Annotated in this window: 56 protein-coding genes (2 of these 56 only partly in view); 18 read left to right on the top strand and 38 right to left on the bottom strand. The window is 46.4% G+C overall.

Translation table 11 applies throughout. The annotated features are described in order from the left end of the window. Positions 1-2,406 carry the 5' portion of a DNA gyrase subunit A gene (gyrA, locus tag FHW36_RS10025; RefSeq protein ID WP_145666468.1) on the bottom strand. 192 nt of this gene lie to the left of the window's left edge, so only the first 2,406 of its 2,598 coding nucleotides appear in the window; its start codon is at positions 2,404-2,406; its stop codon lies off the left edge, out of view. 423 nt (positions 2,407-2,829) lie between these two features. Between gyrA and FHW36_RS10030 the strand changes: the two genes are divergently transcribed. After that, positions 2,830-4,152 (top strand): saccharopine dehydrogenase C-terminal domain-containing protein, encoded by a 1,323-nt coding sequence (locus FHW36_RS10030; RefSeq protein WP_145666471.1) that lies wholly within the window; start codon positions 2,830-2,832, stop codon positions 4,150-4,152. Between the two features lie 85 nt (positions 4,153-4,237). Here FHW36_RS10030 and FHW36_RS10035 read toward each other — a convergent pair whose 3' ends face one another. The 6 genes from FHW36_RS10035 to pdhA all read right to left on the bottom strand — a co-directional run bounded on the left by FHW36_RS10035 (position 4,238) and on the right by pdhA (position 8,645). Beyond that, on the bottom strand, positions 4,238-4,915 hold the full coding sequence (locus FHW36_RS10035) for an SIR2 family NAD-dependent protein deacylase (protein WP_145666474.1): 678 nt from the start codon (positions 4,913-4,915) through the stop codon (positions 4,238-4,240). Positions 4,916-5,065: 150 nt separating this feature from the next. Further along, positions 5,066-5,479, bottom strand: a complete 414-nt coding sequence (locus FHW36_RS10040; protein ID WP_145666476.1) for an EVE domain-containing protein — start codon at positions 5,477-5,479, stop codon at positions 5,066-5,068. A gap of 36 nt (positions 5,480-5,515) precedes the next feature. Further along, positions 5,516-6,235, bottom strand: coding sequence for a (Fe-S)-binding protein (locus FHW36_RS10045; RefSeq protein WP_145666479.1), 720 nt, complete (start codon positions 6,233-6,235; stop codon positions 5,516-5,518). A gap of 10 nt (positions 6,236-6,245) precedes the next feature. Beyond that, positions 6,246-6,746, bottom strand: a complete 501-nt coding sequence (gene ribH / locus FHW36_RS10050) for a 6,7-dimethyl-8-ribityllumazine synthase (protein ID WP_145666482.1) — start codon at positions 6,744-6,746, stop codon at positions 6,246-6,248. Between the two features lie 60 nt (positions 6,747-6,806). Next, positions 6,807-7,505 carry a tetratricopeptide repeat protein gene (locus FHW36_RS10055; RefSeq protein ID WP_145666485.1) on the bottom strand — a complete coding sequence of 233 codons (699 nt, stop codon included), beginning with the start codon at positions 7,503-7,505 and terminating at the stop codon, positions 6,807-6,809. Positions 7,506-7,652: 147 nt separating this feature from the next. Continuing rightward, positions 7,653-8,645 carry a pyruvate dehydrogenase (acetyl-transferring) E1 component subunit alpha gene (pdhA, locus tag FHW36_RS10060; protein WP_145666487.1) on the bottom strand — a complete coding sequence of 331 codons (993 nt, stop codon included), beginning with the start codon at positions 8,643-8,645 and terminating at the stop codon, positions 7,653-7,655. A gap of 228 nt (positions 8,646-8,873) precedes the next feature. Between pdhA and recF the strand changes: the two genes are divergently transcribed. Continuing rightward, positions 8,874-9,953: a DNA replication/repair protein RecF gene (gene recF, locus FHW36_RS10065; protein ID WP_145666490.1), complete on the top strand. Its 1,080-nt coding sequence runs from the start codon at positions 8,874-8,876 to the stop codon at positions 9,951-9,953. Positions 9,954-10,001: 48 nt separating this feature from the next. Continuing rightward, positions 10,002-10,289 (top strand): DUF721 domain-containing protein, encoded by a 288-nt coding sequence (locus FHW36_RS10070; protein ID WP_145666492.1) that lies wholly within the window; start codon positions 10,002-10,004, stop codon positions 10,287-10,289. Between the two features lie 6 nt (positions 10,290-10,295). On the opposite strand, the gene FHW36_RS10075 is transcribed toward FHW36_RS10070, so the two are convergent. The 6 genes from FHW36_RS10075 to FHW36_RS10100 all read right to left on the bottom strand — a co-directional run bounded on the left by FHW36_RS10075 (position 10,296) and on the right by FHW36_RS10100 (position 14,647). Then, on the bottom strand, positions 10,296-10,793 hold the full coding sequence (locus FHW36_RS10075; RefSeq protein ID WP_145666495.1) for a DUF4252 domain-containing protein: 498 nt from the start codon (positions 10,791-10,793) through the stop codon (positions 10,296-10,298). 15 nt (positions 10,794-10,808) lie between these two features. After that, positions 10,809-11,330 (bottom strand): DUF4252 domain-containing protein, encoded by a 522-nt coding sequence (locus FHW36_RS10080; RefSeq protein WP_145666498.1) that lies wholly within the window; start codon positions 11,328-11,330, stop codon positions 10,809-10,811. Between the two features lie 34 nt (positions 11,331-11,364). Next, the gene (locus FHW36_RS10085) at positions 11,365-11,856 is read right to left on the bottom strand and encodes a hypothetical protein (RefSeq protein ID WP_145666501.1); all 492 of its coding nucleotides are present in this window, start codon (positions 11,854-11,856) and stop codon (positions 11,365-11,367) included. Further along, complete coding sequence (locus FHW36_RS10090; RefSeq protein WP_145666504.1) at positions 11,846-12,361, bottom strand: RNA polymerase sigma factor; 516 nt, start codon at positions 12,359-12,361, stop codon at positions 11,846-11,848. Before FHW36_RS10090 ends, FHW36_RS10085 begins: the two co-directional genes overlap by 11 nt. Before the next feature lie 132 nt (positions 12,362-12,493). Then, complete coding sequence (locus FHW36_RS10095) at positions 12,494-13,549, bottom strand: ABC transporter permease (protein WP_145666507.1); 1,056 nt, start codon at positions 13,547-13,549, stop codon at positions 12,494-12,496. A gap of 18 nt (positions 13,550-13,567) precedes the next feature. Further along, entirely contained in the window at positions 13,568-14,647 is a 1,080-nt protein-coding gene (locus FHW36_RS10100; RefSeq protein ID WP_145666510.1) for a BT_3928 family protein, read from the bottom strand. 243 nt (positions 14,648-14,890) lie between these two features. Here FHW36_RS10100 and folP point away from each other — a divergent pair, with 243 nt between their 5' ends. Both folP and FHW36_RS10110 read left to right on the top strand, forming a co-directional pair. Beyond that, a complete protein-coding gene (folP, locus tag FHW36_RS10105; protein WP_246121124.1) occupies positions 14,891-15,754 on the top strand; it encodes a dihydropteroate synthase in 864 nt (287 codons plus the stop codon). A 25-nt stretch (positions 15,755-15,779) separates the two neighbouring features. Next, positions 15,780-16,592 (top strand): diadenylate cyclase, encoded by an 813-nt coding sequence (locus FHW36_RS10110; protein ID WP_145666513.1) that lies wholly within the window; start codon positions 15,780-15,782, stop codon positions 16,590-16,592. 78 nt (positions 16,593-16,670) lie between these two features. Here the strand turns inward: FHW36_RS10110 and FHW36_RS10115 are convergent, their stop codons facing one another. Together FHW36_RS10115 and FHW36_RS10120 are read right to left on the bottom strand one after the other, a co-directional pair. Further along, positions 16,671-17,564, bottom strand: a complete 894-nt coding sequence (locus FHW36_RS10115) for an FKBP-type peptidyl-prolyl cis-trans isomerase (protein WP_145666516.1) — start codon at positions 17,562-17,564, stop codon at positions 16,671-16,673. A 36-nt stretch (positions 17,565-17,600) separates the two neighbouring features. Beyond that, positions 17,601-18,605: a DHH family phosphoesterase gene (locus tag FHW36_RS10120; RefSeq protein WP_145666519.1), complete on the bottom strand. Its 1,005-nt coding sequence runs from the start codon at positions 18,603-18,605 to the stop codon at positions 17,601-17,603. Between the two features lie 165 nt (positions 18,606-18,770). Here FHW36_RS10120 and FHW36_RS10125 point away from each other — a divergent pair, with 165 nt between their 5' ends. Beyond that, the gene (locus tag FHW36_RS10125; protein WP_145666522.1) at positions 18,771-19,187 is read left to right on the top strand and encodes a nucleoside-diphosphate kinase; all 417 of its coding nucleotides are present in this window, start codon (positions 18,771-18,773) and stop codon (positions 19,185-19,187) included. Positions 19,188-19,595: 408 nt separating this feature from the next. Continuing rightward, positions 19,596-20,495 carry a site-specific tyrosine recombinase XerD gene (xerD, locus tag FHW36_RS10130; protein WP_145666524.1) on the top strand — a complete coding sequence of 300 codons (900 nt, stop codon included), beginning with the start codon at positions 19,596-19,598 and terminating at the stop codon, positions 20,493-20,495. Positions 20,496-20,603: 108 nt separating this feature from the next. Here the strand turns inward: xerD and FHW36_RS10135 are convergent, their stop codons facing one another. Further along, positions 20,604-21,500, bottom strand: coding sequence for a hypothetical protein (locus tag FHW36_RS10135; protein ID WP_145666527.1), 897 nt, complete (start codon positions 21,498-21,500; stop codon positions 20,604-20,606). A 552-nt stretch (positions 21,501-22,052) separates the two neighbouring features. Between FHW36_RS10135 and FHW36_RS10140 the strand changes: the two genes are divergently transcribed. From FHW36_RS10140 to FHW36_RS10160, 5 genes are all read left to right on the top strand, one after another. After that, complete coding sequence (locus FHW36_RS10140) at positions 22,053-22,463, top strand: hypothetical protein (RefSeq protein ID WP_145666530.1); 411 nt, start codon at positions 22,053-22,055, stop codon at positions 22,461-22,463. 15 nt (positions 22,464-22,478) lie between these two features. Beyond that, on the top strand, positions 22,479-23,165 hold the full coding sequence (locus tag FHW36_RS10145; RefSeq protein ID WP_145666533.1) for a hypothetical protein: 687 nt from the start codon (positions 22,479-22,481) through the stop codon (positions 23,163-23,165). Continuing rightward, positions 23,152-23,961, top strand: a complete 810-nt coding sequence (locus tag FHW36_RS10150; RefSeq protein ID WP_145666536.1) for a sensor histidine kinase — start codon at positions 23,152-23,154, stop codon at positions 23,959-23,961. Before FHW36_RS10145 ends, FHW36_RS10150 begins: the two co-directional genes overlap by 14 nt. Positions 23,962-24,077: 116 nt before the next feature. After that, positions 24,078-24,734: a response regulator transcription factor gene (locus FHW36_RS10155; protein ID WP_145666540.1), complete on the top strand. Its 657-nt coding sequence runs from the start codon at positions 24,078-24,080 to the stop codon at positions 24,732-24,734. Between the two features lie 21 nt (positions 24,735-24,755). Next, entirely contained in the window at positions 24,756-25,604 is an 849-nt protein-coding gene (locus FHW36_RS10160; RefSeq protein WP_145666543.1) for a DUF2911 domain-containing protein, read from the top strand. A 71-nt stretch (positions 25,605-25,675) separates the two neighbouring features. Here the strand turns inward: FHW36_RS10160 and FHW36_RS10165 are convergent, their stop codons facing one another. From FHW36_RS10165 to FHW36_RS10200, 10 genes are all read right to left on the bottom strand, one after another. After that, positions 25,676-27,379 (bottom strand): sodium:solute symporter, encoded by a 1,704-nt coding sequence (locus FHW36_RS10165; RefSeq protein ID WP_145666546.1) that lies wholly within the window; start codon positions 27,377-27,379, stop codon positions 25,676-25,678. Further along, positions 27,376-27,507: a hypothetical protein gene (locus FHW36_RS30940; RefSeq protein WP_262713383.1), complete on the bottom strand. Its 132-nt coding sequence runs from the start codon at positions 27,505-27,507 to the stop codon at positions 27,376-27,378. The genes FHW36_RS10165 and FHW36_RS30940 overlap by 4 nt, the downstream gene beginning before the upstream one ends. Position 27,508: 1 nt before the next feature. Then, a complete protein-coding gene (locus FHW36_RS30480; RefSeq protein ID WP_186452375.1) occupies positions 27,509-27,685 on the bottom strand; it encodes a hypothetical protein in 177 nt (58 codons plus the stop codon). A gap of 13 nt (positions 27,686-27,698) precedes the next feature. Further along, positions 27,699-30,179 (bottom strand): PIG-L family deacetylase, encoded by a 2,481-nt coding sequence (locus FHW36_RS10170; protein WP_145666551.1) that lies wholly within the window; start codon positions 30,177-30,179, stop codon positions 27,699-27,701. A gap of 197 nt (positions 30,180-30,376) precedes the next feature. After that, on the bottom strand, positions 30,377-31,822 hold the full coding sequence (locus FHW36_RS10175; RefSeq protein ID WP_145666553.1) for a RagB/SusD family nutrient uptake outer membrane protein: 1,446 nt from the start codon (positions 31,820-31,822) through the stop codon (positions 30,377-30,379). Between the two features lie 7 nt (positions 31,823-31,829). Beyond that, positions 31,830-35,072 carry a SusC/RagA family TonB-linked outer membrane protein gene (locus tag FHW36_RS10180; protein ID WP_186452376.1) on the bottom strand — a complete coding sequence of 1,081 codons (3,243 nt, stop codon included), beginning with the start codon at positions 35,070-35,072 and terminating at the stop codon, positions 31,830-31,832. Positions 35,073-35,287: 215 nt separating this feature from the next. Further along, complete coding sequence (locus tag FHW36_RS10185) at positions 35,288-36,322, bottom strand: FecR family protein (RefSeq protein WP_186452377.1); 1,035 nt, start codon at positions 36,320-36,322, stop codon at positions 35,288-35,290. A gap of 109 nt (positions 36,323-36,431) precedes the next feature. Then, a complete protein-coding gene (locus tag FHW36_RS10190; RefSeq protein WP_246121125.1) occupies positions 36,432-36,998 on the bottom strand; it encodes an RNA polymerase sigma-70 factor in 567 nt (188 codons plus the stop codon). Positions 36,999-37,124: 126 nt separating this feature from the next. Beyond that, positions 37,125-37,454 carry a DMT family protein gene (locus FHW36_RS10195; RefSeq protein WP_145666563.1) on the bottom strand — a complete coding sequence of 110 codons (330 nt, stop codon included), beginning with the start codon at positions 37,452-37,454 and terminating at the stop codon, positions 37,125-37,127. 240 nt (positions 37,455-37,694) lie between these two features. After that, positions 37,695-38,312, bottom strand: a complete 618-nt coding sequence (locus FHW36_RS10200) for a peptidase associated/transthyretin-like domain-containing protein (protein ID WP_145666566.1) — start codon at positions 38,310-38,312, stop codon at positions 37,695-37,697. Positions 38,313-38,566: 254 nt separating this feature from the next. Here FHW36_RS10200 and FHW36_RS10205 point away from each other — a divergent pair, with 254 nt between their 5' ends. The 3 genes from FHW36_RS10205 to FHW36_RS10215 all read left to right on the top strand — a co-directional run bounded on the left by FHW36_RS10205 (position 38,567) and on the right by FHW36_RS10215 (position 43,557). Continuing rightward, the gene (locus FHW36_RS10205) at positions 38,567-39,109 is read left to right on the top strand and encodes an RNA polymerase sigma-70 factor (RefSeq protein WP_145666569.1); all 543 of its coding nucleotides are present in this window, start codon (positions 38,567-38,569) and stop codon (positions 39,107-39,109) included. A 70-nt stretch (positions 39,110-39,179) separates the two neighbouring features. Further along, positions 39,180-40,157, top strand: coding sequence for a FecR family protein (locus FHW36_RS10210; protein ID WP_145666574.1), 978 nt, complete (start codon positions 39,180-39,182; stop codon positions 40,155-40,157). Between the two features lie 22 nt (positions 40,158-40,179). Continuing rightward, positions 40,180-43,557: a TonB-dependent receptor gene (locus FHW36_RS10215; RefSeq protein WP_145666577.1), complete on the top strand. Its 3,378-nt coding sequence runs from the start codon at positions 40,180-40,182 to the stop codon at positions 43,555-43,557. Positions 43,558-43,637: 80 nt separating this feature from the next. Here the strand turns inward: FHW36_RS10215 and FHW36_RS10220 are convergent, their stop codons facing one another. Further along, positions 43,638-44,570 (bottom strand): aspartate carbamoyltransferase catalytic subunit, encoded by a 933-nt coding sequence (locus FHW36_RS10220; RefSeq protein ID WP_145666579.1) that lies wholly within the window; start codon positions 44,568-44,570, stop codon positions 43,638-43,640. A 51-nt stretch (positions 44,571-44,621) separates the two neighbouring features. Next, entirely contained in the window at positions 44,622-45,152 is a 531-nt protein-coding gene (gene pyrR, locus FHW36_RS10225; RefSeq protein WP_145666582.1) for a bifunctional pyr operon transcriptional regulator/uracil phosphoribosyltransferase PyrR, read from the bottom strand. A gap of 84 nt (positions 45,153-45,236) precedes the next feature. Here pyrR and FHW36_RS10230 point away from each other — a divergent pair, with 84 nt between their 5' ends. Continuing rightward, the gene (locus tag FHW36_RS10230; protein ID WP_145666585.1) at positions 45,237-45,758 is read left to right on the top strand and encodes a peroxiredoxin; all 522 of its coding nucleotides are present in this window, start codon (positions 45,237-45,239) and stop codon (positions 45,756-45,758) included. Here FHW36_RS10230 and FHW36_RS10235 read toward each other — a convergent pair whose 3' ends face one another. The 5 genes from FHW36_RS10235 to prfB form a co-directional block, all read right to left on the bottom strand. Continuing rightward, positions 45,759-46,322, bottom strand: a complete 564-nt coding sequence (locus FHW36_RS10235; RefSeq protein ID WP_145666588.1) for a hypothetical protein — start codon at positions 46,320-46,322, stop codon at positions 45,759-45,761. Positions 46,323-46,331: 9 nt separating this feature from the next. Beyond that, a complete protein-coding gene (locus tag FHW36_RS10240) occupies positions 46,332-47,099 on the bottom strand; it encodes a hypothetical protein (protein ID WP_145666591.1) in 768 nt (255 codons plus the stop codon). Between the two features lie 114 nt (positions 47,100-47,213). After that, complete coding sequence (locus FHW36_RS10245) at positions 47,214-47,672, bottom strand: hypothetical protein (RefSeq protein WP_145666594.1); 459 nt, start codon at positions 47,670-47,672, stop codon at positions 47,214-47,216. A gap of 3 nt (positions 47,673-47,675) precedes the next feature. Next, positions 47,676-49,307, bottom strand: coding sequence for an L-glutamate gamma-semialdehyde dehydrogenase (gene pruA / locus FHW36_RS10250; RefSeq protein ID WP_145666597.1), 1,632 nt, complete (start codon positions 49,305-49,307; stop codon positions 47,676-47,678). A 162-nt stretch (positions 49,308-49,469) separates the two neighbouring features. Further along, a protein-coding gene (gene prfB, locus FHW36_RS10255; protein ID WP_145667849.1) for a peptide chain release factor 2 occupies positions 49,470-50,565 on the bottom strand; the annotation gives its coding sequence in 2 pieces (ribosomal slippage) (positions 49,470-50,504 and positions 50,506-50,565; 1,095 coding nt in all). 135 nt (positions 50,566-50,700) lie between these two features. On the opposite strand from prfB, the gene FHW36_RS10260 reads away from it, so the two are divergent. Further along, positions 50,701-51,504: a hypothetical protein gene (locus FHW36_RS10260; RefSeq protein ID WP_145666600.1), complete on the top strand. Its 804-nt coding sequence runs from the start codon at positions 50,701-50,703 to the stop codon at positions 51,502-51,504. Between the two features lie 42 nt (positions 51,505-51,546). Continuing rightward, complete coding sequence (gene pgi / locus FHW36_RS10265) at positions 51,547-53,199, top strand: glucose-6-phosphate isomerase (protein WP_145666603.1); 1,653 nt, start codon at positions 51,547-51,549, stop codon at positions 53,197-53,199. Positions 53,200-53,320: 121 nt separating this feature from the next. On the opposite strand, the gene FHW36_RS10270 is transcribed toward pgi, so the two are convergent. The 5 genes from FHW36_RS10270 to FHW36_RS10290 form a co-directional block, all read right to left on the bottom strand. Beyond that, a complete protein-coding gene (locus tag FHW36_RS10270) occupies positions 53,321-53,755 on the bottom strand; it encodes a DUF3276 family protein (RefSeq protein WP_145666606.1) in 435 nt (144 codons plus the stop codon). Between the two features lie 157 nt (positions 53,756-53,912). Continuing rightward, positions 53,913-55,709, bottom strand: coding sequence for an ABC transporter ATP-binding protein (locus FHW36_RS10275; protein WP_145666609.1), 1,797 nt, complete (start codon positions 55,707-55,709; stop codon positions 53,913-53,915). Positions 55,710-55,819: 110 nt separating this feature from the next. Then, entirely contained in the window at positions 55,820-56,395 is a 576-nt protein-coding gene (locus FHW36_RS10280) for a DcrB-related protein (protein ID WP_145666611.1), read from the bottom strand. Between the two features lie 51 nt (positions 56,396-56,446). Continuing rightward, positions 56,447-57,376, bottom strand: a complete 930-nt coding sequence (locus FHW36_RS10285; RefSeq protein WP_145666614.1) for a phosphoribosylaminoimidazolesuccinocarboxamide synthase — start codon at positions 57,374-57,376, stop codon at positions 56,447-56,449. Between the two features lie 123 nt (positions 57,377-57,499). Beyond that, positions 57,500-57,671, bottom strand: partial view of an exonuclease domain-containing protein gene (locus FHW36_RS10290; protein ID WP_145666617.1) — the 3' portion only. It continues 1,193 nt past the right edge of the window; the window shows 172 of its 1,365 coding nt (coding positions 1,194-1,365); its start codon lies off the right edge, out of view; it ends in the stop codon at positions 57,500-57,502.

Consider the following 57,671-nt stretch of genomic DNA (forward strand, 5'->3'; position numbering starts at 1 on the left):
GCGAACGCCCTGGGTAGCGCGGCCCGCTTCGCGGATATCTGCTACCGCCATGCGGATGGTGATACCGGATTTGCAGGTGATCATCAGATCCTGTTTTTCTTCTACATCCAGGATAGCGATCAGGTTACCCGTTTTCTCCGTGATATTAATGGTTTTCACCCCTTTACCACCACGATTGGTAATACGATATTCTTCAATATTGGTACGCTTTCCGAACCCTTTTTCAGAAACCACCAGGATAGTTTTCTGCTCGTCGTCCTTATTCACACAAACCATACCAACCACTTCATCATTGTCGCTATCTACCTCAATTCCTCTTACCCCGATGGCGCCACGACCCGTGTCGCGTACGGTGGCTTCAGGGAACCGGATAGCGCGTCCGCTCTGGATAGCCATCATAATCTGGCTGTCGCCGGTAGTGAGACGGGCTTCCAGCAGCTGATCGCCTTCATTTATCGTGATGGCGTTCACACCATTCTGACGAGGGCGGGAGAACTCTTCCACCATCGTCTTCTTGATGATACCTTTTTTGGTACAGAGAACGATATAATGGTTATTGATGAAGTCTTTGTCGCTCAGGTCTTTAATATCGATGATCGCGCGGATCTTATCATCTGCCGGCAGCTGGATCATGTTCTGGATCGCACGGCCTTTTCCGCTCTTTTCTCCATCCGGAATTTCATAGACCTTCAGCCAGTAGCAACGGCCCTTTTCGGTGAAGAACAGCATGGTATGGTGGGTAGATGCCACAAAGAGGTGCTCAATATAGTCCTCGTCGCGGGTTTTCCCTCCAATGGCGCCCCGGCCACCACGTTTTTGCTGGCGGTAATCGTAGGCAGAAGTACGTTTAATATAACCCAGGTGAGAGATAGTGATCACGACATCTTCTTCCGCGATGATATCTTCAATTCTCATTTCGCTGGCCAGGTACTGGATCTCAGTTTTACGCTCGTCTCCGTATTTCTTCTTTACCTCTTCCAGTTCTTCCTTGATAATCTTCATACGCAGCGACTCATCGCCCAGTACTTCTTTCAGGTAAGCAATCAGCTTCATGATATCGTCGTACTCTGCGCGGATCTTATCGCGTTCCATACCGGTTAAACGTTGTAAACGCAGTTCCAGTATCGCTTTAGATTGTATTTCAGACAAGCCGAATTCAGTCATCAGTCCGTCTTTTGCTATTTCAGGCGTAGCAGCAGCGCGGATGAGGGCAATTACCTGGTCCAGGTGATCCAGGGCAATCAGGTAACCGGCTAAGATATGTGCTTTTTCTTCTGCCTTGCGTAAGTCGAACTTGGTTCTTCTTACAACCACTTCATGACGGAAGTCGATGAATTCCGCAATCATATCTTTCAGGTTCAGAATACGTGGACGGCCTTTCACCAGCGCCACATTATTGATACCGTAAGATGTTTGCAGTTCAGAATATTTAAATAACTGGTTGATGATCACGCTGGAAATGGCTTCCCTTTTCAGATCAATTACCAGGCGCATGCCTTCGCGGTCACTTTCGTCCCTTACGTCAGAGATGCCTTCAATGATTTTATCGTTTACCAGTTGCGCAATCTTCTGGTGAAGTACGGCTTTATTGATCTGGTAAGGCAGTTCATAGATCACCAGTTTTTCACGGCCGTTTTTGCCTGTTTCTGAGGTGATTTTACCTCTTACCACTACCCTGCCTCTACCGGTTTCAAATCCTTGTTTTACGCCTTCAAAACCGTAAATAATACCCCCTGTCGGGAAGTCGGGTGCCTTTACATGTTTCACCAGTTCATCGATCGTGATGTCCCTGTTGTCAACATAGGCAATGGCGCCGTCTACCACCTCACCGAGATTGTGGGGCATAATGTTGGTGGCCATACCTACGGCGATACCGGAGGCGCCGTTTACGAGCAGGTTAGGAATGCGGGTAGGCAGTACAGTAGGTTCTTCGAGGGTATCGTCGAAGTTGTTGGTGAAATCTACTGTTTCCTTGTCGATGTCTTCTAACATAGCCTCCGCGATTTTCTGCAAACGGATTTCCGTATAACGCATCGCTGCGGGCATGTCGCCATCTACCGAACCGAAGTTACCCTGACCATCCACCATGGGATAACGCATGCTCCAGGGCTGCGCCAGGCGTACAATGGTGTCGTAAATGGAAGCATCACCATGCGGGTGATATTTACCCATTACTTCACCGACCACACGCGCTGATTTCTTGTAAGGCTTGTTACTGTGGTTGCCCAGTTCATTCATTCCGAATAAAACGCGGCGGTGTACAGGTTTCAAACCATCTCTCACATCGGGCAAGGCTCGGCCTACGATCACGGACATAGAATAATCTATGTAGGCCGTTTTCATTTGTTCCTCGATATTTATCTGGACAATTCTCCCTTCCTGCTGATTTTCCGTATGCTCTGTCATTTTGTGTGTTGATTTACAGTTTTTTCTGCTCAAAACAGATAAAGGCAAATATAGCCATTTCGGCCCTTATTTGAGCCTAAAAGTCAAGAAATGTGAATAAAAAAGGCCATAGGGATTACCGATTATATGGCAATATCGATATATAGCTAAATTGCACCATGAATGACAACTATTTATAGCGCTTTTTTGTTATAAAGAAGCAGCGCGATTTTTAATTTATCTGCTATATGTTAAACCCGTTTAATATATCAGAATATAAACATTGGCAAAGTATTTGTCTTTAAGGCGCTGATAATCAATACATCGAATCAACGGAAAACATATATATAATAAGAATAAATCCGAATGGGCTTAAAAATTCGAACATTAGTATCAAAAGCACTGTTATTCCCCTGATTCTTAATCATTTTTCGACAAAAAACTATGAAGAATATACTGTTGTTTGGCGCCGGGAAATCGGCCACGAGTCTGATCGATTATCTCTTAACAAACGCGCCCAGACAAAAATGGCATCTGACTGTTGCAGATCACGACCTGTCTCTTATCAAGTCTAAAACAGGAAAGTCATACTACGCCACGCCCGCAGCACTGGATATCAACGACCAAGCCGCCAGATTACAACTCATCAGGGAAACCGATCTTGTTATCTCTTTATTGCCTGCCAGCCTTCATATTTTAGTCGCCAGGGATTGCCTGGAAGCCAAAAAGAACTTACTTACCGCCTCCTATATAGATCCTGAAGTGCGTAAACTGCAAGCGGATATAGAAAATGCGGGGTTATTGTTTATGTACGAAATGGGACTGGACCCGGGCATTGATCACATGTCGGCCATGAAACTCATTCACTCCATTGAGAAAAAAGGCGGCCAGATCTTTTCGTTTAAATCTTACTGTGGGGGATTGATATCGCCCGACAGCAATGATAATCCCTGGCAGTACAAAGTGTCGTGGAATGCACGCAACATCGTATTGGCGGGCAGCTCCGGCGCCACTTACAAAGAAAAGGGGAAGGTAAAGGAACTCTCCTACGAACAGTTGTTCGATCACACCAAAACAATCCACGTACCCGGGCTGGGTAAACTGGCCTTTTATCCCAACCGCGACTCTCTTACGTACATGGAGGAATATAAGCTCACTGAGCTGGCTACCTTCATGCGGGCTACTCTCCGGTTTCCCGACTTCTGCGAAGGCTGGAATGCCCTGATAAAGCTGGGTCTTACGGAGGATAAGCATAAAATTGCGACAGACCAGCTCACCTATATCGACTGGGCTACGCGGCTCGTTCATGAACAATCCGGCAGCCACGAAGAGAACCTGGCCCAGTTCCTGGGCGTCAGCACCAAATCAAAAGTGATCCGTCAGCTAAAATTTCTCGGGTTATTAAGCCCAGATGTCATAAATTTAGGAGACAAAACCAATGCGGAGATACTCCAGTTCCTGGTTGAGTTTAAACTCAGAATGGAACCAGCCGACAAAGACATGATTGTAATGATGCATGAAATTGAATTCGAGCGGCGCAATATGGCCACCAGGATGCACAGCTACATGATTGTTCAGGGTGAAGATAATATTCACACCGCCATGGCTAAAACAGTTGGGCTGCCACTGGGTATTATGGCCAAACTGTTGTTACAGGAAAAAATTACTTTGACAGGACTCCATATCCCGGTAATGCCGGAAATTTACAACCCCATCCTGAAAGAATTAGAAGACTACGATATACGATTTGAGGAAAGCTTTGAATAGCAACATTATTGTTTTCCTATGATGGACTCTATCGGACACCCAAGGACTTGTGATACCTCCCCTTTATACGGGGAGGTTTTTCATTTTATAAAATACTTAATAGCTCCAGGACTCCTTCCGTAGCCGGCTTCTCAATCCGGTGCAGGTTAGCCGCCACTTCTACAGGCGGTATTTTACGGTCAATAATATACACCGGTACATGCGGCATCACATAGTTCAGCAGGTTGGCCGCAGGATATACCTGTAGCGAAGTACCTATCACTACAAAAATATCGGCAAGACGCACTTCCATCAACGCAGGTTCTATCATTGGTACGGCTTCGCCAAACCAAACAATGTGCGGACGCAGCTGCCCTCCGTCTTCCGCAACATCTCCCATTTGTATATCATCGTAAATATCGTAAATCAACTCCTCGTTACTCACGCTGCGCATTTTGAAAATCTCTCCATGCAAATGCAGTACCCGCGTGGATCCACCACGCTCATGCAGGTCGTCGATGTTCTGAGTGATCACACATACGTCATATTTTTCCTCCAGCTTTGCCAGGCCCGTATGTGCTGCGTTGGGGAGCGCAGCTTTCACATCTTTCCGGCGACCATTGTAAAAGTCCTGTACCAGGGCAGGATTCTTTTGCCATCCTTTAGGAGACGCTACTTCATACACATCATAGCCTTCCCATAATCCATCGGTATCTCTAAACGTCCGGAGTCCACTTTCTGCACTGATGCCGGCTCCGGTCAGCACCACTAATCTTGGTTTCATGTTTTTTCGTTTATTGGTTTGCGTTATTGGGGTTAAAATAAATTTTGTTGCTGTATAAATATAAGGAGAAAACCGTTACAGTGGGCTACAACGACCGCGGGTGTATCAAAACATTGATACACCCGCGGTACTTTATTGCAGTAAAAAAGATTATTTCTTCATGCCTCCCATCTCCATGATCACTTCAAACTCTTCTGGCTTCACATCACATACCGACAGGCGGCCCTGGCGGATCAGCGAGAAGTTTGCCAGTTTTTTCTCTGCTTTCATCTGTGCCAGTGTAACGAATTGTTTGAAAGGTTTCAGTGGCTTCAGATCGACTACTACCCAATTAGGATCCGGTGTGGTAGGGTCCTGGTAAGCTTCTTTTGCTACCGTTGCCAGGCCTACGATCTCCAATCCTTCATTACTGTGGTAAAACAACACCTGGTCGCCCTTTTTCATGCCTTTAAGGTTATTACGTGCCTGGTAATTACGCACGCCGTCCCAGAAAGTAACCTTGTCTTTTACAAACTGTTCCCAGGAGTACTTAAAAGGTTCTGACTTCACCAGCCAATAGTTCATATTGCATTCAGTTTTCAGGTTTGAGGATATGCCGGTTTACCAGCCACTGGCCAGTACATCAGCGATGTGCATCACTTTAATATTGGTGCCGTGCTTACGGATATAGCCATCCAGGTGCATCAGGCAGGACAGATCCGTAGAAATCAGGTAGTCAGCGCCGCTATTCACCGCGTTGTTTACCTTCTGCTCTCCCATACCCATGGAAATGGGTTCGAACTTCACAGCGAAGGTGCCTCCAAATCCACAACAGGTTTCACAGTCGTTCATCTCTTTCAGTTCCAGTCCCCGTACTTTTTCCAATAATTTGCGGGGTCCTTCCTTGATACCGCATTCCCTCAGGGCGCCACAAGCGTCGTGATAGGTACCTACGCCATTAAGGGTAGCTCCCAGGTCGGTAACATGCAATACATCGGTGAGGAATTCGGTGAACTCGTACAGGTTTTTCTTCAGCAGCTTCACATCGTTGTGCGCGGCAGAATTGTCAAACAATTTGCCGTAGTAATTGCGCACAAACCCTGTACAGGAGCCACTTGGAGCAACAATGTAATCGAAGGTTTTGAAATCTTTTACAAACTTGGTAGCAATGGTGCGGCATTCATCCTGGTAGCCCGCATTATAAGCTGGCTGGCCGCAACAGGTTTGGTCCGTGTTATACATTACATTACAACCGAGTTTCTCCAACACTTTCACCATATTAAAGGCTGTTTCGGGAAACAACTGGTCTACAAAACACGGTATAAATAACTGTACATTCATCTTGTTAGTTTCAGCTTTTAGCCAATTTCCGTTGCAGGGCAATCATCTTCAGGGCAGTGATGGCCGCTTCTTCGCCTTTGTGACCATGAGCGCCTCCCAGTCTGTCGAGTGCCTGCTGTTCATTATCCACTGTCAGAATTCCAAATATAACAGGAACAGGTAACTGAAGGTTCAATTGCAGGATACCTTCTGTTACCGCTTTACACACATAGTCGAAATGTGGCGTTTCGCCGCGGATCACGCAACCGAAAGCAATAATAGCGCCAGGCTGTTTGCCGGTGCCTTTGGTGTTTTCCCAATATTGCTTACAGGCGTAAGGTAATTCAAATGCGCCAGGTACAATGATCTTCTCTGATTTACTAACATGATACTGGTCCAGGGCTTTTTCGCAGCCGGCTACCAGTTCATTTACGATGGCATCATTCCATTCGGTATATACCATAACAACACTGGCATCCTCCAGGTTGAGAATGCCAGCGTCATTAAGTAAGCTCTTATTATGCTCAGACATATTTTTCGGCTTTAAAAACAATTGGCTGTCAGTGAGGTACACCAACAGCCAGTTGTAATATTAGTTCTTTACGTCACCCAGTCTAGCCAGGTACTTATCCATTTCACGACCTTCGTTGGTCAGTGGGAATTTCTCTTTAATTTCTTTGTAGATGGTGATGGCTTCCTGTGCCTTACCTGCTTTTTCCAGGGCCTGACCGGCACGGAACAGATAAACAGGAGAAGTCAGTTCATTATCATTGTAGTGAGCTGCTTTCTTGTAAGCTTCAATACCTTCTGCAGTTTTATTCATTTCCATGTACGCATCGCCGATCAAACCGTAAGCAGTAGGCTGCAACAGTAAATCGCTAGAGCTAAAGGAATTCAGCATGTCGATACCTTTCTGGAATTCACCCAGGTGGATATAACAAACGCCTGCACTGTATTTAGCGAGGTTGCCTGCTTTAGTGCTGCCGTATTTTTCCGCTACCTGTAAAAAACCATAATTATTACCGTCACCGTTCAGCGCCAGTTTGAAGGAATCCACGGCAAAATAGTTCTGCGCATGGAATACCATTTCCTGGGCTTTGGTTTCGTTTGGCTGTTTAACAAAACGGTTATAGGCGAAGAAACCGCCTACTACCACCACCACAGCCAATACTGCGATAGAAATAACGTTCTTGTTTTTAAAGAAGAAATCTTCCGCCCGGTGCATGGACGCTTCCAGGTCAAAATCTTTAGTAGGTTGAGGCGTGGCGGCTTTATCTTTAGTTTCTGCCATTGTAAGGTGTAATTGTGATTTGCTAGATTATTTAATAGGTAAACGACCGGCTTTGCTGTTAGTGTTTCCTTTAGCCAATACAGCGAAGAGCATTATACATCCTCTTCGCCGTATTGATTACCGGGCAAAATACTAACCCTAATATGCTTAGTCAACGATAAATGGATAGTCTTCCTGTACGTAAACGTCTTTCAAGAGCTCATCATCGCTTGGCCATGGTGACTCTTCTGCAAAAGTTACGCACTCTTCAACTTCTGCTTTTACGCGTTCGTTGATCGCTTCAATTTCTGCTTCAGTAGCCCATTTATTTTTCTGGATAACTCTCAGTACTTCGTTGATCGGATCTTTCTCTTTATACTCTTCCAGTTCTTCTTTCGTCCGATATTTAGCCGGATCACTCATAGAGTGGCCACGGTAGCGGTAAGTTTTGATTTCGAGCAAAGTAGGTCCGCCATTTTCACGGGCGCGTTTTACCGCTCTTTCGATACCATCATGTACTGCTTCGCAACTCATACCGTCGATAGAATCGGCCGGCATTTCGTACGCATCTGCTAACTTATAGATGTCCAATACGTTGGAGGTACGTTCTACGGAAGTCCCCATGGCGTACATGTTGTTTTCGCAAATGAAAATAACCGGGAGCTTCCAGGTCATCGCCATGTTGAATGTTTCATGGAGAATACCCTGACGGGCAGCGCCATCACCGAAGAAACACAACACTACGTTGTCAGTTCCGGTATATTGTTCTGCCAGGGCCAGACCTGCGCCTGTACCTATCTGGGCACCCACAATACCATGGCCGCCAAAGAACCCATGCTCTTTCGAGAAAAAGTGCATACTGCCTCCCTTTCCTTTCGAACAACCGGTTGCTTTACCATACAGTTCTGCCATACAAGCCTTCGCTGAAATTCCCTTTGCAATTGCCAGCGCATGATCACGATAAGCAGTGATGAATTTATCTTCCGGCTTGGTAGCTGTAATCGCACCAGCAGCAATTGCTTCCTGTCCTATGTACAAATGACAAAAACCACGGATTTTTTGCATCCCGTACAATTGGCCTGTCTTTTCTTCAAAGCGGCGCAGCAAAAGCATCAATTCATACCAGTACAGATATGTCTCTTTGGTGAATTTCGTCTTCACGTCTGTTTTAGTTTGCACTCTTTCTAAATTTGTTCGCAAATATAACAGGAAAATCGTAAAATATAAATATCAATTCTAATTCCCATTAAATTATGCAAATTGATCAATTTCAAACAGTTTTGCATTTAATTGCACCTGAATCACAGGGAAGTTCCCATTAGCGCGGTTTTTTATCACTTATAAAGTGGATTATTTTCGCATATTATTAATTACGCATAATTTTTTTCTTTGCTTTATATAAATAAAATATCACTCGTCCAGTTCAAAAACTACCAGCAGGCCAGCTTTTCGTTCCAACACCGCATTGTTGGCATCACGGGCAGGAATGGCGCTGGTAAAACGAACCTGCTGGATGCCATCTACTATCTTTGCTTCACCCGCAGCTATTTTACCAGCAGCGATACCCAAAATACCCGGTACCAGACCAACGGCTTCCGCCTGGAAGGCCTCCTGGAAAAGAATGGACACGCCGAAAAAATTGTATGTACGGTCAAAGATGGTAGAAAGGAGATTGCCCTCAACGATGATAAATATGACCGGTTTTCCCGGCACATCGGGCATTTCCCGGCCGTGATGATAGCCCCCGATGATGCCGACATCATCCTGGGCGGCAGCGAAGAAAGACGCAAATGGCTGGATAGCCTCCTGTCGCAGCTCTATCCCGACTACCTGGACCACCTGATCATTTATCAGAAAATATTATTACAGCGCAATACATTACTGAAAAATATGGCGACCACCGGTCAACAGCAAGACCACCTGCTGGATGTGTTCGACCTGCAGCTGGTCATGCACGGCGTACCCGTGTATGAAACCCGTCAGGCTTTTCTGCAAACATTTATACCCAAAGTGCAGCAGCTGTATGATTACATTGCCGGCACCCACGAAGTGGTAAACATACAATACCAGTGTACACTGCAGGAAGAGCCCTATGCGGCACAACTGCACAAGGCCCGGTTCCGCGACATGCAATTGCAGCGCACCAGCACCGGTATTCACCGCGACGACCTGCTCTTCCTGCTGGACGGCCACCTGATGAAAACCAGCGCCTCCCAGGGACAACGCAAAAGCTTTTTATTTGCGTTGAAGCTGGCACAGTTTGAAATACTCCGGCAACATAAAAATTTTCCACCGCTATTGCTATTGGATGATGTGTTTGAAAAACTGGACCAGGAAAGGGTACAGCGGTTAATTGCCCTGGTAGCAGGCGATCACTATGGACAGGTATTTATTACAGATACGCATGTGGAACGTTTGCAGCAGGCATTTGCGGCTACCTCCGGGGAAATCCAGCTCATTAACATCTAACGTATATTCTTTACGGTATGCCGCTCTAAAATTTACTACCTTTGCACCATGCGTCATGGAACTACCAGTATAGGAGATGCACTCCGGGAATTTATGAATAAGAGCAGGATGAAACCCCGTCTCACGGAGGTACGCATCCAGGAAAATTGGGAACAGATTATGGGGAAAACAATTGCCCGGTATACACAGAGCATTCAGCTGATAGATGGTAAATTAATTGTTACTACAACAGTGGCGCCACTAAAGCAGGAGTTAACTTATTCTAAAGATAAGATCATCAAGCTGGTGAATGAAATGCTGGGAGAAAGCATTGTTAAGGACGTGATGATCAGGTAAAAGGGATCAGTTGGATGCAAACTGACGGATCAACGTATTGATATCAGACATTTTCAGCGTTGTTTGCAGATTCACGATCACAAAGTCGCTCTCATCCTGTATCAGCATCACCACCTTACCCAATTCGTCGTCGGTTCCCTTATTCAGGATATGTACCCGGCTGTTCTTATCTCTCACATCCATCAATTCGTCGAAATGATCATTGCGTAGCAGGTTGCTTTTCAGGTCAGCAATATCCTGGCTGTTCACCGTATTACCATTAACATTAGTAATCGTGTATACCTTTGCCTTCTGTATCCCTCTCATTACTCCTTTCACATCTTTTGAATCATCTGAAAACGAGAGGCAGAAGCCTGCCAGTCGCATCGCGAAGCCACCTACGCTGATGGTATGTACCTCGGAGCAATGACGGTATTTGTTGCGAAACTCGCGCAGGGAGCGGTCCTGGGCTTTTACAGCCACCGCAGCTAATAAACAGCAGCCTGCAATAATGAATGCTTTCATGGGAAAATGTTTTAGTTACTTTTTCTTGATGTTTTTCAGTTTGTCCATGCCCTGTATATTAACAGACCCGGCAATCTGGGAAATCTCATTGAGGTCGATATCGCCTACCAGGCTCATGGCCAGGAATTCGGTGGAACTGCCTACCAGCATGACCAGCTCATTGATATTGCCTTTGGCGTTTTCCTTTACCATGAACTTCAGGTCGCTGTCCTTGTCGCGGAGCGTCATCAGTTCTTCGAAATCGCCTCCCAGGAAAGCGGCCGCTTCTTTATACAGGCGGGGACCGTCTTTGGTGCTCTCCTTTGCCAGGATACGCAGTCCTCTTAGTTTCTGAATGACCCGCATCAGGTTTTTGGCATCCGGGTCGCCGGCATCCACCTTAGCGAACATGCTGAACATTTTAGGCGTTATACTGACCAGCGTAAAGTTGCGGTCGTTTTCATACCGCTGGAAGAAGCGGTCTATGGCGCTCCCTTGCTGGGCTGACCCATGGAAGCTGGCAAAGATCGCCATCAATAAAAACAGGAATCGTTTCATTTCTCAATATTTATATCAGGTTTTATAATAGCCGTTAGTCATTCTTTCCTTCTACCAGTGAAGTAGCTTCATTGAAGTAGGCCAGCTTCTGCATTTTGGCAGTGCCTTTATTCAGGTTCCTGGCCAGCAGCTGCAGTGCTTTCTTCGTTTCATCGAGGGCCTTCTGCGGGTCGTTCATTTCCTGCTGCCGCAGGGCTATTGCCGCATCCTGCTTACGTACCTGCTGCTGCTTTAAGGCATATCCGATACCCACCGCTACCAGCGCTACTGCCGCATATTTCATCCAGTGCCGTAGCGGCGACAGTTTTACTACCGGGGTGGTCACCGGCAGCGTAACCGGGGGAACCTCCCATTCTTTTGCTGCTTCCACCTTAAAATATTGGAATAGCGGCGCTGCCTCCTGTAATGCTTCGGGCAGGTCTGCGTGTGGTACGCTGAAAAAATCACGGAGCGTCGCTTCCTCCTCCAGGGTAGTTTCCCCCTCCCAGTACTTATCCAGCAAATCGCTGATCCATTTATAATCCATATACCTGCAGGTTTTGTAGTTTCTCCCGTACTGATTTACGGGCACGGTGCAAATTCACTTTTACGTCATTCATATCTATATCCAGTACGTCGGCAATTTCCTGGTAGGAAAGACCATCAATATCTCTCAGTTGGAGGATCGTGCGGTATTTCTCGGGCAGGGCGTTGATCGCCACATGTACTTTTCCCATTACATCATTTTGTTCGGCCACAGCATGTGGGCTTTGCTGGTGTATGGCAGGCACTTCCCCTGCCCTGTCGAGGTCGTCTGATAAGCGGTATTTCCGCGACTTGATTTTATCCAGCGCCAGGTTGCGGGTGATCCGCATGCACCAGGCTTCCATATTTTGCAGTTCCGCCATCTTTTCCTGCATGCCCCATACCTTCATCAGTGCGTCCTGTGTAATATCCTGTGCATCTTCCTCGTTGCCCAACAGGCGGAATGCAAAGCGGTAAAGCTTTTGCCGGACGGGGACCACCTGTGTGAGAAATCTTTCGAGTGACATGCAGAATAATGCGTTTGAGAAGAAGACGACTGTAAAAAAAAGATGTTACAGCAATTTTGAAAAAAATATCCCGAGCGATTAATTTTTTCCGTTGACCCTATCTATAGTATTGATAATGAAGCTATTAACCGGTTAATCCAGTTTTATCCTGGGATCTATCAGGGTGTATAGCAGATCGGCCAGGAGGTTCACGATGACGAAAATGCCTGCAGTAAACAGGATGGCGCCCATCACAACGGGGAAGTCAAATTTGTCGAGGGCATCTACCGTTACTTTCCCGATGCCTTTCCATCCAAAGATATATTCCACGAAAAAAGCGCCGGCCAGCAATTCCGCGAACCAGCCCGTAATGGCCGTAATCACAGGATTCAAGGCATTGGGCAGTGCATGGCGCCAGATAACGGCCCGTTTGGAAAGGCCCTTGGCATAAGCCGTGCGTATAAAGTCCTGGTGCAGTACATCCAGCATGGCGCTGCGGGTAAGCTGTACGATGATCGCCAAAGGGCGGATGCCCAGTGTGATAGCGGGTAAAATAAGATTACGCAGGTTGAGTACCCTGCCTTTAAAAGGATCTACATCGAACAGGCTGCCGGTCATATGCAGCCCGGTATAGTCGCTGAGTACGAAGCCGAACAGGTAAGCCAGTACAATACCGGCAAAAAAAGAGGGGACTGAAATGCCCGCTACGCTGGCAAATACTGCCCCGGTATCCATCCAGGTATTTTGCTTCACGGCCGATAGTACACCAAGCGCCAATCCTACCACGGTAGCAAACAACATGGCGGCTACCGCCAGCAGCAAGGTTCCGGGTAAGGCTTCCAGCAAGATATCCCATACTTGCTTTTTCCCCTGGTACGACCGGCGTAGATAAGGCGTTTTGAGTACCAGGATCTTATCTTTTGATATATGCGCGACCGTTATATAATGTAGATTCTCTGTTGCTTCTGTAACAGTATGTACACCTACCGGCAACAGGTCATTCAGATAGTATCCAAACTGCACCCCTACGGGCCGGTCGAGGTGCAGTTCTTTCCTTACATTTTCGAGGGAGGCTACGTCTGCCCGCTGGCCCAACGTAAGCCGGGCTGGATCGCCGGGCAGTACGTTGAACAGGAAAAACACGAGCACTACTACGCCGAGTAGTACCAGTAATCCATAAGCTGTTTTGCGGAGCATGAAACGCAGCATCACTATTCAGTTTTTATCTCAGGGGATATCATTGTAATGCCATTTCCCTTTAATGGTGCCTTTATCAAGCAACATCAGGCAAGGGTTACTTCTGCCTGCTGTTTTGATAGCCACACCATCCATTTGCACAAAAGGAAACTCCAGTCCATACTGTTGTTTAAAGGCGGCTATTTCATCTTTGGTAGAAGCGGTGACACCATATATTAGTATCTCCTGGTTCTTCCATTTGGCCTGCAGGGCTTTCATCTTGGCATCCCAGCCGCTGCCTGCGTTCTGTACATTCTGTACCAGGAAAAGGTATACGGGTTTGTCGGCCGACAATACTGCCTCCGTTTGATTAACACCATCGAGGTCGGTGAGAATAAAATCTTTGATGGCAGGTTCGGCATTTCCTTTCTTCACCAGTTTATCCTTACGGTCAATAAACTTCCAGGTACTGTCGGACCAGGGATAGTTATCGGCCGTAAACTCTTTCTTCTGCCCGTCTTTTTCGTAGATGAATACCATTTCATATACGTCGGGCGTAGCACCTGGCGGCAATTTCATCTTTTCGGGAATATTGTTTCCTACTTTATAGGGCAGGCAGTCGAATAAAGGCAAGTGTTTTAACGTATACGCCTGTACGCCAAAAGATAATAGCACCGACAGGATAAATACCAGGGCTGCCCCTTTCACCGGTAGTATCTTTTTACGGTAAAAGAAGATCACCAGGATCATCAGTAACAGGATCACATCTTTCCAGAAGGTTTCCACCGGCGTTAATTTGATACAGTCGCCGAAGCAGCCACATTCCCGGATAGTACCACTGAATAGTGCAAAAGCCGTGAGGAAGGTAAAGAAGATGATGAGCAGCAGTAATAGTACAGAAAAGATGCGCATACGGTATCCTACGAGCACGGCCACGCCGGCAATGATTTCAAAGGCATTCATCACCACGGAAAATGCCAGTGAGTAAGGCGACAGGAAAGTGAGGTGCAGTACTTCAAAGAATTCGTCCATCTTATAACTGAGGCCCAGTGGGTCATTCGCTTTGATAAGCCCCGAAAAGATGAACAGTACCCCTACGATGATGCGTAACAGGTTAAGGATAATCTTCATAAAACAGTTTAATGGTTAAGTAATGGTGAAGTTAAGGACTATCCCGATTTACCTGTATTAGAAAGTGATGGGCGTAACCCATGCAAATCTGTTGTTGAAATAAACATCGAAATCCCTAAATTCGAAAATGATTGATTTTCCTCCTTAGATTTGCAGGCAAAATAAAGAATTTCAGCTAAAAGGCTGGAACTATATGATAAACCGGAGGTAAAAACCTGCACGCTCACCATTCAATGCAATCATATGACACCGCACCATATCCATATGCATCATTCACCGGCTATTAACTGCAGGGGACAGTTGTTGTCCCTGGCTGCCCCTGTGGTGATGGGTATTATTAATGTAACGGATGATTCCTTTTATGAAGGTAACCGTATGCATCAGCTACACCAGGTAATGGAAAAGGTACAGCAGCACCTGGAAGAAGGCGCCGCCATACTGGATCTGGGAGCGCAAAGTACCCGCCCGGGCGCCACAGTCATAGGCGCCGACGAAGAAATACACCGCTTAATTCCCGCCATCCATGCTATATTGAACAGCTATCCGAAGGCGATTATTTCTATAGATACCTGGTATGCTTCCGTAGCCGAAAGGGCCGTACAGGCAGGCGCTTCTATTATTAATGATGTGAGTGCAGGCGACCTGGATGCTGCCATGATCCCGACCGTCGGTCAATTACAGGTGCCGTATATAGCTATGCACATGCAGGGGAAGCCTGCTACCATGCAGCATAACCCACAGTACGAAGATGTGGTGGCAGAAGTATTGGATTACCTGCAACAAAAGCTGGCCCAGTGCCGGGCAGCCGGGATCAGAGATTTTATTGCCGACCCGGGATTTGGTTTTGGGAAAACCCTCGATCATAATTATACCCTGTTGGGGCAGTTGCACCTTTTCCGGGATGTGCTGGGCGTACCGGTGCTGACGGGTATTTCACGCAAGTCGATGATATATAAATTACTGGGCGTTACTCCGGTGGAAGCGCTCAATGGCACCACTGTGCTGAATACCATTGCCCTGCAGCAAGGTACACATATCCTGCGGGTACATGATGTAAAAGCGGCGGTAGAGGCGATAAAGATCACAGAGAAAATGAGGGGCCGTTAAATCTTATCTTACTATTTTTACAATTATGAAGGAAGTTATACAGTTTTATGGAGTTGAGTTTCGCTGGCTAAATCTTTTGGACCTGCTGATTGTTATTTTTTTAATTATTCAATTATACCGTTTATTAAAGGGCAGTCTTGCGTTTAATATTTTCGTAGGCCTGTTAATGGTATATGCAGCTTATTTCCTGGTCAGGGCTTTATCGATGCCTATTCTGACCAGTATCCTGCAAAACTTTATCAATGTTGGGATTATCGCCATCATTATTATTTTTCAGCCGGAGATCCGGAAGTTCCTGCTGGTACTGGGTAAGAAAACACCTTTGAGCAAGGATAGTTTTTTCACCAAGTTATTCCTCCCTGATAAGTTTAAAAGCTATAAGGAAGAAGAAAATATCATTAACGAGATCATTGTGGCGGTAAGCCGTATGCAAAGTACGTTTACAGGGGCGTTGATGGTGATAGCGACGACTTACCGTGTAAAGTTCGATTCTGCCTCCAGTATTCCGATTGATGGGAATGTAAGCGCCAAGCTGATAGAGAGCATTTTTGAAAAGCATAGTCCCTTGCACGATGGGGCGTTGATTATAGTGGGCAACAAGATCCTGGCGGCCAAGGTAATATTGCCGGTATCAGAGAACCCGAATCTGCCCACCCGTATTGGATTAAGGCATCGTTCGGCGGTGGGCATTACCGAACATAGTGATAACCTGGCGATTATTGTATCGGAAGAGCGGGGAACGGTTTCTTATGCGATGGATGGAGTACTAACCCAGGATGTGTCGCTGGAAGACCTAAAGGTAAAATTATACGAGGTATTGATAGATGGCTACGCCTGATAGGGATAGTATTAATATATGATATAGAAAAAGGGCCCCCGCATAAGCGGGGGCCCTTTTTTATTACGATCAGGTAATTTATTTTTTTGCCGGAACTGGTGCAGCTGGTGCAACCGGAGCAGCTGGTGCTGGTGCACCTGGTTTAATGTCTACCAACTGTACGTCGAATACGAGGATAGAGTTGCTAGGAATTACCGGAGGACTTCCCTGCAGGCCATAAGCCAGTACAGAAGGAATTACCAGGGTAGCTTTGGATCCTTTTTTCAGACCGCTTAAACCGGCATCCCATCCTTTGATAACGAAACCACGACCGATAGGGAATTTAATTGGCTCTAACGGCATGCCTGGACGCATGGTTGAATCCTGGCTGGAATCAAATACTTTACCGGTGGTGAGTTTACCAGTGTAGTGTACATAAACGGTATCACCTGGATTAGGGGTGCCGCCGGTACCTTCCTGGGTAACTGCTACGTATACGCCTTCTGCGTTTTTAGTAGCGTTGATTTTGTTTTTCTCCAGGTACTCTTTAATGAGTTTTTCGTCTTTCTCTTTCTGAGCTGCTGCTGAATATTTTCCTTCAACCGCGAAAGTGATTTTCAGCTTATCACCTTTCTTACCAAATGGAGGACGTTCCTGCGCTGGTAATGAATCCCAGGGAATAACAAAAGTAGCGCTATCGCCTTCATGGAGGAGGGCAATACCTTCCATCAGGTCGTACTTGTTCTGTGCTTTAGCCACGAGTACGGGGATGGGTGCGCCTACCATTTTACGGGAATCTCCCAGCAGGGAATCATTGATACGCTGGGTAACGTTCAACAGGGCGGTATCGCCCAATTTCAGTTGTGCTCCGCTGCCGGATTTGTGAACGATATACTCAATACCGCCCGGTGTTTTTTTAACACCTGTACCGCAACTGGCTACGAATAAGCCGAGTGCTGCGGTTGCAACTAATAACTGATTGTGTTTTTTCATTTGATTGTATTAGTAGGTTGAAATACTTTAATTCATTTATTGTAACAGCGCTTCGTTTTGTTCTATGGCTTTTATAAACCGGTCTACCGTTTTTTCGAGTGAATCGGTGCTACGGCCGCCGGATGCGTTGAAATGCCCTCCTCCGTCAAAATATTTCCGGGCGAAGGTATTTACATCGAAATCGCCTTTGGACCGGAAAGACAATTTCACTTCTGAATGGCGGTCGATGATCAATGCTGCCATTTTTATTCCCTGTATTGACAGCAGGAAGTTAACCAGGCCTTCCGTATCTCCGGTTTGCAGGTCAAACCTTTTCAGGTCTGTATAAGGAATGGCCAGCATAGCGGTATTATATTCATAGAATACCTCCATACGGTTCAGGAGGCTATGCCCGAGGAACCGGAGGCGGTTTTCCAGGAAGTTATCATAAATCGCCTGGTGAATCACTTCGTGGCGAAGGCCTCTTTCCATCAGGTCGGCCACCATGCGGTGAACGGCCGCCGTGGTAGACGCAAAGCGGAAGGAGCCGGTATCCGTAACGGTACCTGCATAAATGCATTGCGCAATTTCGAGGTTAATATACTGCTCATCTCCCAATTTATATATAGTTTCATAAACTAATTGGGCGGTGGAGCTAGCTTTTGTATCACTTACACCGTAGTCAAAACTGGGTTGAGGCTCCAGGTGGTGGTCTATGAGGATCTTGATACAATCTAATTTTTCGAGGTGAGGCGCCAGGTTTTTGGTGCGGTACAATGCATTAAAATCCAGGCAAAACAACAGATCAGTCCCTTCCAATGCCTGTATAGCTCTATCCATGGAGGATTCAAAATCAATGACGGTATCTGCACCTGGCATCCATTTCAGGAAATCCGGAAAGTTAGTGGGTGAGATTACAGTTACCTGGTGTCCTTTCTGTAACAAGTAGTGGTACATCGCCAATGAAGATCCCATGGCATCGGCATCTGGCTTCTGATGCATTGTTACGACCACTTTCTTAGGGCTCTCCAGCAAAGGCTTAATTTCCTCGATCGGCTTCATTAAAAAACTGTAATGTTAAGAGTTGATTTCCAATCACAACAAGTGGTTGAAACAGAAAACGAAGTGCGAAGTTCTTTATTTGAGCCAGAATTTCAAAATTTTTTACCACTAAAGAAAATGTAATTACTTTTGCGGCCTAATCTGTAATTCGGAATTAAACATTATATGAGCAACAGAACATTTACTATGATCAAGCCTGATGCAGTAGCAAACGGGCACATTGGCGGCATTTTAAACATGATCAACGCTGCAGGTTTCCGCATCGTAGCCATGAAAATGACGCAGTTATCTACTGCAAAAGCAGGTGAGTTTTATGCAGTCCATAAAGAAAGACCTTTTTACGGTGAACTGGTAGAATTCATGAGCAGCGGCCATATCGTAGCAGCTATCCTGGAAAAAGACAACGCCGTAGAAGATTTTCGTAAACTGATCGGTGCCACCAACCCAGCTAACGCAGAGGAAGGTACCATCCGTAAAAAATATGCTGAGTCTATCGGCCGTAACGCTGTTCACGGTTCTGACTCTGACGAAAACGCTGTGATTGAAGGTAACTTCTTCTTCAGCGGGCTCGAAAAATTCTAATACTGTCATTTACATCAGTGCAAAAAGCCGGTTATCAAAACCGGCTTTTTTGTTGCTCCTACCTATTGATCTGATTTAATACAAATAATTGATTTATATCTATTTACGAGAAATACATGAACCATCACTTTAGGAATTAGGTCCAAACTGACAAAACGTCGTAATTACATGATTTTTAATAGAAATATGATAGGGGAAAAGACCTTTAAAATCACCGGTTTATCAGCAAAAAGAGGCCAAAATAACATCATTCCAAATAGCTGATTTTCAATAATATAATAATATACTCATCAAGTAACACTTCAAATAAGACGCTTCTCTCCTACTTTCCACACCATATTCCCCCTTTTTAGCACTTTTTCGGATAGCCATCACCGTTGTTTTACAAAAAGCATTTAACTTGCTTTCATGTGGGAATCGTTCCGAAAATTATTTAAAGGCTACCTCCGTTTAGAGCGATCGATGTCGGATCATTCGGTAGAAGCCTACCTCCGTGACGTAGAAAAATTGGAGCAATACCTGATGGCCAATGGTAAAGAAAAGTTCCGGCCCCAGGATGTTACACTCGAAGATTTGCAGGGTTGTATTCAATGGATTGCCCAATTGGGTATGACTGCCACCTCCCAGGCCCGGACCATTTCCGGCCTGAAGGCTTTTTATAAATTCCTGTTGTTGGAAGACATGGCCCAGGAAGATCCGACCCAGCTACTGGAAGCGCCCAAGGTGTTGCGTAAGCTACCCGATGTGCTCACCTTCGAGGAAATTGAAAAGATCATTTCCCAGATATCGCTGGATACGGCGGAAGGCCACCGTAATAAAGCCATCCTGGAAACCATGTATAGTTGCGGACTCCGGGTAAGCGAGGTGATTAATTTACAGATTACCCAGCTGCACCTGGATGTTGGGTTTATCCGCGTAATCGGGAAAGGCAATAAAGAACGTATGGTGCCTATTGGGAAAGATGCCATGCGGCAGATAGATATTTACCGGAGAAATGTTCGTGTAATGCTCCCTGTTAAATATGGAGAAGAAGATACGCTGTTTCTTAACCGCCGCGGCGGCGCCCTGAGCCGGGTAATGATCTTCCTGGTGATCAAGGAGCTGGCACAAAAAGCGGGCATCCAGAAGAACGTATCCCCTCATACCTTCCGGCATTCCTTTGCTACCCACCTGGTAGAAGGCGGGGCAGACCTCCGGGCCGTACAGGAAATGCTGGGACATGAAAGCATTACCACCACGGAAATCTATACGCACCTGGACCGGGAATACCTCCGGGATACCCTCATGCGGTTTCATCCCCGGTTTTAGCATACCATAAAAAGGCAACAGCTACCTGCGAAAGGTAGCTGTTTTTTTTTGCCATTTGCAATAAGGGGGAATTTACAAACACCGGATGTTCAAACATCCAGACAACTTTTACAGTAAGCTAAATTGGGTTATCAAACGGAATTTATCACTCTTGCTTTTTCGTGTACCCTTAAGGGTAATTATTTCTGAGAACCAGTTGCCTATCTGATCGGAAGCTCGTTTCACTTTTGAAGATTTATAAATAAGATTGATGTTACTGCAGGGGGCAATATCTCTTCTTTCCCGGCTTAATCCCATCCGCTCATCTTCTGCCCATAGTAAGTGATTATTGCGATATACTTTAAAATACACATCCGGGCCCAGGTTTTTACGACCTGAAATGATGGCTTGCGGACGCCCGGTACCTACCTGGTTTCCCGAGAAGTGCAAAAAGTAACGGCCTGATTCATCAGTATGGGCAATACCCAATAGGCGTCCGGAGAGAGCGTTGTAAGCTTCCACTTTCAGGTGGGGTTGCCCGGGTGCACTAAAGTAAGGTTTTACCACACCGGTAATAAGCCAGGCGCCGGCGCTGGAATAAATGTTCTGCCAGAGCGCCGCTGGTATTACATAGGCATAGGCGCCTACATAACCGGTACTGTTCCTTTTCCAGGGCAGCACCAGCCGGCTGAGGTGATAGTTCCGGGGATGACGGTTACCATTTTTTCCCGGCAGCTGATCGAGGCACAAGTCCAGTTCCAATGCTTCCGTAAACAGGTGTACTTCGTTCCAGGACAAGCAAAAGCCTCCCTTTTCGTCGAGGGTGGTCTCCGCCAGGAGCCTGTCGGCTTTCATCAACACTTCCCGTGCCGACAAAGGCTGCATATCGTTAAAGATGCCATTGGGCTGCGGGGTTACCGGGGCGTGTGTCGCCGGCAAATAAACCCGGATACGTGCATTAGCCAGTGGCTCAACACAATCATTACAAATAAGTGCAGAGATGTTTCCGATTAATAGGTAACTCATAATTTTATTTTTTTAAGAAACAAAAGGGGTTAACGAGCATCACCTGATGAACTGTTTCTGCATATACTAATCAAACAAACAAGGTAGAAAGGCCAAATACACGGAGGTATTTTTCTAAATACAACTGATACTTAAGCGGTTGATGTTACAAAGATTGTGAAGTTTATCAGAGCAGTCAAGCGTTGAACAACTGAAAAAAAGGATTACGTATAAGTACGCAGATCCTGATAAGAACCACGCAACAGCCTGCTGTAGATATGCAGACAGTTCACATGATAAAACATGCCGGGTATGCTCCGACCGAAGCAAGTGAACGAAACCAGGCATTTGTTATTGGAATACTCCTTCCACACCCGGAAAGGTATGCGTATAAGTACGCATTCTAGGGAGACGGCTACTGATTTTCCCATCTCCCCAAATAAGCCAAAATACTTTCCCACAAAGCATTTGAGAACACTACGCGAGACAAAACCGTCCACTTACCTGTGTAATTCCCCCGTTGATTATGTAAGAAATTATGATATTTTTACCGCAAACTAAAACTTCCCCTATATGAGCAACCTACCTAACAGACCCATTCCGTCAGACGCGGGCGGGTTCATTTCTTTAGAAGAAATGTTGGAGTTAACAAAAAATCATGATGATGATCACGCGAATCAAAAATCTTTCGACAGTCATGTAAAGGCCATGTGTTTTGGCAAAGACAAAATACTGGAAGTGCTGGATCAACCAGGCGCTGTGGCGATGAGAATTTATTATGGTATTAAGTTAAATGGTGATAGTCAACGGGAAAGAAAAATGATCCTGGTAGCCGTTGATGAAAATGGTAACGACATTCTCCCTAAATCCGCTGCAGAAATGGCCGCTGCCCAGGCTTCCGGCATTGTTGCCAAAGATACGCCTCCTGTCATCCTGGATCAGGGTGTACCATGCCCGCAATATTGTTCCGGTACAAAACCTTAACTATAAAGGAATCTCGTGGATAAATTATTCTGGTACAGTTATTACGCCATGATGGGGATCGAATTACTTATTCTGATCCCCTTCATCCTAAACTATAAACTGTTTGACCGCCCTTCCCTCTGGATATTTTATTATATCGTTAGCAGCATTGTTTTCGCTGTTGGTTCCGATGTGATCGGATACCTGTTCCACAATAACATGTGGTTCTTTAACTTCATGAACCTCGTTCAGTTTGTTATTATTTCCCTGGTTTACCTTAGTTGTATTAAGAACAAGGTGATTAAACGGGTGATCCTGTTTATGCCCATCGTTGTAGCCCTTGTTTTTGGCCTCGACATCTTTGTAATTGAAGGATTCTATCACTACAACTCTATCTCTGCCGGTATCAAATCGATTGTCATTCTCATATACGGGGTTATATTTTTCTGGCAGATGTTGAACGACAAAGAGCTGATAGAAAAATCGATCTATATTGATACCATGCCCTCCTTCTGGTACAATTCAGGGATTTTTCTCTTTTACTGTACAGTATTCCTGTTTAATATCAGCTATAATGTACTGCAACAAGTATTCAGGCCCGATCCCAGGGGAAAAGTGATTTCCGGGATTCTGACCATCAATAATTTCGTTGGCATAGTTTCTATGATTCTGCTGTATATTGGGCTCTCAAAACTTAAAAAATTGAGATATGCAGACAGTTGATATTATTGTAATTGGAACTACAGTAATGTTAATGCTTGGTGTTATTGTGATCATTTTAGTGATGTTACAGCAGAAGCAGGTTATCCAGCACAAGCTACTGATCCGCGATAAAGACCTGCAACTCCAGCGGGAACGTCTCGTAGCTGTTTTACAGGGCCAGGAGCAGGAACGGAAGCGCATTGCAGAAGATCTGCATGATGAAGTGGGCGCGCAACTTTCGGTGTTAAAACTGAATATCGGCGGCCTCCAGACCCTGCTGAAGACAGGTAACGGCGAAACAGAGCGGCTTAAAGAAACCAAAGACTTTACAGATACTATTATACAGCAGCTGCGATTCATATCTCAAAGCCTCCACCCCCAGGCACTGGAAAACCTTGGTTTAGCCCATGCACTCGATTCCTTCTGCAACCTGATGAATAAAAACAAACAGGTAAAGATCAGTTTTACCGCCGCCGGCAGCGGGCAAACGGTAGACCGGGAAAAGGCACTGAATGTATACCGCGTAGTACAGGAACTGATTAACAACATTCTGAAACATGCCGCCGCAACTGAAATAAAAATCAGTTACCAAACCACTCCGTCCCTGCTCACGATAGATGTAGCAGACAATGGTAATGGCGCCCTCCTCACTACGTTGGGCGATGCCCGTAAGAAAACAGGTAGCCTGGGCCTTAAAAATATTGAGAGCCGCCTCAATATTATCGGCGGAAATATTACCTTCACAGCCGGAACACCACAAGGTACAATTGCGTCGATTAGTGTAGAGAATTACCAGTCATCCTCACAGAATAGTTGATACTTATCTTGTTTTATTGTTAAATTGCCGTCCGGTTGTGTTAAACCTGTATAATAGCATGACTAATAGTAATTTATTCAAAATAAAATAATAGCAAATCTTCTAACTGTCCACCTATGGCACACATAAAAGTGGCCATTGCGGATGATCATAAAATCTTCCGCAGTGGAGTCATCAACACACTGATTCCTTACGAAAATATCCGCTTTATTTTCGAGGCGGATGATGGACTGCATCTGTTGCAGACCATGGAAACACAGCAGCCGGATGTTATACTGATGGACCTGAAAATGCCCAATATGGATGGCATTGAAGCCACCATTAAGGTAAAGGAAAAATACCCGGATGTAAAAGTAATCATACTCACCATGTATGAAGACGACAACTTTATTGTCCATCTGGTAGAAAACGGCGCCAATGCCTACCTACTAAAAAATGCGGAACCTGAAGAGATCTACGAAGCCATCTGTACTACTTTCGAAAAAGGATTTTACTTCAATGAAAATGTAAACCTGGCCCTGCTGAAAAAGGTATTACATAAAAACAAGCAACAATTTAAGCCGACACTTAAAAACGAAATACAACTCAACGACCGGGAACAGGAAGTACTGAAGCTGATATGTAATGAACTGACGACCCAGGAAATTTCTGAACAGATCTTCCTGAGTCCCCGCACCGTTGAAGGTATCCGTCAGAAGTTACTGGAAAAGATCAACGTTAAAAACAGCGTTGGACTGGTACTGTACGCATTCCGTAATGGGATTATCGAATAGCATTTAAATACCCACCTAAATATGAGAACTATCAGAACCTTCACCGCAGCAGCCGGTGCTATGCTTTTGCTGTATGCGGGTACCACCCTCGCCCAGGGCATTAAGATGCCTGCGCCAAGTCCTACTCAGACGATCAAACAGGACTTTGCTTTATCCAATATAGAGCTGAGCTACTCCCGCCCACAAAAGAATGGCCGTGTGATCATGGGCGACCTGGTACCATACGACAAAGTATGGCGAACCGGCGCCAATAGCGCTACCACCATTACTTTTGGAGAAGACATCACCTTCGGCGGCGTACCTGTTAAAGCGGGTAAATATGGTTTATTATCTATCCCGGGGGCCAAATCCTGGACAATAATCCTGACCAGCAGCCTGGACGTTACCAGCCCTGCCGCTTACAAGCCTGAAAACGATATTGCCCGCGTGAAAGTATCCCCTGTTGCGATGCCTTTTTCACAGGAAAACTTTACCATCGAGTTTGAGAACGTACGTTCCAATAGCGTTATCCTTGCCCTCAGCTGGGATAAAACCAAAGTACCGGTAGTCATTAAAGCCGATATTGATGGTAAGATCACCGGCCAGATCGAAGAAGCTATGAAGGGTGAAAAGAAGCCTTATTTCCAGGCAGCAGTTTACTACTTCGAAACCGGTAAAGACCTCAACAAAGCGGTAGAATGGATTGACGCCGCCGCTGCTCAAAGCCCTGAAGCATTCTGGGTTTGGTACCAAAAAGCACGCATCAACGCAAAAGCTAAAAAAGTAGCGGTAGCGAAAGAAGCTGCGCAGAAGTCTATCGAACTGGCCACTGCCGCTAAAAACGATGACTATGTAACGCTGAATAAAAAGCTACTGGCAACACTGAAATAAACATCTCATTTACATAAAAAAGCCATTGAAGGATTTCCTTCAATGGCTTTTTTATGTAAATGAGATGATCCTTATGCTATTTCCCGCGGTTGCGCTGGCGCACAAAACTGGTGAAATACCCAGGCCAGTAACAATACCAGCAAACATCCAATGGCGTTGAGCCACAAGAAGGATACGGCGCCGATCCAATACACTACCAGTACTACGATTTCGGAAATGATGGCTGCCCAGAAGGTGGCCGTCCCCCCTACCTTTTTCAGGTAAAAGGCTACCAGGAAAATTCCCAGCGTAACTCCATAAAACCACGACCCCAATACGTTTACCACCTCGATGAGACTTCCCAGGCTGCCGGCAAACTGTGCTACCACGATACAAAAGACACCCCAGATCAATGTCCAGAGCCTGGAAATCATGAGATAATGACCGGGCGATGCATTGGCGTTGTAAAGGCGCTGGTATACATCCACCACTGTAGTGGAGGCCAGCGAATTCAATGCCGCGGCAATACTTCCCCAGGCTGCCAGGAAAATAATGGCGATCAGTAAGCCCACCAAGCCTTTGGGCAAACTATTCACCACAAAATGCAGGAAAATATAATTTGTGTCACTGGTGTCGGCCGTAGGATCTGATGCTTTGATGAGTGACAGGGCTTCCGTTCTGATGACAGTCGCTTTCACATCTGTTTGCTGCAACTCTTTTTTAGCGATGTCCGCTTGCGCGTTGTTACCTGCTTCCAGGGCAGCTGCGAGTTGTTTTACCTGCTGCTGTTTTACCTTACCTAATTCCGTGTATTGATCTTCCAGTTTTAGTAACGCAGGGCCCTGTTCTGTTTTATGTGCCCTGGCCAGCTGGGCTTCATTGAAGAAAATAGGCGCCCTGAAATACAGGTAAAATACAAATACCATGGCTCCGATCAATAAGATCAGGAATTGCATGGGAACTTTCACCAGGCCGTTCATCAGCAGGCCCATGCGGCTTTCCTTCACCGATTTGGCCGTGAGGTAGCGGCCTACCTGCGACTGGTCTGTTCCAAAATAAGATAAGGCCAGGAAAAAGCCTCCGATGATACCACTCCAGATATTGTATTTGTCTTTCCAGTCGAACTTCGTTACTATCACATTCAGCTTATCCATCTTGCCGGATACCTGTAAGGCCTGTTTAAATCCTACATCCGGAGGCAATAAGTGCACTACCATCCATCCGGCAAGAAACATACCGCTGAAAATGATGATGAGCTGAAACGTTTGCGTATAGGCTACTGCCCGGGTACCACCTACTACGGTATAGATAATGAGCAATCCGCCCATAATCATATTGGTCCAGTAAAGATTCCATCCCAGCAATGACGACAATATAATAGACGGCGCGCAGATACTGATACCGGTAGAGAGTCCTCGCTGGATCAAAAACAGCGTAGAAGCCAGTGTACGCGTTTTAAGATCAAACCGCTGCTCCAGGTATTCGTAGGCGGTGTATACTTTAAGCTTATGAAAAATGGGGACAAAAGTGATACAAAGTACTACCATGGCCAACGGCAAGCCGAAGTAATACTGCACAAAACGCATCCCGTCTGTATAGGCCTGACCCGGTGCTGAAATAAAAGTGATGGCGCTGGCCTGGGTACCGATAATAGACAACAGGATGATATACCAGGGCATAGATTGGTTATCCAGGAAATAACTATCCAGGTTTTGCTGGCCGCGGCTTTTCCAGACACCGTACAGAATAATAGTGGTGAGCGTACCGATAAGTACCGTCCAATCTAAAGGGCTCATGAAAATGTTTTGGTGAATAAGTAGAAGAGCACGATCAGTAACAGCAACCAGGCTATTACCAATGCATACCAGTATCCCCATGTGGGAAATAAAGGTGGCTTCTCTTCCGGCTGTTGATCCAACGCCATATTAATCGTTTGAATTACTTTTACTCCACATACTTCCTGACAAGAGGCCCAGCACAACTCCTATAATCAATCCCACCTGCACGCGCTTGATACTGAATCCTATCAGCAACCCCAGGATAATACAAAAGCCGGCAGCTATTCTTAGCCGGGGGCGGTTCTGTTCGTGTTTCTTACTCATTTTCGTTCAATCCCTATTTAACAGAAATCAGGTTTACAAACAGGCGATACGCACCAGGTACGCCTGCCGGCAGCTGCCGGAAAAAGGACAGGCCGGTATACACATAAGCTCCTTTACCATAATGCGCTACCAGTGTAGAACCATCCAATGGCGATTCTCCCTGGTCATGCATGGTAAAGAGTTTATCGTAGGCTTTGTCGGCATTAGCAGTATAGTATAATCCCCGCTCCTGTACCCAGCCGTTGAAATCAGCCGCTGTAATTTCATTGGGATAATGGAATACCGGATCTTTCGGATTGATGAAATCCACTTTCGCGTTTTCATCTGTTACCCGGTCGCGGGAAAGGCTGAACGGATAAGGCCCGAGGTTATTGGTTACCAGGGGGCTGTTTACGTTGTACTGTACAATCAGTTTGCCGCCGTTGTTTACGTAGTCCATCAACCTGGGTTGCCAGTATTTCATACGTGCGTTCACGTTATAGGCGCGTACCCCGGCAATGATGGCATCATATTGTTGCAGGTTACCGCTCATAATGTCCTTTTCGGCCAGCTCCGTCACATCATAGCCTACCTGGCGAAGTGAAGCTGCTACCATATCACCGGCACCGGGAATATATCCAAGGCGGTTGCCATTATGTTTCAGGTTCACAGATACCAGCCTGGCTGCTGCAGGCGGAAATAAGGTAATAAGTGGAATATGATCGTAGCGGATCTGCAGTAAACTCTGCGTATATTCCTTCCCGTTAGTTTGCATCACCACCGTAAAAGTGTCTGCATGGTTATCGGTAATATTTTTTGTAGGGAGGATATTAAAACGTAGTTCCACCTCATCGCCTTTCTGAGCCAGGTTAAAAGGCAGGCTGCTTTCGGTAGCGACAAAGCCTGCAGGCAATTGCAGTTTCACCGTTCCCTGTACCTGGTCGGCCATGGCCTTAATTTTGACCGGCACTGCCTGCGGTTTGGTATCTGTAAAGATGTATACCTGGCTGTTCATATCTGCTACCACTGGTGGCGCGATCACCAGCGGCTGGTATATTTCCCCTTTTACAGGGTCGGTATATTTATATTGCAGGGGACGGGTAATGTTGAATTCCTGGTCGCCAATGCGGAAGCGGATCTTAGCCTGTAGTGGCGGAATATTTTCCGGGTTACCCACCAGTAAAGGATCATTTATAACGTACATGCCTACCCGGTGTGTTGTTGCCAGCCAATAGGGCTGTGACTCCGGGGTGTTGGCAGGTACTGTCAGGGTTTGTGAAATGCTGGTAAACTTATTGTAAGCCAGTTCCTGTTGACCGGCAGCATTGGGTTTTCCCGGAAGGTCGATCTGCTCCAGGATTACCTTCACATTTCCACGATTGATCAGCTGTACCGTGGCTTCCATATTAGTTCCGGGGACTACGGTAGGAGCAGTGCTATAGGCTTCTGCCCAGAGACCGGCGCAGGCATAGATGAGCTGCTCTGTTTCTGCGAGTTTCCCGTTACGCCAGTAGCCATCGGGCAAGGCCTGAATGGCCCGGCGTATTTCCAGCAAAGCCGGCACAGAAGCAGACGGATCGTCCATATTATACGCGGCGAGTGCGGCATCTACCAGGCGTCCTACTTTCTCGCCGCCCGGTACCCTTGACCAGCTGGTATTGACATCGTCAAGTAAATCTTTTTTCGGTGTATTGCCTTTGATAGTCAGGAAATATTCCAGTGAGCTACCCCTGGAAGCGGGCACCCCGAAGCCCTGACTTTTATGCTGGGAACGACTTTCCGCGGCTATCTCCCCAAATCCCTTACCCAGTAATGGATTAAAGGCGCCTACATCTATCTTAAACTGATCATCGGCGGTGGTATTGATGCTGCCAAAACTGAAGGTATTCCAGAGGATGCGTTTGGCCTGCCAGGGTTTTACGAGCTTCAGCTGTTCAGGATATCGTTTGGGATCAGCAGCAGCGGTAAATGCTTCTGCCGCCAGCATGGCCGAGGCAGTATGGTGCCCATGCCCGGCGCGACTATCTGCCGGAAAACGACAGATGATTACGTCTGGTTGAAATTTTCGGATCATGTATACCACATCTCCTAAAATCTTTTCGCGATCCCAGATAGTAAATGTTTCCTGGGGGTTTTTAGAGAACCCGAAGTCCTGGGCGCGGGTAAAGAACTGTTCTGCCCCATCGATACGACGCGCGGCCAGCAGTTCCTGCGTACGAATCAATCCAAGCAATTCAGATTGTTCATTGCCTACGAGGTTTTGCCCGCCATCACCACGGGTGAGCGACAGGTATCCCGTTCTGTACAGCTTTTCCTTAGCCAGGTAGCCCAACAGCCGGGTATTTTCATCGTCGGGATGGGCGGCTATGTACAATACGCTTCCCAGTGTATCGAGTTTCTTTAATTGCAGTCTGATATCAGCAGCGTTCCATGCAGGAGATGGTTGTGCCATAGCGGGTAAACCGATAGCTGCTAATAAAATGATAACCAAAGCGGTAGAACGTCTTATAAACATTTGGCGATACGTGAATTTACAGATTGTCAAAAGTAATAATTAATTAGTGGGAGTTGAAGAGAAATTGGTTGAGTGGCGGAATAGAGCTATAAAAACAAAAATCCCCCCGCTTTGGGCGAGGGGATTTCTTTTCTTCATAAGCAAATAACCAACCAGCTTGTAAGCAAAAACCAATTATTAACAAAGGCGGTTTAGATTTAATTGTATCCTTCGTTCTGCTGGTTGCGTATGTTGGGGTTAGCATCCAGTTCTCTCTGTGGGATGGGCAGTATTACTTTGGTACTGGGCCAGGCCACTGGTATCGTTTTATCACCCGCCAGGTATTTGGTGAATGAATGTTTTGTTCTGTTTAAGTCGAACAGGCGGTGTCCTTCAAACGCCAGTTCTTTTCGTCTTTCCAGGAGGATGGCCTCCAGCAATGCAGGGCCGGTAGCAATTACCGGCGCCGCGGCCGGATCTGCGCGCTGCACCACGATGTTCAGATCAGCTTGCGCTTCCGTTATTCTTCCAAGGTGGGCCAATGCTTCTGCACGGATCAGATATAATTCCGCCAACCGCATTACCTTAATACTTTCGGAGAAAGTAGTTACATCATTGTATTTCGTAATGATGTTAGCCGGATTCTCTCCCCCATTACCGGCGCGTTTACCTTTCTTTAAAAAATTGCGCCGTACATCAGTGCTGGTATAAATGTTATAGATGTCATTTGTTGCCAGCACGTCTCCATAACCTTCCTGGCTGAAAATGTAGGCCAATCCATCGGTTCCCTGGTTATCTACCGGGGTATTGATGACTTCAAAGATTGTTTCACCGTTTCCGGTATTTTTGAAGTCGCTTACCAATTTATCGGTGGCCAGTAGCTGGTATTTATGGGCGTTGATGACATCGCTGGCATAAGCCGCTGCTCCTGCCCAATCTTCTTTATACAATAATACCCTTGCCAGTAGTGCCTTTGCGGCATACACATTCAAATGTCCGGATGAAAAGGCCGTGCTCCCGCTTTCTTCGAATCGGCGGATGGCGGCGGTAAAGTCGCTGATCACCTGTGTATAGGTATCCCTGATATTTCCCCGGGAAGGCGACTGTACCGAATCTATATTCGTTACCGTTACAATGGGTATTCCCATATTTGTACCGGTGGGTGTATAATTATAAGGTTGTGCGTACAGCCGTGCGATATCAAAAAACACCAGCCCTCTTACGCCATAAGCCTCTGCCACCATCGCCCTGGCGGAAACCGTGTCTGCCGCGGAGGGCAACAGGATTATTGACGGGCCTTTCATGATCACCATATTGGCATTGGCCACGACGCTGTATAACTTATTCCAGGTATCTGTAACCGATACGTCGTTGGCAGTAACAATATACTGGTCATGGTTGCGATAGCGGTTAGAGTTGATCACGCTGATAAATGCGTTGTCGGCCCGCAAATCGGGCAGCAATGGCATGGTACGGCCGTAATAGTTGGCGTCCTGCAGGAGGGAATATACACCGCTGACGGCAGCTTGTAATCCCGGCAGGTCTCTGATGGTTTTGCCGGTTTCGGCCGACTGGTCTGGTTTCAACTCAAGGAAGTCCCTGCTGCAGGCTCCCAGCAAGCCTGCCATTATGATGATGATGCTGAATGAGTATCTCTTTTGCATGGCTTCCTTAAAAATTTACATCCATACCTACCAAAAATGTTTTAAATACCGGCGGTCGTTGATCGTAATCCCCTGTTACCGGTACTTCCGGGTCCATTGTCAGCCGTTTATCTTTTACGTATGTCCATAGATTGTTGCCGCGCACATATATTTTTACTTCCCCGATATTGACTTTTTTCAGCCAGGTAGCGGGCAGCGCATAGGCCAGCATTATATCTCTCAGCCGGATAAAGCTGCCATCGTACAAGAACCTGGAAGAGAGTTGATTGCTCAGGCCCGACTGGGTATTACCGAATACTACTTTCGGTACGCTGGTGATATCACCGGGATGTTGCCAGCGGTTTTCGTAAGTGAGCCTCGACATCTTTGCACTGCTGCCAAATCCGCCGCTGCCGTCGGATTCTGTGAAGGCGCCCCAGTTGTCGTATACCTTGTTCCCCCAGTTAAAGAAGAACTGAAAGTTTAGTTCAAATCCTTTATACCTGAAATAGTTGGTGATGCCACCATAAAATTTAGGGAGTGCACTACCCTGGTTAAAACGCTGCGCTTCGCCGTAAACCTTGGTGGTAGTAGTTTTCGTGGCATCTTTATACCAAAGGGCCTCCCCTGTTTGTGGATCGGCGCCGGCAAATCCGGCCAGGTAGAACTGGTAAAAATCAGTGCCCAGCTCTCTCCTGTAAATCAGGCTGGTAATGGGATTGTCCAGTTTCGTAATCGTATTTGTCAGCGTAGAGAAATTAGCATCTGTACGCCATGAGAAGTCATTTTCATGGGTGGCAATGATATTGCGGGAGGAGAGGGATATTTCCATGCCCTTATTTTTCATCTCTCCGTTATTCCTGAAAATGGTGGTGATACCATTTGCTGATGATACCGGTACGTTGAGCAACAGCCGGGAGGTGGTTCTGTTATAATATTCCACTGTGCCGGATAACCTGTTGTTTAATACCGCAAAATCGAGTCCCACGTTAAATGGTTTGTTCTGTTCCCAGGTGAGGAAAGGATTGGGGTATTGTGTCAACACATACCCCGGCTTTCCATCATAATCATTTCCCGGACTGTACAGCGACAATGAGGCATAATTATCAATAGCCTGGTTTCCGTTGCTGCCGTAGCTAGCTCTTAATTTTAATTCATTGATGCCGGTTACCTGCTGGAGGAATGGCTCGCGGTAGATATTCCAGGCGGTTCCCACCGACCAGAAGGCGGCACTTCTTTTACGGCTGCCAAATCGGGAAGAGGCGTCTCTCCTGATAGAAGCCGAGAGATAATATTTTTGTTTGTAGTCATAACTGTTGTTCAAAAACAGTCCGGTTAATGAGTTGGCGCTGGATACCGAGGTCACTGATTCTGGCTTGGAAGCATCTGCCAGCAGTTGCAGGTTGGGCAGCAGGTTAGATGCCTGTGTGGTATTGCCGCTGTTGGTTGTTTTTTGTGCTTCGTATCCTATGAAAGTGTTGATACCATGATATCCCCAGCGCTGATTAAAACGCAGGATATTTGTAGATACCCAGTTGTTCCAGAGATTGTTGTTGACCGATATCCAACCATTCGTATTTCTTCCGTCGCCAAAGCCGGGCGATAAGAACAGGTTGCTGCGGGCATAGTTCAGATCGAGGCTGATTTTGGTTTCGAAGGAAAGGTAGTTGGTAAAGGCGTATTTAGCGGCAGCTCCTCCAAGGAGACCGTAGGTGGTACCGGTGCGGCTGTTGCCGTTGAGTACTGCTATGGGATTAAAGGTATTGTTATAGCTGAAATCATAGCTGCCATCGTTGTTGTAAACCTTCAGCCAGGGCTGTAAGCGCACGAGTGCGCGCACCGGGTTGGCCATGAGTCCCACATCGCCTACTGCGTTGGCGCGCTGGTAGGCCAGGGAGAGATTTACGTCGAACGACAGGCGGTTGGTAGCCTGATTGCTCAGGTTAATCCTGCCGGTCATGCGTTTGTAATCTACTCCTTTGAGGGCAGATTTAGAGTCGTATAGGCCGCCGGACACATAAAACTTTGTTTTATTACTTCCGCCGGCGGCAGATAAATTAGCTTGTGTATAGTTACCGTGGCGGGTGAGGACATCGATCCAGTTGGTATTTACCGTGGTATCGACTCCCCGGGCGCGGAGTTCCTGTTGAAATCCGGCTTCGCCTGTGCCGTCTGCCTTGTGGATCCATCCTTCGCGTAACAGTTCCATCATTTCTTTGGTACTGAGGGGATAGTTAGCGCGAGGAATGGTGAGCTGGTTGCTTCCGGTTTGTACCGAAGCATTGAGCCGGGTACGGCCTTGGGTGCCGGTTTTGGTTGTAATAAGAATTACGCCATTGGCGGCCCTGGAGCCATAGATCGAGGCAGCGGCGGCGTCCTTTAACACAGATATCGAAGCGATATCAGCGCTGTTGATTCCCGCGAGGGTATTTACGTTGTAATCCGTGAGATTGTCGGTTACCACTGGCACACCGTCTACCACATATAGTGGAGAGCTGCCGGCGGTGATAGAACCGATGCCGCGGATATAAACGCTGGGTACGGAGCCGGGTTGACCGGAGCCGTTGGTAGATTGTAAACCGGGTACATTGCCTTGTAAGCTTTCCTGGAAGCTGCTACGGGGCGCCTTATCATACAAGGCGGCATTGACCATAGTAGCTGATCCTGTCAAAGAACTTTTTGTTTGCACGCCATAGGCGACCACCACAACTTCATTTAATCCCCTGGCATCGTCTTTCAGCGTGATATTAAAGTAGGCGGTGTTATTGACCGGCACTTTATGCTCTTCATAACCGATGAAAGAGCAGATCAATACTGCTGTGGGCGGCGCTTCCATCTGGAACTGTCCTTTGTCGCCGGTCGTTGTTCCTCTATTGGCGCCTGCAATCCGAATACTCACACCGGGCAACGGATGTCCGTAAACATCTGTGACCACGCCACTGATACTAAGTCCTTTACTGGCTTTCTCTTCCGGTGCAATGGCAACCAGGTTAGCAGAAAGTTGCTTAAAAGTCAGGCCAGTGTTCTTCAGTATCTTCCGCAACACATCTTCTGTCGAGGCATTCTTCATGTCCACTGATACCTTACTGTTGGCTGGCAGCTGATCGTTGCGATATACAAAGCGGTATCCGCTTTTCCTTTCAATCAGCTTCAGCAACCGGGTCAACGGCAATGAATCTGCTTTTACGGAAATGCGCCGGTCTTGCTGACCGTAAGCATTTCCTGCTATTTGCAAACAGGTAATAAGAATAATAAAGGACACCAGTTTCATTATCAATACAACTTTTCCCAATGTTTTTATACGCAAAAGGATTGCATAATGTATGAATTTTTTCCATACATTTAGGTTGTAAAAGGTCATAAAACTACGACAGCACTACATTGCCAAGTGAAGCTAACTGCCGTTTGATCTCAACAAGGGGGTAAATGTTAGCAGCATTTACCCTTTTTATATGAGAGGTATCGATTTCTGTTTTCTTCCAACCCCTATTGGGTGATAAATATGTCGTTGCCGGTGATCCGGAAACGAAATGATGTTGTAACCTTCAGCGCTTCCAGTACTTCCGGAAACGATTCATTTTTAAACGTGGCGGTAAAGCGGTATTGTTTCAGTTTTTCTCCGTTGAGATGTATTTTGATACCATACCAACGTTCCATTTTACGCGCAATATCTTCAAAGCTGTCGTTGTCAAATACCAGGTAATTATTGTACCAGGCAGTTTCTGCCACGAGGCTATCCTGCTGGTTATAGCGGATATTTTCTACCCGGTAGCCATCTACCTGTCCTGCTGGTTTAGACGACGGGAGTTCATTGTTGTGTTGTAAAACGATTTTCTGATTGGGCAACAACCTGATGATACGTTCTACGCCATCATTGAGGGTTACTTCCACGGCGCCGGTAATCAGCGTAGCCTCCGTGGTTTCATCCTGCGTATAGGCTTTCACGTTAAAGGAAGTACCCAATACCTGGATATTCATTTTGGCGGTATGGATGGAGAAGGGTTTTGCGGCATTTTTTGCCACATCAAAAAAGGCTTCCCCTTCCAGTGTTACCTCCCGGCTATCCAGGTTATTCATATCAGGATGATAGGTTAAACGGCTGCCGCCATTGAGCCAGACTTCCGTCCCGTCGGGCAATTGTGCCCGAGAGCGCGAGCCATCTCTTGTGAAGATGGCTGCGACACTGGCTTTGTTCCCCTTTAAAGGGGTATTTCTCATAAGCAGATATACGCAATAAGATCCCAGCATCAGTACCAGTACAGATAGTACGGCGGTGAGCTTGCGGATGTTCCGGCCTGTTCTTTTCACGGGCAGTTCTTCCGCGGGGAATGCTGTCTCCATTCTTAACAGGTGCTTTTCGAGGGCACTTTCTGTTTTTTGTTCCCAGGCATTATCATTGCCTGCCGGAGGCCAGTTACTTAATACCGACAGCTTGTATCTCATATCGGGGTCTTTCTGCAGCAACTCTTCCAGCTCACGCAGCTCTCCCATCGTGGCTTCGCCCGATACCTTTCTTCCCATCAAAAGCCATATTCTTTCCTGTTCCATGTGTATGATACAAAAGCATGATTATATAGAAGGACAAGTAAATATTCCCAATCTACTACTCCGACTAAAAAAAAAATTAAAATTATTTTGTCCTGGTAAAAGAGAGGTTGATCACCTCACTGATTTTTTTGAGGGCCTGGGCCATGTGTACATCAATGGTATTGACAGAAATATCGAGGATTTGGGCTACCTCTTTGTATTTCAGGCCATCTTCGCGGATGAGCTTAAAGATCATTTTCCGTTTGGGGGGTAGGGCATTCACAGCGGCCTCGATTCTTTTCACCATTTCGCCCGAGATGAAGATTTGTTCCGGGGTGGCATAACTTACGGTAAAATCGACTGCCAGTTCATCCAGGCTGAAATGCTGGGTACGTGCTGCCTTATTGAGGTAGTTCAGGGCTATATTTTTGGTAGACACATAAAGATATACTCTCAGATTATCAACCTGTAGCAGCCGCTCCCGGTGTTTCCATACATTTACAAAAACATCAGACGCTATTTCCTCGGCCGATTCCCAGGACTTGATGATAGAATAGGCAAACTGGCTCAATGGTTTATAAAACAACCTGAATAATGCCTTGTATGCCTGCTCATCTCCCAGTGATGCCACCCGTTCCGCCAGTAACTGTATATTAGCGTCTTCCCTCAATGCAATGTTTTTTGGTTGAAAAGTGAATCCCTAAAGATAATACAGATTAATTTTTAATTTAACATTGAATTATATCTTTTTTTATATAATACATTATATTGTTAATATATTTCTTTCTTTTCCGGGTCATTTTTTAAACATGAAATATACGGCGCCGATAAGGAAAACGAACGACACCAGGTAATTCCAGCGAAGCGGTTCCTTCAGGAAGGTAACGGCGAAGATGCTGAACACCGTGAGCGTAATAACTTCCTGGATGGTTTTGAGCTGAAAACCGCTGAAACCTTCCTGGGCGCCATAGCGGTTAGCCGGCACCATAAAGCAATACTCAAAGAAGGCGATGCCCCAGCTGATAAGGATTACCTTCCAGAGGGCTACATCCTGGTGTTTGAGATGCCCGTACCAGGCAAATGTCATAAAGGTGTTGGAAACGGTAAGTAGAAGAATGGTGCGCATGCGCTGTAATTGGATTTTTAAAGATTGGACGCAATTTACAGCGTATTCATGAAAAAGCCGACGGGTTATCAACCCGGTCGGCTCGTCATTTTAAAAAAAACAGGCAGCATCTTTTATGGTTCTTCTGCTGAAAAAACAAAAAAGAGGGACCGGTTAAGGTCCCCCTGCATCAAACCAAAATGGGGCTTCCATTGTGGATGATCTTGTGTTGTTGGTTGCTATTTCCTTATAAGAAAACTACTATTGTTCCAGCTTGATCTCGCCAAGGTCGGTAGCTTTACCTTCTTCCACCTTCACATCTTTTAATACGGCATTTTTGTAAGGGCTTTTACCGAAAATGGTGATGGTATACGTACCAGCTTTAGCAGCAGGGATGGTGAATGCGCCCTGGGATACAGCGCCTTTCAGTTTATCTGCACCATTTACGGCTTCTACTTCAGCAGCACCATCAGCAGGGCTGATTTTACCGGTGATAGAACCACCTTCTACAGCTACGGTTTTTACCGAATCAGTAGTTTGCAGCGAGTCCATGCTACTTTGTAAAGAGTCCCTTCCGCTCAGGGAATCCAAGCGCTGTAAGGAGTCTACACCAGTGAGTGAATCCAGACGCTGTAAAGAGTCTATACCAGTGAGTGAGTCGAGACGCAGACTTTGTAAAGAGTCCACTCCATACACTTTCATTGAATCTAAGCGAACAAGGGAGTCTACACTACGCAGAGAATCTACCCCAGCAATTGAATCCACCATTGTGGCGGTGCTGTCTGCAGACTTCACTGCGGTGGCGCCGGCATTTTTAAATGCGGACATTCCTACTACCATTGTTGCTAAAGCGAGCATTCCTACAATTGATTTTTTCATGGCTTCAATATTTACATGGTTAATATTTAATAAGACTTTTATCCGAGCTATGATGAAAGTGCATGGTTTTTGTTATATGCCCTCATCGTTGGCTGCCGTATAATAACAATACATTCGACAATGGCGATACCATTAGTCAAAGAAATGTTAAAGTGAAAAAAAGAATCATTGTAGCATTAACAGGCAAGCATTCTTAATTAGTACTTTTAAAAATTATCTTTGCCGTACGGAAAGAAATACAAAAGACGAAACGCATGTTGCAATTGAGTAATGATGAAATAGTAAAAGGTATCCGGAGCAGGAATAAAGATGTCTTTGAGGCTGTTTTTAAACAGTTCGCCCCTTCTATGTATAATATCGCCGTACGTTATGTAAAGAACGAGGATGATGCAAATGATATGGTGCAGGACGTATTCCTCAACTTGTGGAAAGGAGCGGAAAACCTGGATGAAAGAGCCCCTATTAATCATTACCTGGCCAGGGCCACTGTTAACACCTGTTTGAATCGTATCAAAAAAGAACAACGGCAGGAAGTATATACGCGGGAGCAAATGCTGCAACCTATACCTACCGCCAACAGCCATTCACAGTTGGAACATAAGGAGCTGGAAGCCCAATACCGCCATGCCCTAGAAAAATTACCGGATCAATGCCGCCGTGTATTTGAAATGAGCCGCATCAAGGGTTTGTCGCCCGCCGAAATCGCCGATCAGTTAAATATCTCTATTAATACCGTATACGCGCATCTTACCACGGCGTTGAAACGATTGCGGGTAGACCTGATCAACAAACCTTAACCAGACCAATTTTTTTTTTAACATCGCTTAATGGTATAACGTTATCCGGTTGTATTACTAATAAGTAGCCATGAATAATCAAACTGACATAGATATAGTAGTCCGTTACCTGGAGGATCCGGAAAATGAGCTGTTGAAACAACAGCTTAATGAATGGATTCAACAGGATCCTGGCCATCTCGACATATTCCTGGATATGAAAGCCATGTGGCAGGGTGATCCACTCCCCGCTCCTTCCGCTTTCGATACTGCCGGGAAATGGGAAGAGCTGAGCACCAGGCTGGATAAGGCTGCTGTGCCTGCTGTTACGGCGCCGGCCAGCACCCGTGTCATTAAAATGAACCGCAGGTATTGGTGGGCAGCTGCCGCTGTACTGGTTATTGCCGGCACCTGGACCCTGATGGGGCCCGGCGGCTACAAAACCTTCGCTACGGCTCAAACACAGGATAGCCTGCGTTTACCGGATGGCTCCATGCTTTACCTGAATGCCAATACCAGCGTACGCTACGCCCGTAGTTTCGGAAAAGATAACAGGATCGTAAAAATAGATAAGGGCGAAGCTTTCTTTGACGTAAAGCCAAATGAAACCCTTCCCTTCATCGTAAATGCACCGGAAGTGGAAGTACAGGTATTAGGCACCGCCTTCAATGTAAAAGCTGCCAATACCGGCGTAAAAGTGTTTGTGCAGTCCGGCAAGGTAAGCGCCGCCTATAGAGGCACTGAAAAGAAAGTGATCCTGACCCCTGATATGGAAGCCTCGCTGAAATTGCATGGCAGTACCATAGATACACACGTACATAAAAAGAATAATAATATACTGGCCTGGAAAACCAGAACCCTCACATTTGATGAAGCTCCGCTGAACGAAGTAGCGGAAGCGCTGGAAGATTTTTATCATGTACAGGTGCATATCAGCAACCCACAGCTGGCGGATCAAAAGCTATTGGCGACCTTCCCCAATATGGCATTGGACGAGGTACTGGACATTATGAGAAAAACCCTCCGCATCAATATCACGCATAAAAACGACCTGGTAGACATCTACTGATTCGCGCCCTGACCACTTGCTTATGCAGCAATTTTTGCTACAGGCGCGATGCTCCAATACCAGGTTTGGAAGCGTGCCTGCCTTTATTTTCGTTGTTATCCTGGTATTGGCGACTGCCCTGGCAGTGGCCCAAAATCCTGTTGCCCCACCCAAACGTATTTCACTGCAATTCAGCAACGCGCGACTGAAAACCGTTATCCGGGAGATAGAACGGCAAACCAGGTATACTTTCGCCATTTCTTCCCAGGAGCTGGAAACCCGCCACGGCGTTAGTTTACATGTACACAACGCCACCTTACAGGAAGTACTTCCCGGTATCTTTCCCCCTTCCCGGTATAAGGTAGAAATCAGAGATGGACAGATCATCGTGATCCCTATCAATGCCGCGACTACGGACACGGCGCCTCCCCTTCCCCTTGCAGCCGACTCCACCAAATGGCTGGTGACCGGAAATGTATCAGATGGAGAACAACCCCTCAGCGGCGTATCTATCCGTGAAAAAGGCACGACTAACGGTACCGCCACTACGGAGAATGGTAGCTTTAAGCTCAATGCTGTCAGCGGCCAGGCCATTTTACAAATATCCCTGATTGGCTATGAAACGAAAGAAGTGGCCATCCGGGAACGAAGAAATATCAACGTTTTACTGCAGCCCGATCTCCGCAAGCTGAATGAACTGGTGGTACTGGGCTATGGCCTGCAAAAACGCGCTAACATCACCGGTGCTATCTCACAGGTAGACGGTGTACGCCTCCGCAACCGGCCGGTAGCCAACGCTATGGCAGCCCTGCAGGGCACCGCCACCGGCCTTGTAGTAACCCGCAGTAACGGGCAGCCCGGGCGCGAAGGCTTCAACATACAGGTTCGGGGCGTTAGCTCTGCCTCTGGCAGCAACACGCCTATCATTGTAGACGGTGTTCCCGGCTCCCTGGCGGTGCTCAACCCCGATGATATTGAATCGGTATCTATCCTGAAAGATGCTTCCGCTGCAGCCATTTACGGCGCCCGGGGAGCAGGCGGCGTGGTGTTGGTAACCACCCGCACCGGCAAACCCGGCAAATTGAAAGTAGACTTTAGTACCCTTGGTGGATTTGAAACACCCATACGGCTGCCCAATCGCGTGCCTTCCTGGATAGCCGCCACCATGCAGAATGAAGCGGCCCAAAATGCCGGTGAGCCGATCCCCTGGCAGCCCACAGAAATTGCCCTGATGCAATCCGGTAACCACTATGCCATTGATTATCTGCGCCCGGATTACTATAGATACTATTACAACATGGATCAGCTACACCTGCTCACCAAAAGCAAAACAGGGGTAGAAAATTATAACCTGTCTGTAAAAGGCGGCGACAGCGTCAACCAATTTTCCGCTTCGCTGGGGTACTTCGGGCGACAGGGACTCTTCGCGGCAGGCCCCGACAGAACGCGTCGGATGAATGCCAGGGTGAACATGAACAGCCGGCTCAATAAACATTTCAGCCTGGAAACAAGATTGTCGTACGCCCAAACCAATACCTTTTCTCCTGCGCAACCGGTAGAAGGGCCTAATGGATTGCTGGCCGGACTTTACCGCGGCCCCGGCAATGTGCCTGTTTATGTACCAGGCACCCAACACTTTGCCTATGGCGGCGCACCGGTATATGCCATTCTACAGAACGGTGGCAGGCGGGATGAAAAAAACAACTATATCGATGGCGTATTTACCCTACGGGCCGACAGCCTGGCGAAGGGACTCACCTTACGATTGATTTATAGTCCCCAGCGTCATATACTGCTGGATAACCTTGGCAGAAATGCCATTGCCCTCTGGAACCGGGTGGACACCGCCGCACTGGTACAACCTGGTAACCTGGTACAGCAAAGCCGGCTGGAATCCAAAGGCGGCAACCTGCAGGCACTGGCAGATTACGATCTGAAAGCCGCCAAACATACCATTCATCTGCTGGGAGGCTTCACACAGGAAACCTACAATACCACGCAAAATACGGTGGCAGCGTACGATACCGGCAACCCTGACCGCTTTGATAACGCGCGCGACTATACGCAGTTACTGGCGGCTTCCGGTTCTTTACAGTCACTCTTCGGAAAAGTAAATTATAACTACGACAATCGCTACCTCATAGAGGCCAATCTCATTGCGGCCCACCTGGTGCAACACAGCATGCTGTTTAATGGCGGATCACAATGGCAAGCCTTCCCTTCTTTCTCTGCAGGGTGGCGACTGAACAACGAAACCTGGTTTAGCAACGCCCTGCCCTTCTTTAACGAGTTTAAACTGCGCTGGTCGTGGGGGCGCCTGGGCAACGTAAACAGCTGGAACAGCATTCCTAACGATGAGCAGCTGCAAACCTTTACCTTCCATCCTGGCTGGCGTTCCCTGTTGCCATTTGTATATAAGAATCCTGTATTACAGGCCAATGGCTGGGAAAATATCGCCACTAATAACTATGGCTGGGATGCCACCTTGTTTAGGGGACAGCTAAGCTTGTCGGCCGATTACTTTACCCGGCGCAACAAAGACATGCAAATGCCGGAGCTGATGGCCTCCACGCAAGGCGCCTGGCCCATTGCATTTCAACGGGGCGTGCTCAAAACCTGGGGCTGGGAAATCAATGCCGGCTGGAAACATGACCGGGGGCCGTTTACCTGGTATATCAATGCCAACCTGTTTAACAGCCAGAATGAAGTATTGCAGCATGATCATATTACGCCTAAGCCCGGCTGGAACCAGGGCATAGCCGGCCACCCGTATTCCTCGCTGTTTGGCTACCAGGCAGACGGCTACTTTCAAACGGCTGCAGAAGTAAATCAGCATGCATACCAGGGCCCACACACCGCCCCTGGCGATATTCGTTACCGGGACATCAATGGCGACGGAAAAATAGATGAAGCTGACCTGGTTTACCTGGGCAGTCCCGATCCCCGGCTGTCCTACGGCATAGATGCCGGCTTTGCCTGGAAAGGCTTCGATTTTTCGGTTTTCTTTCAAGGAGTTGCCCAGCGTGAAGTAATGCCTGATCCCCGCTATAATATGCCTTTTATCAACTCCTGGCAGCAGCCCTGGGATATCAACCAGGACTATTGGACGCCGGAGCGCCCAAATGCACTGTTTCCAAGGCTTTATCTCAACGATCAGCAAAACAGCGTACCGTCTTCCCAATGGGTAATGAACGGTGCTTATATCCGGCTCAAAAACCTGCAACTTGGTTATACCTTCTCCAGGAATTGGTTGAAGCGGATATGGTTGAGTAACCTGCGGATATACTTCTCCGGCCAGGATCTGTGGGAGACGACTAAAATGAAAATAAAATATTACGATCCAGAACAAGCGGGTGGCTATAACGGGTACGCCTATCCGTTCTTTAGATCTTATACCCTGGGACTTACAGTAGGATTTTAATCTCTCCCCTACATAAAATAATAATGCCCTTCGTCGTTGGCGAAGGGCATTATTATTTTATGTAGGGGAAACCTGGCAGGTTATTCTGTTACTTTCTTTCCTGCCAGCAGGTACAGCGCAGCCATACGAACAGCTACCCCATTTTCTACCTGTTCGAGAATAATAGATTGACCGGAATCTGCTACGTCAGAGTTGATTTCTACGCCGCGGTTGATGGGGCCGGGGTGCATGATCACCACTTCTTTTTTCAGGCTGTCCAGCAGTTCGCGATTTACCCCATAAGCCAGGGAATACTCCCGGAGAGAGGAAAACAGCGGTGTATTTTGTCTTTCCAGCTGAATGCGGAGCACGTTGGCCACATCACACCATTCCAGTGCCTCGCGGATATTGTAGCTCACGTTAACACCGAGGGCAGCGGCCATATATTTCGGGATCAGGGTGGGCGGACCTACCACGGTTACCTCTGCACCCAGTTTCTTGAGACAGTAGATATTGGAGAGTGCCACGCGGGAATGCATGATATCCCCACAGATAGCTATTTTTTTGCCTTCCACGCTGCCTAACCTTTCCCGGATCGAGAAGGCATCGAGCAGTGCCTGGGTGGGATGTTCATTGATACCATCACCGGCATTGAGGATAGGCACGTTGATGTGCTTAGCCAGGAAATGCGGGGCGCCGCTGGCAGAGTGCCGCATCACTACCATATCTACTTTCATAGACAGGATATTGTTGACGGTATCTATCAGCGTTTCTCCTTTGGAAACAGAGGAGCCCGAAGCAGAGAAATTGATCGTATCTGCTCCCAGCCTTTTCTCCGCCAGCTCAAAAGAGATGCGGGTGCGGGTGGAGTTCTCAAAAAATAAATTGACAATTGTTGTATCGCGGAGCGTAGGAACCTTTTTTATAGGTCTTTGTAAAACCTCCTTAAACTGGTCGGCGGTTTGAAAAATAAGCTCTATATCCTGGCGCTGCAGATCGCGAATTCCGAGTAAGTGTTTTACAGAAAGTGACATTAATGTGCAAATATAAAGGGTGAAATCTGAATTCTGAAATCCGGACTCATTTTAGTCAATCAGAATTACTTCGTCTTTACCATCCCGTTCGTTCCAAAGCACCCTTACCTTCTGTGAGATGAGGGCATCGATGGTACGACCGGTATAGTCGGGTTGGATAGGTAGTTGCCTGCTGAAACGCCGGTCTATCAGCGTTAGCAGTTCTACCGAAGCCGGCCGTCCGAAATCCAGCATTGCATCCAGTGCCGATCGGATGGTACGGCCTGTGTACAATACGTCATCTATTAACACTACCTTTTTATTCTCTATCGAAAAGTCGATACTGGTTTCACTGGGAACATGCAACGTTTTACTCTGGTTAAAATCATCCCGGTAAAAGGTGATATCCAGTTTACCATAATCAATATGCGCCCCCGGCACTAGTTTCAACAAAGTTTGATGCATCCTGCCGGATAAATAAATACCCCTGGGCTGTAATCCAATCAGCACGGTTTGCTCGAACTGTAAATGATTTTCTATTAACTGATGACAAAGCCTGTCTATCGTAATAGCCATTTGTTTGCCGGTTAGTATGGTTTTCAAAACACAACGTTTTAGGGGCCAAAAATAATGATTAAAGCGGAAAGCAGAAAAGGGATTCGTACTTTAGCAGTACAATGCCTGATCATGAAACTATTATCAAAGACAATCATCGCTATGGCCGCCTTTTTGCAATTATGGGGTTCCTCTGCCCAGGGACAGATAAAGACCGGAGACAAGATACCTGCATTTTCTTTGCAGGACCAGGATGGAAAGACATTTAATATCACCAGTGTATTGGGGAAACAACCATTGGTCATCTATTTTTACCCAAAAGATGAAACCAGTGTATGTACCAAAGAGGCCTGTTCATTCCGGGACTCCTATCACGACTTCCAACAATATGGTGCCATGGTAATCGGCATCAGTGCTGATAACGTTGCCTCTCACAAGAGTTTTGCCAACCATCATCAGTTACCGTTTACTTTGCTGAGTGATCCGAAAAACGAGGTGCGTAAATTATTTGGTGTGCCTAAAACTTTCGTCATTCCGGGACGCGTTACCTATATCGTCGATAAAAGAGGCGTAGTAGTACATGAATTCAATTCGCTCCGGGATGGAGAGAAACATGTAACAGAGGCGCTTGCGGCACTGAAGAAAATGCAGTAGTTATCTTTTGATTTCTTTCTGTTTGATCATTTTACCTTCCGGAGAAAAAGCCCAGGTAGTAATGGTAGAATCTCCGGGCGCCATATCATCGTCTATATCAGCAGCTGTATAAGCGGTTTCCGTGATGACCAGCATCGAATCATTGGGCAGTTCATAACTCAGCTCATTGGCATTGCGCCCGTAGTCGATATCGCATTCATTTCTCACCAAACGGCTATCTGTAGCCACCAGCGTGGCTTTATCAATCAGTACCAGGTATTGGTTCAGACACACCTCCTGGTCGTCTTCCGTCAAAATAGCAATGGCGTATGGCTTATCGGAAGGAAACCTCACCGTGCTTCCGGCAAACGAACTTTCGGAGGCCAGGTTAGGAATATGGCGCTGCATTTGAGTGGGTGTAAGCTCCATGCCTGCTTCCAGGCTGTCGAAGAAATTACGGGGCGCTATATCAGATGCGGACACGGAGAGCAAATCCCGGGTAACCGGATTTTCCTGTGCGGGGCCTAAGTAGCCGCAACTACAACAAAGTGTGACAATGACAGCAGGGAATAGCAAAAGCTTCATTAACTATACTTAAGGTTCGTTTAACGCCGACACGTGTACCAGTATTTGCTGGTCATCCCCATCTACGATCTCCCCATTTGCATCCAGCGGATCAACAGTAATATATTTCAATTTTCCCGTATTACCATCAGGTGTAAAATAAAAATTGTCCAGGTCTTTCCAGGTAAAGAATATCCTTGCTGTATAAGGCTGCCGGTCGAGGTTAACTAAAATACCGGTTCCTATTTCCCGGAATTTACCGGTGGCACAATCGGCGCTGGTAATGAGCAGCAGGTAATGGTATTGAGAGGATTTAAACGTATACGCGTCGCTGATAGTTGTGGCATCCAGTTCTTTACCATTGATGCTATCTCCATTTTCTGTGAAGTATTTCGTTATCTGCTTTCCATTGATTTTTATTTCCCCTTTGCAATCGAATGGATCTCCCCCGGTACCGCTGATACTAACAATGTTAAAGCTGTCGCTCTTTAAGCTGGTAGTAGTGATGAGCACATTCCTTGCTCCCCGGCTTTCTTCCTGCTGGCTACTGAGGGATAGTTTTTTTTCAAAAGCCGTGTCCCACTGTTGGCGGGCCAGGTAACCAAACAAGGCATTGGATGCCATGGAAACGCCCGCACTACTGTCGGCAGCAGTATTTTTGCCGGCTGGCGGAGGTGATCCCGCATTATCCGCCGGCGCCACGGAGTCGCTTAACGAAACGGTTTTCCGTTGTTTATCATTGCTGTGGAAATCACAAGCTGTCAGGGAGAGAACGATTAACAGGTAAACATACTTCATGGATATATCGTATTTACTTATATGCTGTCAATTTACTTTTTCCTCGGAGGAAAATGAAATTATCACAGATCCTGATAAGTAAACGAAGTTGGTGAAATAGTATCCGCGGGCAGATTACAAATTCCTCAGGTCCTTGAAGGTACTAATCTCTTCTTTCAGGGCAAACAACTGTACACCCCATATCAGGCCACGCACCAGCGCAAAGGCCACCAGGGCCAGGGAAAGGGATACCTGCATGAAGCTGCCTTCTTCGCGGTTGGTAAGGGTAATGATTTTAATGAGGAAGATCAGACCTATACCAAAGGAAATAGCCGCCTTGAGTCCTTTGGTGCGGAGCTGTTTTTTGAAATAGGCATCAAATCCGCTGGCAGCGGTGCGGCTGGCATCTGCCTTTTCTGCGCCTCCGGCTATAAGGCGTTGTTCAAGATCTGCTACCCTGAGTTGTTTGTGACGTTCTGAAAAATAAGTGGCGACGATATCTTCCTGCATAATGGCCGTTGTTCTGAATGAGACTGCAAGGTACAAAAAAGGCGATGGATATACATCCACCGCCTTCATATAAATCATGAACATTTACTAAGCTTCTTTCAGGAACGGGTACCTGTAATCGGTAGCTGGCACAAAAGTTTCTTTGATACTTCTGGCGCTTAACCAGCGGTACAGGTTCAGCATAGAACCAGCCTTGTCGTTGGTTCCGGAGGCACGGGCGCCGCCAAAAGGCTGTTGCCCTACCACTGCACCGGTTGGTTTATCATTGATGTAAAAGTTACCAGCACTGTTTACCAGTTTGCGGGTAGCCAGTTCTACAGCGTACCGGTCCTGCGCAATCACGGCGCCGGTTAAAGCGTATTCTGAAGTCGTATCCACGGTGTGAATGATGTCTTCAAACTTATCGGCTTCATATACGTAGATGGTCAGTACCGGGCCGAAGATTTCTTCGCACATGGTTACATAGTTAGGATCGGTAGTTTCAATAATAGTAGGCTCAATGAAATAACCTTCTGATTTATTGTAGTTACCACCGGCAATGATCTTCACTGCAGGATTGTTTTTCGCATTGTCGATGTACTGCGCAATCTTATCGAAAGAACGTTCATCGATCACGGCATTGATAAAGTTGCTGAAATCTTCTGTGGTACCCATTTTCATGGTTTTCAGTTCAGCTACTAATTTTGATTTTATATCGGCAGCAAGATTGTTTGGTATATATGCACGGGAAGCGGCGGAGCATTTTTGTCCCTGGTATTCGAAGGCGCCACGGGCTAATGCCGTAACGGCAATATCTACATCGGCAGATTTGTGTACCAGCACGAAGTCTTTACCTCCGGTTTCACCAACGATACGTGGGTAGGTTTTGTATTTATGAATATTTTCCCCGATGGTTTTCCACATTGTCTGGAATACGCCGGTAGAGCCGGTGAAATGGATACCTGCGAAGTGAGGATCTGCAAAGCAAATGTCGCCGATGAGCGGACCACCTGCATATACCAGGTTGATTACGCCGGCTGGTAATCCTGCTTCGATCAGCACTTTCATGATGATCTGGGCAGCGAATACCTGGGTGTTGGCGGGTTTCCATACTACTACGTTACCGCACATAGCTGCGGAGGTAGGCAGGTTACCGGCAATTGCGGTGAAGTTGAATGGTGTAACGGCCAGTACAAATCCTTCCAGCGGGCGGTATTCTACCCTGTTGTGGATACCGGGCGCGCAAACGGGCTGCTGGCGGTAAATTTCACTGAGGAAGTGTACATTATAGCGTAAGAAGTCGATCAGTTCGCATGCGCTGTCTATTTCAGCCTGGAAAGCATTTTTGCTTTGTCCCAGCATGGTAGCGGCATTGATATGATAACGATATTTGGTGGCCAGGAGTTCTGCGGCGCGGAGGAAGATACCGGCGCGTTGTTCCCAATCCATATTCGCCCATTTTTCGCGTGCTTCCAATGCGGCTGCGATGGCGGCTTTTACATGGGAGGCGTCTCCCACATGGAAATGACCCAGTTTGTGTTTGATTTCGTGGGGAGGGCGCAGATCTACGGTATTACCGGTGCGTACTTCTTTACCACCGATATACATGGGTACATCTGCTACTTCTGCCTTAAAAGCGGCTAATTGTTTCTTTAGTGCAATTCTTTCTGCAGAACCGGGTGCATAAGATAACACAGGCTCGTTAGCAGGCGCTGCGTACTCAAAGTATCCTGTATTCATTGTAACCTGAATTTAATATTTGTTTATTTGGTTATTTGTTCACCGATACGACAATATCTGATAAACAAATAACCAAATAAACAAACGACAACGTGATTTGTTTCCGTTGCAAAATTAATGGTTACAACGCCGGAACGCTTATTAATTATTAGTCGATACTTATTAATTATTGTCCTCTTCCTTCTGCATCATGAGGTATGCCTTGATAAATCCGTTTAGTTCGCCGTCCATTACAGGGCCTACGTTTCCAACTTCGTAGTCGGTACGGTGGTCTTTGATCATTTTATACGGATGGAATACGTATGATCTGATCTGGGAGCCCCATTCAATTTTACGTTTGTTGGCGTTGGCTGCATTTTTCAGCTCTTCTCTTTTGCGGATTTCCTCTTCATACAGGCGTGATTTCAGCATGGTGAGGGCTTTTTCGCGGTTCTCCCCTTGTGTACGCGCCTGCTGGCATTCGATAATGATGCCTGATGGAATGTGTTTCAAACGTACGGCGGTTTCCACCTTGTTTACGTTCTGTCCACCTTTACCACCGGAGCGATAGAATTCCCATTCCAGGTCGGCCGGGTTAACGGCGATCTCGATGGTATTATCTACTAACGGGTACACGTATACGGAAGCGAAAGAGGTATGCCTGCGGGCGTTGGAGTCAAACGGGGAAATGCGTACCAGGCGGTGTACTCCGCTTTCTGCTTTCAGGTGGCCGTAGGCAAAGTCACCATCAAATTCCAGGGTAGCGGATTTGATACCGGCGCCGTCGCCATACTGGGTATCAATTTCTGATACTTTCCAGCCTTGTTTTTCTCCATACATGCGGTACATACGCAGCAGCATTTCGGCCCAATCTTGGCTTTCCGTGCCGCCTGCACCGGAGTTGATGGTGAGCACTGCGGGCATTTCGTCTTCCGGTTGGTTTAAGGTCGACTTAAATTCCAGGTCGTCCAACGCTGTTAATGCATCGCTGTATGCTTGTTCCACTTCCTCTTCGGATGCTTCTCCTTCCTTGAAAAAATCATTCAACACAGCACTATCGTCGATAGCTGCGTTTACCTGATCATAAAGGTCAACCCAATATTTGTTTACCTTAATTTCCTTCAGAATCGAAGTTGCTCTGACGTTGTCGTCCCAGAAACCGGGCGCCAGGCTTAGTTGTTTGTCGTTTTCTATTTTTGCTAATCGGTCAGGTACGTTAAAGAAAACCTCCCAGGACATATAAACGGTCCCTCATAGCTTTTAGTTGCTCAGCTGTCATAGCTGGCAAATGTATGTAAAAATAGAGATATAAGCTAATGTCGGAATAGTTTGTTTTGATTCTCCAGTCTAGCATAATATTTGTGTTGCAACACGGTAGCCATATCGCTAATATTATAAAAAGTGATTATTCATTATGGTGCGCCATGAAACCCTTCACTTCAAGAACAGGTCTATATTTAACACGCTTGGTTACATTATCATGATCACAGTCAATGTGCTGGCGTTGTTACTTCCTATTAACGGCAATACCACCGGGCAGGTTTCAGCAGCATATCCCAGCCTGTTTGTGCCGGCACATATTACGTTTTTCATATGGGGAGTTATTTATCTGTCGTTGCTGGGCTTTATCATTTATCAATTGTGGCTGGCGTTTTCCAATAAACAACCGGAAGGCCTATCGCGTTTAATGCGGCGTATGAAGGACTGGTTCCTGATCTCTTCGGTATGTAATGCCTGCTGGCTCTTTGCCTGGCATTATCAACTGATACCGGTGAGCCTAGTGATTATGTTGATATTACTGTTATCTCTGGCTGTCATACACTTCAATTTTGGTATCGCTACTGCCCCTGCTTCCCTCGCCGAACGGGTATTCATTCATTTTCCGTTTAGTCTTTACCTGGGCTGGATCGTTATTGCCGCCATTGCCAATATCGCCGCTTTCTTGTCTTATGCCGGCTGGGAAGGCAGTCTGCATACGCAGGTAATCCGCACTATTGTGATGATAGCCATTGGTACCCTGTTGACGATCGCCATGATCCTGTTTCGCAACAATATCGTATATGCGCTTGTTAGTGTTTGGGCATTTTATGGTATCCTGCTAAAAAGAAGAACGGTAGATGTCATGGAGGAAAACGCCATCATACACACCTGTATTATAGCCATAGGCGTTATCGCGGTCACAATTTCCTGGCAATTATACAGGAAACAGAAATCCTGATATGAAAAGATTATTTTTGATGCGCATTTAATAAACAACATTATGTTTCCATCTACCAATCCAACTACCACCAAGTCGTGGGAGGCACTAAAGAAACACGCTGAAGACATGAAGCAGGTACATATGCGTACCTTGTTTATGGAAGACAAAGAACGCTTCAGTGCATTTTCGCTGCAGTTTGAAGACATCCTTTTCGACTATTCGAAAAATATTATAACGGAAGATACCCGTAACCTGTTATTGAGCCTGGCGGCAGAATGCAAAGTGCCGGATGCTATCAAGGCGATGTTCAGTGCGGAGAAGATCAACGTAACGGAAAACCGTGCTGTGTTACATACAGCGCTGCGTAATACATCCAACAAACCGGTTATGCTGGATGGCCGCGACGTCATGCCCGATGTGAAAGCCGTATTAAATAAGATGGATCATATCTGCCGGCAAATACATTCCGGTGAGTGGAAAGGATATACCGGCAAGCCTATACGCTATATCGTTAACATTGGTATCGGTGGCTCCGACCTCGGCCCGGTCATGGTTACTGAAGCGCTGAAGCCTTACTGGAGACCTGGCATACAGCCGTATTTCGTGTCTAACGTAGACGGAACGCATATCGCGGAAACACTGAAAAAAATTACGCCCGATGAAACCCTGTTCCTTATTGCGTCCAAAACGTTTACCACACAGGAAACCATGACCAACGCTCTCACGGCGCGCGCCTGGTTCCTGGAACATGCAAAGGACGAAAAATTTGTAGCCAAACATTTTGCGGCGTTATCTACCAATGAAAAAGCAGTCACTGCTTTTGGCATCGATCCCAATAATATGTTTGAATTCTGGGACTGGGTTGGCGGCCGCTACTCCTTATGGTCTGCTATTGGCTTGTCTATTGCGCTGACCATCGGTTTTGAAAACTTCACCGAACTGCTCGATGGCGCACATGCGGTAGACAATCATTTCACCCAGACGCCGCTGGAAAAAAATATCCCGGTGATCATGGCGCTGATTGGTTTATGGTACGGCAACTTCTTCGGCAGTGCTACTGAAGCCATTCTCCCTTATGATCAATACATGCACCGCTTCGCGGCCTATTTCCAGCAGGGCAATATGGAGAGCAATGGTAAAACCGCTGATCGTACAGGCAACAACGTTAGTTACCAAACCGGTCCTATTGTTTGGGGCGAGCCAGGTACTAACGGACAGCATGCCTTCTATCAGCTCATTCACCAGGGTACGAAGCTGATCCCCTGCGATTTTATCGCACCGGCGATCAGTCATAATCCTATCGGCGACCATCACGTGAAATTGTTATCTAACTTCTTTGCCCAAACGGAGGCGCTGATGAACGGTAAAACAGCAGCAGAAGTAAGCGCTGAGCTGGAGAAAGCAGGTGCGTCTGCTGAAGAAATAGCCAAGATATTACCTTCCAAGATATTCAGTGGCAACCGTCCTACCAACTCTTTCCTGTTGAAGAAGATTACACCCCGTTCCCTGGGCTCACTGACAGCCCTATACGAACATAAGATCTTCGTGCAGGGAGTAATCTGGAATATCTATAGCTTCGATCAGTGGGGAGTGGAATTGGGTAAACAATTAGCCAGCAAGATATTGCCGGAGCTGGAAAACAATGATACAATACTGAATCATGATGCCAGTACCAATGGGCTGATCAACGCCTGGAAACAGATGAAAGGTTAACAATACGATCATATAAAGCAATGGGGAAGGAATCTATTTCTTCCCCATTTTTTTATTCCTTCGGGCAATAAAAAACCCCCGGAGAAATCCGGGGGTTGACAATTATTTTAAGTAAAAAATCTTACCATTTGTCTACCTCATCTGAGCTATGTGAAGCCGGGGCGGCAACAGACGCCTCAACAGGTGCGGCAACAGCTTCTACCGAAGTACGCACTTCAGCTCCTTCTGCCTCTGCTTCGTCCTGTTCTTCCTGCACATAATCATGGTTGTAGGCATCAAAGTCGAAATCAGGCATCAACTCAGTTTTTACATAGTTGATGGTTTCGGTCAATGCATTCAGGAACTTGTTAAAGTCTTCCTTGTACAGGAATACTTTATGCCTGTCATAACCATTGTCATTAAAACGTTTCTTACTTTCTGTGATAGTAAGAAAATAGTCGTTTCCCCGAGTGGTCTTTACATCAAAGAAGTACGTTCTTCTTTTGCCCGCTTTCAATCGTTTAGAAAAGATGCTATCATTGTTTCTTTCCTGTTGATTGTTGTTGTCGTACGCCACAGTTGATAGATTTAAGTGTTAACGAATCAAATCCTGTTACAATAAGAGACAAATATACTATTGTTTTACAAATATCAAAATATTTTTAAATGATTTTGAAAAATCATAAAACCGGCTTGTAACCGGCTTCCACAAAGGGTATACAAGCTCATGATTGTTATTCAGTTACGTTTTCCTCCTCTCCTGTTTGCTGACGAGTATACAATTCTGCGTAGTATCCATTCAATGATAATAAATCATCATGCGTTCCTTCTTCTACAATCTTTCCTTCATCCAATACGATGATTTTATCGAACTCAAACAACGCAAAGATGCGATGGGTAATGATAATGGCTGTCTTATGCTGCAGATAGGCGTAGAGGTTACCAATGATTTCTTTCTCGGTGCGGGCGTCTACCGCCGACAGGCAGTCGTCGAAGATGAGGATATTAGGATCTTTGATGAGCGCCCGGGCGATGGAAATGCGTTGTTTTTGCCCACCGCTGAGGGTAACACCCCGCTCTCCTATTTCTGTTTCAAAACCTTCATTAAAACCGAAGATGTCTTTTTCTACAGAAGCTTGCCGGGCGGCCGTTTGCACCGTTTCCAGGGAGGCGGTTGGATCGCCAAAACGAATGTTATTGGCTACGGTATCCGAAAACAAGAATACGTCCTGTGGAACATAGCTGATCTGCCCGCGCAGACTACCCAGTTGAATGGTACGAATATCCTGTTGATCCAATAATACCTTTCCCTGCTGGGGATCGTACATGCGGATGAGCAATTGTGCCAGCGTACTCTTGCCAGAGCCTGTTCTACCGATGATGGCTACCTTTTGGCCGGGCTTAATATGCAGGTTAAAATCCTTCAGGGCAGTAATGCCGGTATGCGGATAAGTAAAGGATACATTCTCCAACCGTACCTCTCCTTTCAGCATAGCTGCCTGCGCGCCCGGTGCATCTTTAATAACCGGTTCAATCTGCAGGAATTCGTTTATACGTTGTTGTGATGCCGCCGCACGCTGTATCATAGATGCTACCATACCAATAGAAAAGAAGGGAAACATCAGCATATTTACGTAAATCACAAACTCCGCGAGATTACCTACGGTAATATTTCCATCAATCACCTGTATACCACCGATAAAGATGGTCAATATTACGCTCAGTCCTATCATGAGTGCCATGGTGGGCTGAAACAGTGCATCTGTTTTGGCCAGGCTGATAGAGCTGTTTTTATAGGCTTCGCTGGCATCTTCAAAATGTTGTGCGCTGGCATCTTCCTGGATATAGGATTTTATGACCCGTATACCAGAGTAAGACTCCTGCGCAATAGAGGTGATATTAGACAACTGTGCCTGGATTTTTTCGCTTTTACGATGAATAATCCGGTTCACATAGTAAATAGTTAATGCCAGCAAAGGCAATGGCGACAAGGTATACAGCGTTAGCAGCGGGTTTACCTGGAGCATCAGGTACACAATAATAATAATGAGAAACAGGGTGCGGGAAGCATACATAATAGCCGGTCCTACGTACATGCGTACCCGTGATACGTCTTCTGTAATACGGCTCATCAGGTCGCCGGTTCTGTGCATCTTGAAGAAGTTCAGGTCCAGGCGCTGGTAATGCTGATAGATTTCATTTTTCAGGTCGTATTCAATATGCCGGCTCATCACGATGAGTGTTTGCCGCTGCAGGAAGAGAAAGAACCCGCTGAGCAGGGCAAATATCAGGATGCTTATGCCATAAAAAGCCAGTACGTGTGTAAAATCGGACCGGAAAAATCCTTTCAGCGAAGTATCGCTCAGGAGGCGGTATTCATCGATATTATGCGACAGCAAATCAAAAATCTGCCGTACCATGATCGGTTGAAAAATACTGAACACGATGGAGATGGCTGTAAACAACAATCCAAGGATCAGGCGCCATTTATTGGAAAGAAAATATTTATTAAGTGCTGCCAGGTGTTTCAATGGTGAATGATTTGAAAGTAAAAGTACTACAAAGAGCCGAAAGCAAAAAGCACAAAGCTATTGTCGTGAACGACAGCAGCTTTGTGCTTTTTGCTTATGCTTTTACCTGATTACTTTGCGTTAAACGACGTCAGTATTTCCTCCAGGGCAGGCGTATACTTTTCCATTTCGTTTGCAAGCGTGGTGAGTGTAATAGCGTAGGCGATATTATTTTTCACGAGTATTGTCACCTGTCCATTGAGCATGGTACCGGATTCGCGGTGGGCATACTGACATTTCATCCATTTGGCTGCTACATCCGTAACGGTACGTTCGCCTTCGGCGAGTTTTTTATAGTCGCTGAAAAACGTTTCCATTTCCTTTTGCGTGGTGGTCATGTATTTGTCGAGCGTAAAACCAGCTTTCAATTCCTGGGAAACAATGTTAACGTTGGCCTGGAAATCATTGCCTGGTTCCAGGGGCGCCATCATGAAAGTATATTCAATGCGGCTCATTACGGTATCTTTGGTAGACCAGCCCGCGGGAGCTTTCACCGTATACTTGCCATTGCCCGCATTCATGCCGGGCGCCTTTCCTGCTATTTCCAGCACTTCAGCACTGCTTAATTCTTTAGGGGACCTGGAAGCGTGGTTACATGCGGTAAAATTTAACAAACAAATTGCCGCAGCGAGTAATTGTATTTTCATGTGCACAAGGATAAGTAATCGCTCCGGCAGCTACCGGAGCGATTATCATGATTATAAACTTTTCAGTGCAGCTATGATAGTGGATTCTGCATCCGCAGCCGCAACGTCTTCTTTCACAAATTTCTGACCGGTAATATTTTCAAACAGCTCAATGTAACGCTCACTAACGCTGTTTACGAATTCATCTGTCATTTCAGGTACCTGTTGACCATCTTTACCCTGGAAACCATTTGCCATCAACCATTCACGTACAAACTCCTTGCTGAGTTGTTTTTGCTGAGCACCGTTTTTCTGGTTTTCTTCATAGCCTTCTGCATAGAAATAGCGGGAAGAATCAGGGGTATGGATTTCGTCGATCACATAGATAGTATCGCCGATTTTACCGAATTCGTATTTGGTATCTACGAGGATCAGTCCACGTTTAGCCGCCATTTCCTTACCTCTTTCAAATAAGGCGAGGGTATATTTTTCCAGTTGTTCGTAGTCCTCTTTACTTACCAGGCCCTGTGCAATGATCTCTTCGCGGGAGATATCCTCATCGTGACCTTCATGTGCTTTGGTAGTAGGCGTGATAATGGGTGTGGGGAAGAAATCATTTTCCTTCAGCCCTTCCGGCATGGTAACGCCGCAGAGGGTACGCTGACCGGTTTTGTAGGTTCTCCAGGCATGGCCGGTAAGGTTACCGCGCACAACCATTTCTACAGGGAAAGTTTCGCATTTCAAACCAATCGTTACGTTTGGTAACGGAGATGATTTTACCCAGTTGGGAACGATGTCTTTGGTTGCATCCAGCATAATAGCCGCTACCTGGTTCAATACTTGCCCCTTGTAAGGAATCGGACGAGGTAATACCACATCAAATGCAGAGATACGATCACTCACCACCATTACCATCAGCCTGTCTTCAATCGTGTAAACATCACGTACTTTTCCTTTGTAAAAGGCAGTTTGACCTGGCAATTTGAAACTTGACTCTAACATGAATAAAAAAATTAAATATGAAATCTGTGATTAGGAGTTGCAAAAGTAATCACGAATCACTTTATTTTTCGTTATTGTGCTTTTTTTTTCTTAGCGTCTCAAAAAATAGGTATTTATCCTTACTTACGAGGTGGTAAGTTGCCGGCTATTGCTGGCGTACGGCCGTAGCAGGCCTATGATGACTTCATTTTCCGCATAGGGGGTCAGGTAGGTTTTGAACTGTTCCACATCAGACATGTCTACTTCTGCGGGTATATAGCCCATTCCGTAAAACCGTCCCCGCTCCATCAGGATA

Origin of the sequence: Chitinophaga polysaccharea (genome assembly GCF_007829335.1) — a bacterium.
Taxonomy (GTDB): Bacteria; Bacteroidota; Bacteroidia; order Chitinophagales; family Chitinophagaceae; genus Chitinophaga; species Chitinophaga polysaccharea_B.

Coding starts and splice junctions, on each gene's coding strand:
- FHW36_RS10030 (WP_145666471.1), top strand. CDS start 2,830: ATGAAGAATATACTGTTGTTTGGCGCCGGGAAATCGGCCACGAGTCTG.
- FHW36_RS10035 (WP_145666474.1), bottom strand. CDS start 4,915: ATGAAACCAAGATTAGTGGTGCTGACCGGAGCCGGCATCAGTGCAGAA.
- FHW36_RS10040 (WP_145666476.1), bottom strand. CDS start 5,479: ATGAACTATTGGCTGGTGAAGTCAGAACCTTTTAAGTACTCCTGGGAA.
- FHW36_RS10045 (WP_145666479.1), bottom strand. CDS start 6,235: ATGAATGTACAGTTATTTATACCGTGTTTTGTAGACCAGTTGTTTCCC.
- ribH (WP_145666482.1), bottom strand. CDS start 6,746: ATGTCTGAGCATAATAAGAGCTTACTTAATGACGCTGGCATTCTCAAC.
- FHW36_RS10055 (WP_145666485.1), bottom strand. CDS start 7,505: ATGGCAGAAACTAAAGATAAAGCCGCCACGCCTCAACCTACTAAAGAT.
- FHW36_RS10070 (WP_145666492.1), top strand. CDS start 10,002: ATGCGTCATGGAACTACCAGTATAGGAGATGCACTCCGGGAATTTATG.
- FHW36_RS10075 (WP_145666495.1), bottom strand. CDS start 10,793: ATGAAAGCATTCATTATTGCAGGCTGCTGTTTATTAGCTGCGGTGGCT.
- FHW36_RS10080 (WP_145666498.1), bottom strand. CDS start 11,330: ATGAAACGATTCCTGTTTTTATTGATGGCGATCTTTGCCAGCTTCCAT.
- FHW36_RS10085 (WP_145666501.1), bottom strand. CDS start 11,856: ATGGATTATAAATGGATCAGCGATTTGCTGGATAAGTACTGGGAGGGG.
- FHW36_RS10090 (WP_145666504.1), bottom strand. CDS start 12,361: ATGTCACTCGAAAGATTTCTCACACAGGTGGTCCCCGTCCGGCAAAAG.
- FHW36_RS10095 (WP_145666507.1), bottom strand. CDS start 13,549: ATGCTGCGTTTCATGCTCCGCAAAACAGCTTATGGATTACTGGTACTA.
- FHW36_RS10100 (WP_145666510.1), bottom strand. CDS start 14,647: ATGAAGATTATCCTTAACCTGTTACGCATCATCGTAGGGGTACTGTTC.
- folP (WP_246121124.1), top strand. CDS start 14,891: ATGACACCGCACCATATCCATATGCATCATTCACCGGCTATTAACTGC.
- FHW36_RS10110 (WP_145666513.1), top strand. CDS start 15,780: ATGAAGGAAGTTATACAGTTTTATGGAGTTGAGTTTCGCTGGCTAAAT.
- FHW36_RS10115 (WP_145666516.1), bottom strand. CDS start 17,564: ATGAAAAAACACAATCAGTTATTAGTTGCAACCGCAGCACTCGGCTTA.
- FHW36_RS10120 (WP_145666519.1), bottom strand. CDS start 18,605: ATGAAGCCGATCGAGGAAATTAAGCCTTTGCTGGAGAGCCCTAAGAAA.
- FHW36_RS10125 (WP_145666522.1), top strand. CDS start 18,771: ATGAGCAACAGAACATTTACTATGATCAAGCCTGATGCAGTAGCAAAC.
- xerD (WP_145666524.1), top strand. CDS start 19,596: ATGTGGGAATCGTTCCGAAAATTATTTAAAGGCTACCTCCGTTTAGAG.
- FHW36_RS10135 (WP_145666527.1), bottom strand. CDS start 21,500: ATGAGTTACCTATTAATCGGAAACATCTCTGCACTTATTTGTAATGAT.
- FHW36_RS10140 (WP_145666530.1), top strand. CDS start 22,053: ATGAGCAACCTACCTAACAGACCCATTCCGTCAGACGCGGGCGGGTTC.
- FHW36_RS10150 (WP_145666536.1), top strand. CDS start 23,152: ATGCAGACAGTTGATATTATTGTAATTGGAACTACAGTAATGTTAATG.
- FHW36_RS10155 (WP_145666540.1), top strand. CDS start 24,078: ATGGCACACATAAAAGTGGCCATTGCGGATGATCATAAAATCTTCCGC.
- FHW36_RS10160 (WP_145666543.1), top strand. CDS start 24,756: ATGAGAACTATCAGAACCTTCACCGCAGCAGCCGGTGCTATGCTTTTG.
- FHW36_RS10165 (WP_145666546.1), bottom strand. CDS start 27,379: ATGAGCCCTTTAGATTGGACGGTACTTATCGGTACGCTCACCACTATT.
- FHW36_RS30940 (WP_262713383.1), bottom strand. CDS start 27,507: ATGGCGTTGGATCAACAGCCGGAAGAGAAGCCACCTTTATTTCCCACA.
- FHW36_RS30480 (WP_186452375.1), bottom strand. CDS start 27,685: ATGAGTAAGAAACACGAACAGAACCGCCCCCGGCTAAGAATAGCTGCC.
- FHW36_RS10170 (WP_145666551.1), bottom strand. CDS start 30,179: ATGTTTATAAGACGTTCTACCGCTTTGGTTATCATTTTATTAGCAGCT.
- FHW36_RS10175 (WP_145666553.1), bottom strand. CDS start 31,822: ATGCAAAAGAGATACTCATTCAGCATCATCATCATAATGGCAGGCTTG.
- FHW36_RS10180 (WP_186452376.1), bottom strand. CDS start 35,072: ATGAAACTGGTGTCCTTTATTATTCTTATTACCTGTTTGCAAATAGCA.
- FHW36_RS10185 (WP_186452377.1), bottom strand. CDS start 36,322: ATGGGAAGAAAGGTATCGGGCGAAGCCACGATGGGAGAGCTGCGTGAG.
- FHW36_RS10195 (WP_145666563.1), bottom strand. CDS start 37,454: ATGCGCACCATTCTTCTACTTACCGTTTCCAACACCTTTATGACATTT.
- FHW36_RS10200 (WP_145666566.1), bottom strand. CDS start 38,312: ATGAAAAAATCAATTGTAGGAATGCTCGCTTTAGCAACAATGGTAGTA.
- FHW36_RS10205 (WP_145666569.1), top strand. CDS start 38,567: ATGTTGCAATTGAGTAATGATGAAATAGTAAAAGGTATCCGGAGCAGG.
- FHW36_RS10210 (WP_145666574.1), top strand. CDS start 39,180: ATGAATAATCAAACTGACATAGATATAGTAGTCCGTTACCTGGAGGAT.
- FHW36_RS10215 (WP_145666577.1), top strand. CDS start 40,180: ATGCAGCAATTTTTGCTACAGGCGCGATGCTCCAATACCAGGTTTGGA.
- FHW36_RS10220 (WP_145666579.1), bottom strand. CDS start 44,570: ATGTCACTTTCTGTAAAACACTTACTCGGAATTCGCGATCTGCAGCGC.
- FHW36_RS10230 (WP_145666585.1), top strand. CDS start 45,237: ATGAAACTATTATCAAAGACAATCATCGCTATGGCCGCCTTTTTGCAA.
- FHW36_RS10235 (WP_145666588.1), bottom strand. CDS start 46,322: ATGAAGCTTTTGCTATTCCCTGCTGTCATTGTCACACTTTGTTGTAGT.
- FHW36_RS10240 (WP_145666591.1), bottom strand. CDS start 47,099: ATGAAGTATGTTTACCTGTTAATCGTTCTCTCCCTGACAGCTTGTGAT.
- FHW36_RS10245 (WP_145666594.1), bottom strand. CDS start 47,672: ATGTTCATGATTTATATGAAGGCGGTGGATGTATATCCATCGCCTTTT.
- pruA (WP_145666597.1), bottom strand. CDS start 49,307: ATGAATACAGGATACTTTGAGTACGCAGCGCCTGCTAACGAGCCTGTG.
- FHW36_RS10260 (WP_145666600.1), top strand. CDS start 50,701: ATGGTGCGCCATGAAACCCTTCACTTCAAGAACAGGTCTATATTTAAC.
- pgi (WP_145666603.1), top strand. CDS start 51,547: ATGTTTCCATCTACCAATCCAACTACCACCAAGTCGTGGGAGGCACTA.
- FHW36_RS10280 (WP_145666611.1), bottom strand. CDS start 56,395: ATGAAAATACAATTACTCGCTGCGGCAATTTGTTTGTTAAATTTTACC.
- FHW36_RS10285 (WP_145666614.1), bottom strand. CDS start 57,376: ATGTTAGAGTCAAGTTTCAAATTGCCAGGTCAAACTGCCTTTTACAAA.